The organism is Nodularia harveyana UHCC-0300 (assembly GCF_034931085.1).
Taxonomy (GTDB): domain Bacteria; phylum Cyanobacteriota; class Cyanobacteriia; order Cyanobacteriales; family Nostocaceae; genus Nodularia; species Nodularia harveyana.
This window is the reverse complement of record NZ_JAYGHG010000002.1, coordinates 159,522-217,192: the sequence shown is the minus strand read 5'-3', so window position 1 is coordinate 217,192 and position 57,671 is coordinate 159,522. Positions and strand designations below refer to the sequence as shown.

General features: G+C 41.9%; 61 protein-coding genes, 1 tRNA gene and 1 pseudogene (2 of these 63 cut by a window edge). 33 read left to right on the top strand and 30 right to left on the bottom strand.

Going from position 1 to position 57,671, the window contains the following annotated elements; translation table 11 throughout:
- Both VB620_RS02650 and cysC read left to right on the top strand, forming a co-directional pair.
- Window positions 1–745, top strand: partial view of a glycosyltransferase family 2 protein gene (locus tag VB620_RS02650; RefSeq protein ID WP_323194610.1) — the 3' portion only. The gene continues 188 nt to the left of window position 1, outside the view; 745 of the gene's 933 nt are visible here — the last part of the coding sequence; the start codon falls outside the window, past its left edge; its stop codon occupies window positions 743–745.
- A gap of 177 nt (window positions 746–922) precedes the next feature.
- Window positions 923–1,459, top strand: coding sequence for an adenylyl-sulfate kinase (gene cysC, locus VB620_RS02645; protein ID WP_323194574.1), 537 nt, complete (start codon window positions 923–925; stop codon window positions 1,457–1,459).
- Between the two features lie 128 nt (window positions 1,460–1,587).
- Here cysC and bioF read toward each other — a convergent pair whose 3' ends face one another.
- From bioF to VB620_RS02625, 4 genes are all read right to left on the bottom strand, one after another.
- Entirely contained in the window at window positions 1,588–2,754 is a 1,167-nt protein-coding gene (bioF, locus tag VB620_RS02640) for an 8-amino-7-oxononanoate synthase (protein WP_323194573.1), read from the bottom strand.
- Between the two features lie 221 nt (window positions 2,755–2,975).
- Window positions 2,976–3,620, bottom strand: coding sequence for a Holliday junction branch migration protein RuvA (gene ruvA / locus VB620_RS02635; RefSeq protein ID WP_323194572.1), 645 nt, complete (start codon window positions 3,618–3,620; stop codon window positions 2,976–2,978).
- On the bottom strand, window positions 3,617–4,366 hold the full coding sequence (locus VB620_RS02630; protein WP_323194571.1) for a sucrose-phosphate phosphatase: 750 nt from the start codon (window positions 4,364–4,366) through the stop codon (window positions 3,617–3,619). Before VB620_RS02630 ends, ruvA begins: the two co-directional genes overlap by 4 nt.
- Before the next feature lie 517 nt (window positions 4,367–4,883).
- Window positions 4,884–5,036 (bottom strand): hypothetical protein, encoded by a 153-nt coding sequence (locus tag VB620_RS02625; protein WP_323194570.1) that lies wholly within the window; start codon window positions 5,034–5,036, stop codon window positions 4,884–4,886.
- A gap of 106 nt (window positions 5,037–5,142) precedes the next feature.
- Between VB620_RS02625 and VB620_RS02620 the strand changes: the two genes are divergently transcribed.
- Together VB620_RS02620 and VB620_RS02615 are read left to right on the top strand one after the other, a co-directional pair.
- Window positions 5,143–5,391, top strand: a complete 249-nt coding sequence (locus VB620_RS02620; RefSeq protein ID WP_323194569.1) for a hypothetical protein — start codon at window positions 5,143–5,145, stop codon at window positions 5,389–5,391.
- Window positions 5,391–5,810, top strand: coding sequence for a type II toxin-antitoxin system VapC family toxin (locus VB620_RS02615; RefSeq protein ID WP_323194568.1), 420 nt, complete (start codon window positions 5,391–5,393; stop codon window positions 5,808–5,810). Before VB620_RS02620 ends, VB620_RS02615 begins: the two co-directional genes overlap by 1 nt.
- Here the strand turns inward: VB620_RS02615 and VB620_RS02610 are convergent.
- Together VB620_RS02610 and VB620_RS02605 are read right to left on the bottom strand one after the other, a co-directional pair.
- Window positions 5,794–5,955 carry a hypothetical protein gene (locus VB620_RS02610; protein WP_323194567.1) on the bottom strand — a complete coding sequence of 54 codons (162 nt, stop codon included), beginning with the start codon at window positions 5,953–5,955 and terminating at the stop codon, window positions 5,794–5,796. The genes VB620_RS02615 and VB620_RS02610 overlap by 17 nt on opposite strands.
- 36 nt (window positions 5,956–5,991) lie before the next feature.
- On the bottom strand, window positions 5,992–6,450 hold the full coding sequence (locus VB620_RS02605; protein WP_323194566.1) for a hypothetical protein: 459 nt from the start codon (window positions 6,448–6,450) through the stop codon (window positions 5,992–5,994).
- A 298-nt stretch (window positions 6,451–6,748) separates the two neighbouring features.
- On the opposite strand from VB620_RS02605, the gene VB620_RS02600 reads away from it, so the two are divergent.
- Entirely contained in the window at window positions 6,749–10,471 is a 3,723-nt protein-coding gene (locus VB620_RS02600; protein ID WP_323194565.1) for a WD40 domain-containing protein, read from the top strand.
- 124 nt (window positions 10,472–10,595) lie between these two features.
- Window positions 10,596–10,829: a hypothetical protein gene (locus VB620_RS02595; protein WP_323194564.1), complete on the top strand. Its 234-nt coding sequence runs from the start codon at window positions 10,596–10,598 to the stop codon at window positions 10,827–10,829.
- 279 nt (window positions 10,830–11,108) lie between these two features.
- Here the strand turns inward: VB620_RS02595 and VB620_RS02590 are convergent, their stop codons facing one another.
- From VB620_RS02590 to VB620_RS02565, 6 genes are all read right to left on the bottom strand, one after another.
- Entirely contained in the window at window positions 11,109–11,972 is an 864-nt protein-coding gene (locus VB620_RS02590) for a mechanosensitive ion channel family protein (RefSeq protein WP_323194563.1), read from the bottom strand.
- Between the two features lie 2 nt (window positions 11,973–11,974).
- On the bottom strand, window positions 11,975–13,159 hold the full coding sequence (locus VB620_RS02585; RefSeq protein ID WP_323194562.1) for a hypothetical protein: 1,185 nt from the start codon (window positions 13,157–13,159) through the stop codon (window positions 11,975–11,977).
- 54 nt (window positions 13,160–13,213) lie between these two features.
- Window positions 13,214–13,450 (bottom strand): exodeoxyribonuclease VII small subunit, encoded by a 237-nt coding sequence (gene xseB / locus VB620_RS02580; RefSeq protein WP_323194561.1) that lies wholly within the window; start codon window positions 13,448–13,450, stop codon window positions 13,214–13,216.
- Window positions 13,451–13,875: 425 nt separating this feature from the next.
- Window positions 13,876–15,111, bottom strand: a complete 1,236-nt coding sequence (gene xseA, locus VB620_RS02575) for an exodeoxyribonuclease VII large subunit (protein ID WP_323194560.1) — start codon at window positions 15,109–15,111, stop codon at window positions 13,876–13,878.
- A 68-nt stretch (window positions 15,112–15,179) separates the two neighbouring features.
- Complete coding sequence (locus tag VB620_RS02570) at window positions 15,180–15,605, bottom strand: HNH endonuclease (RefSeq protein WP_323194559.1); 426 nt, start codon at window positions 15,603–15,605, stop codon at window positions 15,180–15,182.
- A complete protein-coding gene (locus tag VB620_RS02565; protein WP_323194558.1) occupies window positions 15,602–15,991 on the bottom strand; it encodes a hypothetical protein in 390 nt (129 codons plus the stop codon). Before VB620_RS02565 ends, VB620_RS02570 begins: the two co-directional genes overlap by 4 nt.
- A gap of 195 nt (window positions 15,992–16,186) precedes the next feature.
- Between VB620_RS02565 and VB620_RS02560 the strand changes: the two genes are divergently transcribed.
- Together VB620_RS02560 and VB620_RS02555 are read left to right on the top strand one after the other, a co-directional pair.
- Window positions 16,187–16,420, top strand: a complete 234-nt coding sequence (locus VB620_RS02560; RefSeq protein ID WP_323194557.1) for a hypothetical protein — start codon at window positions 16,187–16,189, stop codon at window positions 16,418–16,420.
- Complete coding sequence (locus tag VB620_RS02555; RefSeq protein ID WP_323194556.1) at window positions 16,413–16,841, top strand: type II toxin-antitoxin system VapC family toxin; 429 nt, start codon at window positions 16,413–16,415, stop codon at window positions 16,839–16,841. The genes VB620_RS02560 and VB620_RS02555 overlap by 8 nt, the downstream gene beginning before the upstream one ends.
- 671 nt (window positions 16,842–17,512) lie before the next feature.
- Here VB620_RS02555 and VB620_RS02550 read toward each other — a convergent pair.
- A complete protein-coding gene (locus VB620_RS02550; protein WP_323194555.1) occupies window positions 17,513–17,932 on the bottom strand; it encodes a type II toxin-antitoxin system VapC family toxin in 420 nt (139 codons plus the stop codon).
- Entirely contained in the window at window positions 17,919–18,197 is a 279-nt protein-coding gene (locus VB620_RS02545; protein WP_323194554.1) for a CopG family transcriptional regulator, read from the bottom strand. The genes VB620_RS02550 and VB620_RS02545 overlap by 14 nt, the downstream gene beginning before the upstream one ends.
- A gap of 208 nt (window positions 18,198–18,405) precedes the next feature.
- On the opposite strand from VB620_RS02545, the gene VB620_RS02540 reads away from it, so the two are divergent.
- From VB620_RS02540 to VB620_RS02525, 4 genes are all read left to right on the top strand, one after another.
- Entirely contained in the window at window positions 18,406–19,545 is a 1,140-nt protein-coding gene (locus VB620_RS02540) for a tetraprenyl-beta-curcumene synthase family protein (RefSeq protein ID WP_323194553.1), read from the top strand.
- 92 nt (window positions 19,546–19,637) lie between these two features.
- Window positions 19,638–20,933, top strand: a complete 1,296-nt coding sequence (locus VB620_RS02535) for an APC family permease (RefSeq protein WP_323194552.1) — start codon at window positions 19,638–19,640, stop codon at window positions 20,931–20,933.
- Between the two features lie 105 nt (window positions 20,934–21,038).
- Entirely contained in the window at window positions 21,039–22,154 is a 1,116-nt protein-coding gene (locus VB620_RS02530) for a fatty acid desaturase family protein (protein ID WP_323194551.1), read from the top strand.
- Between the two features lie 105 nt (window positions 22,155–22,259).
- Window positions 22,260–23,177, top strand: coding sequence for a polyphosphate kinase 2 family protein (locus VB620_RS02525; RefSeq protein ID WP_323194550.1), 918 nt, complete (start codon window positions 22,260–22,262; stop codon window positions 23,175–23,177).
- 157 nt (window positions 23,178–23,334) lie between these two features.
- On the opposite strand, the gene VB620_RS02520 is transcribed toward VB620_RS02525, so the two are convergent.
- From VB620_RS02520 to VB620_RS02510, 3 genes are all read right to left on the bottom strand, one after another.
- Window positions 23,335–24,015: a hypothetical protein gene (locus tag VB620_RS02520; protein WP_323194549.1), complete on the bottom strand. Its 681-nt coding sequence runs from the start codon at window positions 24,013–24,015 to the stop codon at window positions 23,335–23,337.
- A 786-nt stretch (window positions 24,016–24,801) separates the two neighbouring features.
- Window positions 24,802–25,602, bottom strand: a complete 801-nt coding sequence (locus VB620_RS02515; RefSeq protein ID WP_323194548.1) for a hypothetical protein — start codon at window positions 25,600–25,602, stop codon at window positions 24,802–24,804.
- Between the two features lie 4 nt (window positions 25,603–25,606).
- A complete protein-coding gene (locus VB620_RS02510) occupies window positions 25,607–26,755 on the bottom strand; it encodes a DNA cytosine methyltransferase (protein ID WP_323194547.1) in 1,149 nt (382 codons plus the stop codon).
- A 287-nt stretch (window positions 26,756–27,042) separates the two neighbouring features.
- Here VB620_RS02510 and VB620_RS02505 point away from each other — a divergent pair, with 287 nt between their 5' ends.
- From VB620_RS02505 to VB620_RS02415, 19 genes are all read left to right on the top strand, one after another.
- Window positions 27,043–27,684: a type I restriction endonuclease subunit R gene (locus VB620_RS02505; RefSeq protein ID WP_323194546.1), complete on the top strand. Its 642-nt coding sequence runs from the start codon at window positions 27,043–27,045 to the stop codon at window positions 27,682–27,684.
- Between the two features lie 155 nt (window positions 27,685–27,839).
- Window positions 27,840–28,052: a phosphoketolase family protein gene (locus VB620_RS02500; protein WP_407674177.1), complete on the top strand. Its 213-nt coding sequence runs from the start codon at window positions 27,840–27,842 to the stop codon at window positions 28,050–28,052.
- 168 nt (window positions 28,053–28,220) lie between these two features.
- Window positions 28,221–28,463, top strand: a complete 243-nt coding sequence (locus VB620_RS02495) for a thioredoxin family protein (protein ID WP_323194545.1) — start codon at window positions 28,221–28,223, stop codon at window positions 28,461–28,463.
- 12 nt (window positions 28,464–28,475) lie between these two features.
- Window positions 28,476–29,474, top strand: coding sequence for a permease (locus tag VB620_RS02490; protein WP_323194544.1), 999 nt, complete (start codon window positions 28,476–28,478; stop codon window positions 29,472–29,474).
- A 253-nt stretch (window positions 29,475–29,727) separates the two neighbouring features.
- A complete protein-coding gene (locus VB620_RS02485; protein ID WP_323194543.1) occupies window positions 29,728–30,738 on the top strand; it encodes an NADP-dependent oxidoreductase in 1,011 nt (336 codons plus the stop codon).
- 196 nt (window positions 30,739–30,934) lie between these two features.
- Window positions 30,935–31,630 carry a type 1 glutamine amidotransferase domain-containing protein gene (locus VB620_RS02480; protein ID WP_323194542.1) on the top strand — a complete coding sequence of 232 codons (696 nt, stop codon included), beginning with the start codon at window positions 30,935–30,937 and terminating at the stop codon, window positions 31,628–31,630.
- A gap of 21 nt (window positions 31,631–31,651) precedes the next feature.
- The gene (locus tag VB620_RS02475) at window positions 31,652–33,358 is read left to right on the top strand and encodes an oleate hydratase (RefSeq protein WP_323194541.1); all 1,707 of its coding nucleotides are present in this window, start codon (window positions 31,652–31,654) and stop codon (window positions 33,356–33,358) included.
- Between the two features lie 48 nt (window positions 33,359–33,406).
- Window positions 33,407–33,766: an HPF/RaiA family ribosome-associated protein gene (locus VB620_RS02470; protein ID WP_323194540.1), complete on the top strand. Its 360-nt coding sequence runs from the start codon at window positions 33,407–33,409 to the stop codon at window positions 33,764–33,766.
- 353 nt (window positions 33,767–34,119) lie between these two features.
- Window positions 34,120–34,500: a rhodanese-like domain-containing protein gene (locus VB620_RS02465; protein WP_323194539.1), complete on the top strand. Its 381-nt coding sequence runs from the start codon at window positions 34,120–34,122 to the stop codon at window positions 34,498–34,500.
- A gap of 59 nt (window positions 34,501–34,559) precedes the next feature.
- Window positions 34,560–35,093: a DUF3122 domain-containing protein gene (locus tag VB620_RS02460; RefSeq protein ID WP_323194538.1), complete on the top strand. Its 534-nt coding sequence runs from the start codon at window positions 34,560–34,562 to the stop codon at window positions 35,091–35,093.
- 46 nt (window positions 35,094–35,139) lie between these two features.
- Window positions 35,140–36,300, top strand: a complete 1,161-nt coding sequence (locus tag VB620_RS02455; RefSeq protein WP_323194537.1) for a baeRF7 domain-containing protein — start codon at window positions 35,140–35,142, stop codon at window positions 36,298–36,300.
- Between the two features lie 190 nt (window positions 36,301–36,490).
- Window positions 36,491–36,805 (top strand): P-II family nitrogen regulator, encoded by a 315-nt coding sequence (locus VB620_RS02450; protein WP_323194536.1) that lies wholly within the window; start codon window positions 36,491–36,493, stop codon window positions 36,803–36,805.
- A gap of 330 nt (window positions 36,806–37,135) precedes the next feature.
- A complete protein-coding gene (locus tag VB620_RS02445; RefSeq protein ID WP_323194535.1) occupies window positions 37,136–37,831 on the top strand; it encodes a VIT1/CCC1 transporter family protein in 696 nt (231 codons plus the stop codon).
- A gap of 506 nt (window positions 37,832–38,337) precedes the next feature.
- Entirely contained in the window at window positions 38,338–40,824 is a 2,487-nt protein-coding gene (locus VB620_RS02440) for a plasma-membrane proton-efflux P-type ATPase (protein ID WP_323194534.1), read from the top strand.
- Window positions 40,825–40,880: 56 nt separating this feature from the next.
- The gene (locus VB620_RS02435; protein ID WP_323194533.1) at window positions 40,881–41,468 is read left to right on the top strand and encodes a PspC domain-containing protein; all 588 of its coding nucleotides are present in this window, start codon (window positions 40,881–40,883) and stop codon (window positions 41,466–41,468) included.
- A gap of 510 nt (window positions 41,469–41,978) precedes the next feature.
- Window positions 41,979–42,635 carry a GIN domain-containing protein gene (locus tag VB620_RS02430; protein ID WP_323194532.1) on the top strand — a complete coding sequence of 219 codons (657 nt, stop codon included), beginning with the start codon at window positions 41,979–41,981 and terminating at the stop codon, window positions 42,633–42,635.
- A gap of 39 nt (window positions 42,636–42,674) precedes the next feature.
- Window positions 42,675–43,484 carry a CPBP family intramembrane glutamic endopeptidase gene (locus tag VB620_RS02425; protein WP_323194531.1) on the top strand — a complete coding sequence of 270 codons (810 nt, stop codon included), beginning with the start codon at window positions 42,675–42,677 and terminating at the stop codon, window positions 43,482–43,484.
- A 61-nt stretch (window positions 43,485–43,545) separates the two neighbouring features.
- Window positions 43,546–44,307 (top strand): DUF6920 family protein, encoded by a 762-nt coding sequence (locus tag VB620_RS02420; RefSeq protein WP_323194530.1) that lies wholly within the window; start codon window positions 43,546–43,548, stop codon window positions 44,305–44,307.
- 169 nt (window positions 44,308–44,476) lie between these two features.
- The gene (locus VB620_RS02415; protein WP_323194529.1) at window positions 44,477–44,998 is read left to right on the top strand and encodes a c-type cytochrome; all 522 of its coding nucleotides are present in this window, start codon (window positions 44,477–44,479) and stop codon (window positions 44,996–44,998) included.
- Window positions 44,999–45,173: 175 nt separating this feature from the next.
- Here VB620_RS02415 and VB620_RS02410 read toward each other — a convergent pair whose 3' ends face one another.
- Both VB620_RS02410 and VB620_RS02405 read right to left on the bottom strand, forming a co-directional pair.
- Window positions 45,174–46,151 (bottom strand): DUF4917 family protein, encoded by a 978-nt coding sequence (locus tag VB620_RS02410; protein ID WP_323194528.1) that lies wholly within the window; start codon window positions 46,149–46,151, stop codon window positions 45,174–45,176.
- A 263-nt stretch (window positions 46,152–46,414) separates the two neighbouring features.
- Window positions 46,415–46,594: a hypothetical protein gene (locus tag VB620_RS02405; RefSeq protein WP_323194527.1), complete on the bottom strand. Its 180-nt coding sequence runs from the start codon at window positions 46,592–46,594 to the stop codon at window positions 46,415–46,417.
- Between the two features lie 592 nt (window positions 46,595–47,186).
- Between VB620_RS02405 and VB620_RS02400 the strand changes: the two genes are divergently transcribed.
- On the top strand, window positions 47,187–47,393 hold the full coding sequence (locus VB620_RS02400) for a hypothetical protein (protein WP_323194526.1): 207 nt from the start codon (window positions 47,187–47,189) through the stop codon (window positions 47,391–47,393).
- 239 nt (window positions 47,394–47,632) lie between these two features.
- Here the strand turns inward: VB620_RS02400 and VB620_RS02395 are convergent.
- The 11 genes and pseudogenes from VB620_RS02395 to VB620_RS02345 all read right to left on the bottom strand — a co-directional run.
- Window positions 47,633–47,722, bottom strand: a pseudogene (locus tag VB620_RS02395) (fasciclin domain-containing protein); the annotation flags it as partial.
- Between the two features lie 46 nt (window positions 47,723–47,768).
- Entirely contained in the window at window positions 47,769–48,431 is a 663-nt protein-coding gene (locus tag VB620_RS02390; protein WP_323194525.1) for a Na(+)/H(+) antiporter subunit B, read from the bottom strand.
- Window positions 48,431–48,982: a DUF4040 domain-containing protein gene (locus tag VB620_RS02385; protein ID WP_323194524.1), complete on the bottom strand. Its 552-nt coding sequence runs from the start codon at window positions 48,980–48,982 to the stop codon at window positions 48,431–48,433. Before VB620_RS02385 ends, VB620_RS02390 begins: the two co-directional genes overlap by 1 nt.
- On the bottom strand, window positions 48,975–49,253 hold the full coding sequence (locus VB620_RS02380) for a monovalent cation/H(+) antiporter subunit G (RefSeq protein ID WP_323194523.1): 279 nt from the start codon (window positions 49,251–49,253) through the stop codon (window positions 48,975–48,977). Before VB620_RS02380 ends, VB620_RS02385 begins: the two co-directional genes overlap by 8 nt.
- Window positions 49,250–49,501, bottom strand: a complete 252-nt coding sequence (locus VB620_RS02375; protein ID WP_323194522.1) for a hypothetical protein — start codon at window positions 49,499–49,501, stop codon at window positions 49,250–49,252. Before VB620_RS02375 ends, VB620_RS02380 begins: the two co-directional genes overlap by 4 nt.
- Window positions 49,498–49,887, bottom strand: coding sequence for a Na+/H+ antiporter subunit E (locus VB620_RS02370; RefSeq protein ID WP_323194521.1), 390 nt, complete (start codon window positions 49,885–49,887; stop codon window positions 49,498–49,500). The genes VB620_RS02375 and VB620_RS02370 overlap by 4 nt, the downstream gene beginning before the upstream one ends.
- Window positions 49,884–51,320: a cation:proton antiporter gene (locus VB620_RS02365; protein ID WP_323194520.1), complete on the bottom strand. Its 1,437-nt coding sequence runs from the start codon at window positions 51,318–51,320 to the stop codon at window positions 49,884–49,886. Before VB620_RS02365 ends, VB620_RS02370 begins: the two co-directional genes overlap by 4 nt.
- Window positions 51,317–51,652 (bottom strand): cation:proton antiporter subunit C, encoded by a 336-nt coding sequence (locus tag VB620_RS02360; protein WP_323194519.1) that lies wholly within the window; start codon window positions 51,650–51,652, stop codon window positions 51,317–51,319. The genes VB620_RS02365 and VB620_RS02360 overlap by 4 nt, the downstream gene beginning before the upstream one ends.
- A 34-nt stretch (window positions 51,653–51,686) precedes the next feature.
- The gene (locus VB620_RS02355) at window positions 51,687–53,075 is read right to left on the bottom strand and encodes a cation:proton antiporter (RefSeq protein WP_323194518.1); all 1,389 of its coding nucleotides are present in this window, start codon (window positions 53,073–53,075) and stop codon (window positions 51,687–51,689) included.
- Window positions 53,076–53,201: 126 nt separating this feature from the next.
- Window positions 53,202–54,908 (bottom strand): bicarbonate transporter BicA, encoded by a 1,707-nt coding sequence (gene bicA, locus VB620_RS02350; protein ID WP_323194517.1) that lies wholly within the window; start codon window positions 54,906–54,908, stop codon window positions 53,202–53,204.
- A 676-nt stretch (window positions 54,909–55,584) separates the two neighbouring features.
- A tRNA-Val gene (locus tag VB620_RS02345) sits at window positions 55,585–55,658 on the bottom strand.
- A gap of 716 nt (window positions 55,659–56,374) precedes the next feature.
- On the opposite strand from VB620_RS02345, the gene VB620_RS02340 reads away from it, so the two are divergent.
- A protein-coding gene (locus tag VB620_RS02340; RefSeq protein ID WP_323194516.1) for a PAS domain-containing sensor histidine kinase crosses the window boundary here: on the top strand, window positions 56,375–57,671 show its 5' portion. Its footprint extends 665 nt past the window's final position; 1,297 of the gene's 1,962 nt are visible here — the first part of the coding sequence; it begins with the start codon at window positions 56,375–56,377; its stop codon lies off the right edge, out of view.

Genomic DNA, 57,671 nt, shown 5'->3' with positions numbered 1-57,671 from the left:
TTCTCGTAATTGGGGAATTGATCACGCTCAAGGTGAGTATATTGCTTTTTTGGATTCTGATGATGTCTGGTTGTCTCATAAATTAGAACGGCAAGTTGCAATTTTAGAATCTGAACCAGAAGCGGCAATGGTTTATGGATGGGTACAAATTTGGTATAGCTGGACAGGTAATCCTGAAGATAGTCAAAGAGATTATTTTATGGAATTAAGAGTACCACCAAATACTCTGATCCAACCTCCAAAATTACTGATTAATATACTAACCGATCGTGATCAACGAGTGGGAGCTAGCAACCTCATGATTCGACAAGAAGTGTTTAAAAAATTTGGTCGCTTTGAAGAAAATTTTCGAGAATGGGGAGAAGATTATATCTTTTTCATCAAGGGGTCTTTAAATGTATCAATATTTGTATCAGGAGAGTGCTGGGTGAAATATAGGAAACATGAAAATTCGACTACTGCTACTCTTGAAAATAGCCAAAAATTTTCTGATTTTAAAGATGTCCTTAACTGGGTAGAAAAATATTTCATGGAACAGGGAATGAAGGATCATGAAGTTTGGAGAACATTTCAAAAATTACGATTTCCCTATCGTTCTCCTGTTTTATACTTTCTATGGCGTGGTTATTTGGAATTAGCTATTTCTATAGGTCGGCAGATATTACCTGTGAGATTTCGCCATTGGTTATGGATAAATATAGTTAGCAAATTATATCAGATAAAAATAGAAAAACCAATTCAGTAAAATGTCAAACTCTAACCCTAAAATTGCTTTTTTTATCCCTTCTCTTGATTGTGGTGGACTTGAAAGGAATGGTCTCAACCTAATCCAACCAAAAAACCTAAAATTATAGTATTGCAAGCATCTTGCTTGCATCCCTTATCCAAATTAAAAGCACAATAGCTTTAACAGGAGATAAACATGAACTATTCAGGATTTACCTTATGGTTTACTGGACTAAGCGGTGCTGGTAAAACCACAATTTCCCAAGGAGTAGCATCCCACTTAAAAACACGAGGTTTTCCCGTAGAGATTTTAGATGGAGACGTAGTGAGAACTCATCTTTCTCAAGGATTAGGATTCAGCAAGGAAGATAGAGATATTAACGTTCGTCGGATTGGATTTGTGGCTAGTTTATTAAGTCGTCATCAAGTAATTGTGATTGTCTCCGCTATTAGTCCCTATCAAAAAACCAGAGAAGAAGTAAGAGAAATGACAAAAAACTTTGTGGAAGTTTATGTAAAGGCATCCTTGGATACTTGCGAAAAAAGAGATGTGAAAGGTTTATATGCAAAAGCTAGAAATGGAGAAATTAAACAATTTACAGGTATTGATGATCCCTATGAAGAACCTGTCAATCCTGAAATTATTTGTAATACTGAAGATGAAACTGTTGACAAAAGTATAACTAAAGTAATGTCTTATCTAAAACAAATGGGATATCTTTCAATTTCATAATAACTCTATTCAACTAATCACACCACCAAACAAAAACATCAAATATTATTTGAAATGACTAACCCAGTGTTTTTCAAAAGTTATCTTTCTATGATTTTAACTATACTCTGTTTGGCTTATAGCTAAATTTATAAAATCTCGCTGAGAACTGATACCAATTTTTCTATATGTGCGCTTTCATGAGTTGCCATGACAGATATCCGTATCCGACTTGTGGGAACTGTGGGGGGACGAATCGCTGGCGCAAAAATTCCTTGACTTCTTAGCTGTTTACCAATTCTGAGTGCTTCTGCTGCACTGGCTAACTGTAAACATAGTATGGGTGATTCTGTAGGTAATAATTTCAGGTGGGGTAATTGTTCTGCAATTAACTTTTTGAAGTAATTCACATTCCGCCACAGTTGTTGTAGGTGTTGCGGTTCTTGTTGTACTATTTTAATTGCGGCTAAGGCGGCGGCGGTGTCTGCGGGTGACAGTGCGGTGGTGTAAATCCAAGTGGGGGCGCGATTACGTAAATAATCAATGAGGGTGGCGCTTCCTGCTACGTAGCCGCCTAAACTACCCAAGGCTTTACTTAATGTCCCAATTTGAATTAAGGTTTTACCTGTGCAGTGAAAATGTTCTACGCATCCTGCTCCGGTTTTTCCTAGTACTGCAGTACTATGAGCTTCATCTATGAGCAGCATACAGCTATACTCATCTGCTATCTCTAATAATGCTGGTAAAGGACATAAATCACCATCCATGCTGAAGACGCTATCTGTAATGATTAAAGAACGTCTGTAGTGTTGGCGTTGCCGACTCAATTGAGTTTTTAATGCTGCTAGATCACAGTGAGGATATTCTAAGAACTCTGCACCACTGAGAACTGCCCCATTTTTCAGACTGGAATGATTATACTGGTCAGATAAGATTAAATCACGCTTACCTACTAATGCAGCGATCGCACCCAAGTTGGCTAAATACCCTGAACTAAATACTACTGCATCCTCTGTTTGTTTCCAAGATGCGATCGCCTGTTCCAATTCCCGATGTAATTCTCTATGTCCACTGATTAACCGAGAACCAGTGCTACCTGTACCAAATTTTTCAGTAGCAGTAATTGCAGCTTGTATCAAGCGTGGATCTCCAGCCAATCCCAAATAATCATTACTGGCAAAATTAATTACCTCTTTCCCAGCCAAAAACACAGTAGCACCGGGGCGACCGTCGATTGTCTGTACAGAGCGATACCAGTTAGCTTTGTGAATAGTTGCTAGAGATGATTCTATCCAACTGTAAGGGTCTTGGGGCATAGAGAACAGGGGAGCAGGGAGCAGGGAGAAAGACAATTTTGCAGTTTTTGCACGGATGCACAGAATGATAACTAATTAGGCGGACATGATATAAGCAGTACCAATAAAATATAGATGCAAGCCTGAAAACCCAGTCTTTCTGAATTACGAATTACGAATTACGAACTACGAATTACGAATTACGAATTACGAACTACGAACTACGAATTACGAATTACGAATTACGAATTAGTAACTGCTTCAGTGCTGCTCAGATATGCGATCGCCTGTTTAATCCAGTCTTCCACATAAGCATCTTTGGGTAGTCCCACATCTTCGCTGACTACGTGTAAAGCGTGACTCACTTCATTGGCGGTATATCCCAGAGCGAAAAGAGTCATTTGCACTTCTTCTAAAATCCCTGGTGCAGGGCCGCCTGTGGCGACGAAGAACCCTGCTGATTTGCGCCACTCGACTAACTTGGTTTTCAGTTCCAAACAGATGCGCTCTGCGGTTTTTTTGCCCACACCAGGGGATTGAATTAATATTTGGGTGTTACCGGCGATAATGGCTTGGACTAAATCTGGTACTTCCAAAGTATCCAAGAGGGCGATCGCTAAAGCCGCCCCAATACCACTCACAGTTAGCAATTGGCGGAACAAATCACGTTCTGCGGGTGAAGCAAAGCCGTAGAGAAACGGCACTTCATCCCGAATTTGCAGATGGGTAAAAATCTGTGTCACTCCGCCCGAATCTGGCAATTGCTGTGCCAGGCGTTGCGGAACTTGCAAATCATAGCCCAAATTATTCACTTCGAGAGTCAACATCACGCGACCCCCGCCAATTGTTTGAATACCAGCGACAATCCCTTTGAGATAGCTAATCATTCTAAGAAACCAAAGTACTTGAGACCTTCGAGAATTCCACCAGCACAAACAGCCTGTGCCAGGTAACGATAGTTAGCGGGATGCTCCTTGTGCCACTTAAGTAACTCTGGACGTGCATTCCCAACTATGATTCCCCGTTCCTCGCCGACAGCGAATAAAGCAATATCATTACCTGAATCGCCACAGACAACTGTTTGTTCTGCTGCAAAGCTCCACTTTCGACGGAGAAACTGCATTGCCTGACCTTTATCGCTGGTAAGTGGCACAATGTCAAGGTCAATACCGCTACTATAGATTAATTTTATATTTAATTTAGATTTGAGTAAATCTGCCTCTAGTTGCGGTAGCACATTTGCTGCTACTTCTTGCTTTAGGAAAAAACTGACTTTAAAAGCACGTTGTTCTGAGTCTGGTTGTAGTTCTAATTCCGGAAAAGACTGGGCGATTTTTAATACCAATTGACTATCCCATCCAGAGGAGAGGATTTGTGACCAACCCGCATCGGGAGTATCTTTACCGTCCAGATAAATTTCCGTACCCACAGAGAGAACTAAAGCATCTGGTTCCATGAGATTTTTTTCTTTTTGGAGTTCGCGGTAGAGAATAGGCGATCGCCCTGTAGCATAAACAATCTTAGACCCGTATTCTTGACGGTGTTGAGTCAGTGATTGTGTCAGTACGGCTAAAGCATCGTCATCACCTACGAAGGTGTTATCTAAGTCAGAGACAAAAAGAAATGGTTTCATGATTTTGATATATTGCCAGTTAGTAGTTGCAAAAAGACCTGAAAATTTTAAACTTGACTGTAACAGATTTTGGCTCTTGTGTATTCCCAAGACTCGTTGCACCCCATTTGTAATAAGGTGTAAGTATCCTGGACATCAGAACCATTACCCAGTAAACTCCGTAGTTCTGTCTTTTCCAACCAGTTGTTTTTGAGCAGAGGAATGGTTTTATTAGATAACAGGCTGACGCGATCGCTATAACTAATTTGTTCCTTGGGAATTGCATCACCCTGAACTAACCAAACTTGACCGTATTTGCCTGGTTGTCCATCTGCACCTTTGCGGCCTCGTTCACCAGTCTGCCCATTTTCACAAGTAAAAGTTTTCTGCTCTGACAGACCAATATATTTCCAACCATAACGGTAATTGGCATCCGGGGGCTGCGGCTTAGGTCGGTTTTCCTTTTCATCGTAGAACGCATCACCAGAACAGCGAAATAATTTCTGTTCTACTTCTGTCCAGGTGGCGTTAGCTACATTCAGCTTCGTCCTGGACGACCATCTACTCCATGTCTACCAGCTTGACCAAAAGTTTGGACTTCGGCAGCAGCGATATTGACAGTTAAACAGTTGAGAATTGTCGTTAGCAGGCACAGCTTTAGGATGTACTGAAGGGGGTGATTAATATTCACAGTAATAAATAAATTTGAGGATGTTGATAAGTGAAATTTTAATTCCTTGATAAGTTTAGTTTTGCTAAACTATGACTAACTTAAGTCTGAAGGGAAAATGATAAAAATGACAACATTAGAAATAGCGATCGCCAAAATCAAGAGATTACCTATTGAGCAGCGAAATGAAGTTATTGAATTTATTGAATTTTTAGAATTCAAACTAGGCAAAATTAGTCATATCCAAGAGCAGATAGAAACCAATGAAAAAGAAGTTTCTTTTACTGAAGCAGCACAAGAATTTATTGGTTGTTTAGAGAGCAATCTGGAAGATTTATCTTATAACCCTAATTACATGGAAGGCTTCGGGAAATAATGCGAAAAGGTATCATTCTCGATACAGGGGTTTTAGTAGCCTTTCTGATGCCTAGTGATAAATTTCATCAATGGGCTGTCTCTTCACTGACAAATATTCAGTATCCTGTCTTGACTTGTGAGGCTGTTATAACTGAAGTTTGCTTCTTGTTACAAAGAGTTCATGGGGGACGTGATAAAGCTCTGCAATTAGTCAAACAGGGATATATTGAAATACCTTTTTGCTTATGTGATGAAATTGAATCTGTTGAAAAGCTAATGCAACGTTATGATTCTGTACCAATATCTTTGGCAGATGCGTGTTTAGTGAGGATGTCCGAAATTTATATAGAGAGTTCAGTGCTTACATTAGATAGTGATTTTAGGATTTATCGTCAACATCGCAATCAAGAAATTTCTGTGATTATGCCTGATATTTGATAGTTTTGGGTAGCTTGTCGGTTAATTTCAGAAATTGAAGAAAGCGATCGCTAATGAGTGATATGAATATGGACAAGCGATCGCCGAAAATTATCGTGTAGTGAAAAGTGCGTAGTTTACCGCCGTAGGCATCGCTTGAAATCATCCTGTAATTGAGAGTGCTTGCTTCACGGTTCAAAGGTCAAGGTTGACAAAACCAGAAACCATTAGGCTCGAATACTCTTCCTCGTAAACGTCCTTCCCAGCAAGTATCCCATTTAGCTCCACCGACAGGTTTAGCTTGACCACCAGCAATCTCCCAGTAATAACCTACGTTGCTCACAACATTTCCAAAGTACCAAGTTCCACGACTAGTCAAGTTAGGATTAGCACAAATCCAAAAGCCATTGGACTGAAAATCGCGTCCCAACAAAGTAGTTCCTTGAGGGCAAGTGTCCCATTTTGCATTTCCTGCCGCGATTTTCGTAGAGTCTCCTGAACCATCAAATCTCCAAAGATAGCCTTTATTAGCGCGTACAGTGCCGACAAATACTAAATTTTCTTTAGAGGATGTTTGAGCCTGATCCATGTGGAATGTAACTCCTAGCCCCAAACTTGTCAGGAGAAGAAGTAATTTTATCGCCGGAAATTTTTTAATCATTTGCTTATTTTTCTATACTGTGAATTACTAAGTTGTTAATTTGAGAAAGCGATCTCGCAAAATGTATTTTATGTTTCACTTTGTACCTCTATAAGTAGCCATGTCTTTGTCCTTATTATTGCTAAGATTTTTGACCGATGTGATCTCTTTTCAAGAGTCTACTGCTTTGTATAAAGTTTGACGGTCGGAAAAGGTCGGAAAAAAGTCGGATCTTTTTGATAAATTTACGTAAACTTTTTTAACAAATAAGACTTATGGTGCGAATATCGTAGTTAATTTAGTATTGCTAAATCGGTAAATGACAGTAGAAGAGGCGATGCCTACGGCTAGTGAAGCGATCGCACTAGTCGAGCGGTTATTAAAACGGGGACACTTAACAAAAGTTCAAAAAATCGTCTTCTGTCAGTCATGGGTAGGACAGACGTACTTCGATATGGCTACAGAGTTCGATTATGATTATGGTCATATTAAAGACGTTGGTTCTGAACTGTGGCGATCGCTCTCCCAAGCTTTAGGTGAAAAAGTTACCAAGAACAATCTGCATCGTGTATTGCAGCGAGCCGCACAACGCAAACATTATCCAAACACCTCATCAACTGGAAATTACCACCCCTCCAACTCCCAAACAGACTGGGGAAACGCGCCTGATGTGTCAGTATTTTTTGGACGCACAGAAGAACTAGAAAAACTAGAAAACTGGATTATCCGCGATCGCACTCGCTGTGTAGCAATTGTGGGAATGCGAGGAATCGGCAAAACCCATCTTTCTATCAAATTAGGACTAGGGGGAATAGGCAAAACCCATCTTTCTATCAAATTAGGACTAGGGGGAATAGGCAAAACAGACCTATCACTTCAATTAGCCAAAGGTATCCAGGAAGAATTTGAGTTTGTCATCTGGCGATCGCTCATCAACGCTCCTCCCCTGTCTGAATTACTTACCAACCTCATTAAAATTGTTTCTAAACAACAGCAAACAACATTACCAGACAAAATTAGCGATCGCATCTCTTTATTACTCCAGTACCTCAAAAGCCATCGCTGTCTCATCATCCTAGATAACGTTGAAACCCTTCTCCAAGAAGCAGATCCCATCGGTCGCTATCGGCCTGACTACGAAGATTATGGACAGTTAATTAAACAAATTGGAGAAGTACCCCATCAAAGTTGCTTACTGCTGACCAGCCGTGAAAAACCCCAAGAAATCATCTTAATGGATGGCCCCACTCGTCCCGTGCGGTCTCTAGTCTTAAGGGGATTAGACATTCAAGCTGGAAAACAAATTCTTCAAGAACTAGGCGATTTTACAGCCAGTGAAGAAGATTGGCTAGAGTTGATTCAGCTTTATGATGGCAACCCTTTAGCACTGCAACTAGCTGGTAAACACATCCTAGAAATATTTTTTGGCAGTGTTACCGACTTTTTAAAAGAAGGTAAGCCAGTCTTTCACGACCTACAAGAACTCCTATCCTGGCACTTCCAACGCCTCCCCAAAGAATGTTGTGAACTGCTGTACTGGTTAGCAATTAATCGAGAACCAGTTACCCTATCCGAATTAAGAGAAGATGTAATCTTATCAACAGCTAAGGCGGCACTACCAGCAACTTTGGGAGTCCTACAACGCAAACTACCCCTAGAGCGCGCAGGAGAACGCTTTACCCTTCAGCCTGTATTAATGGAATATATAACAGATCAATTAGTAACTTTAACCTTTGGGGAAATTCTCAATCAAAAACATGAACTTCTCCGAAATTATGCCTTAATTAAAGCCCAGAGTAAAGACTATATCAGACAGGCACAAATTCGGCTCATTCTCACACCAATTATTGATAGTTTAATATCAGCTTTAGGTAATCCCCAGCAGATTCAGGTTCAGTTACAGAAACTTCTCAAAAAATTAAAACAAGAAGCCTTAACCCATTCTGGATATGCCGCCGGCAACATCCTCAATCTTCTCGTACAAATTCCAGCCAACTTAAGTAAATATGATTTTTCTGGGCTAAGGATTTGCCAAGCATATTTACAAGATGTCAACTTACAAAATGTCAACTTTTCCCACTGTTCTTTTTCTAAATCTATTTTTACTCAATCTTTCAATGGCGTTTTATCAATTGCCTTCAGTCCTGACGGTCAAACCCTAGCCAGTGCTAATGCCAACTGTGAAATTCATGTATGGCAAGTTGCAGATCAACAACGTCTTTTAACTTTGCAAGGACATACCAATTGGGTACGCAGAATTGCCTTTAGCCCCAATGGAGAGTTACTTGCTAGTGCTAGTGAAGATTCAACTGTGAAAGTATGGCAATTACAGTCCGGTAAATGTTTGTTTACCTTATCCGAGCATATAGGCAGTGTGTATTCAGTGGCTTTTAGTCCCAATGGTTCTTTGTTAGCTAGTGCTGGTAATGACCTCACCATTAGGATTTGGCAGGTATCAGCAGGCTGTTGTCTAAAAATTCTCCACGGACATAGTGCTGGCGTGTTGTCCGTTCATTTTAGCCCAGATGGTCAACGACTTGTCAGCAGTGGCTTTGATAATCTGATCAAGATTTGGGACGTGGAAACTGGAGAATGTCTGTATACGATTACGGAACATGAGAACTGGATTAGAACAACTTACTTCAGTCCCAATGGCGCGTTCCTAGTCAGTTGCAGTTGCGATCGCACCGTGAGGATTTGGAATAGTGAAAACTATCAGTGTATAAGAATCCTTCAAGGTCACACCGGATGGGTATGGAAGGTAGTTTGGAGTAAGGATAATCGCTTATTAGCTAGTGCTGGTGCAGACCAGGCTATCCGAATTTGGGATGTGGAGACGGGTACTTGCCTGCATACTCTTAAGGGTCACAACCATCAAATCTGGGGTCTGGCCTTTAGTCCAGATAATCAAACTCTTGCTAGTGGTAGTGAAGACCAAACAATTAGGCTATGGCAAGTTAGTAACGGTAAGTGTATTGCTTGCATTCACGGATATAATAATTGGGCTAAGACTGTAACTTTTAGCCCCAATGCTCAAATACTGGCCAGTGGACACAAAGATAATACTTTGAGAATTTGGGACATCAGTAGTGGGGAATGTCTGCGCGAGTTTAAAGCCTACTCCCAAGGTTTACCAGCCGTGGCTTTTCACCCCAATTTGGAGATAGTTGCCGGGGGTAGCCAAGATGCCACTATCAAACTTTGGGATTTGCAAACTGGTAAATGCAGTCATACTTTCATCGGTCATACAGATGAAGTTTGGTCACTGGCCTTTAGTCCTAATGGCAAGGTGCTGGCTAGTAGCAGTTTCGACCATACTATCAAACTATGGGATCTCAACCTTGGTGAGTGTAGTTTAACTTTACATGGACATACAGATCGAGTAGCGGCGGTAGCCTTTGCACCCCAACAGGATACGAACAACCCTCAAGGACAAATTTTAGCCAGTGGCAGTGACGACTGCACCATCAGGCTTTGGGATTTACAAGCAGGGCGATGTATCAACGTACTAAAGGGACATTCAGGCAGAGTAGGAGCGATCGCCTTTAGTCCAGATGGCAGCTTACTCGCTAGTCCTAGTCTAGATCAAACAGTCAAAATTTGGGATGTGAGTACAGGCGAGTGTTTGCAGACTTTGACAGGACATACAAGCTGGGTAATGGCTGTGAGCTTTAGTCCAGATGGTGAACCAGTTGCGGTGGACGGGTTCCCCGGCATAAGCAAACTGGAGAACCCGAAGGGACAAAAAATTGCCAGTGCCTCCTGCGACCAAACTGTAAAAATCTGGGACGTGAAAGAGGGGCGTTGTTTAAATACTCTCATTGGTCACTCAAATTGGGTATGGTCTGTCGCTTTTTCTAAAGATGGTTCAATTTTGGCTAGTGCTAGTGAAGATGAAACCATTAGACTCTGGGATATGCAATCAGGAACTTGTCTGCGAATACTCAAAGCCAAAAGACCTTATGAAGGCATGAAAATTACAGGTACTAGCGGTTTGACTCAAGCTCAGTTAGCAATGTTAAGAGAACTGGGTGCGGTTTAATCTTTAATTTTGTAACAATTATTTATAAGAGTTTGATAATATTACATAGTTACAGTATTGTACCTCATAACACCGGGAAGTGCTGTAATCCTGGATATCCTGATTCTGACAATTAAAATTATTCGTGTTTTTTTTGTTTTCAATTTATTCAACCTTAACTTTTAAGCTTTACAAAAATGAGTGGAGAACTTTAAAAATAGAAGATTATCAACATTTAATTGAGGGCAAATGTGAAGCAGTTCAAGAATTGTTTAATGACATAGTTTTTCCTGAATTTATCAAGCAGACTTTAGAAGAAGATTTTGAAAAGGTTTTGTCACCCCGCCAGGTAAAAAATATATTTATTGTGCAGTTTTGAGAATTTTTTATCGGGCAAAAGTGGTTTAATTCTTGATCTGTTAAGCTACTGGAGTACGGCATTGATTTTTTATTTTACCCTTTCTCCCAAGATGCCAAATGGGTTCTATAGGACTTACGCAAAAACTTTCTGAAACCCTCTTAACTTCTCTTCTCCTCCGGAGACGCGACGCGGTTGTTGGCGGAGCCTTTCGGAGAGAAGGCTTTACGTGTCCTTTGTGGTTGGTTGTTTCATAATTTTGCGTAAGTCCTGTTTTAGTTGCGGAAGATACGACTGATCCTAATATTGATGATTTTCAGAATTTATTTGAGGATTCCCCTTATTCAAGATTGGATAAAAGATACCATGTTTGGCAAAGGCTTGTTTAGCTCGCCGCATTAAGTCTGTTTGATAAATAAACTCATCTCTAGCATCCATTGGATAAGACCGGAGTTTGAAATGAGTACACCAAGTTAATTCTTCCATCACGACAACAATAGGCAATTTTAACTGGGTGTATCTACTGCTGTAAGCGGCTTGGTATAAAATTCGGATTACTTGGTCACAATCAACGTGATGATTTAAATAGAATTGCGTAACTACTTGTGCTTCCAATTGACCACTATTAGCATTAGAGATAGGCTCTGTCCAAACTTTATTGTGGGGAATGGTAACAGTACTATCATCAGGGGTTTGCAGTCTGACTCCACGTAAGCCGTAACCAATCACCTCGCCATAGTGTTCGCCAATTTGAATGCGATCGCCTACTCGATAGGGAGCCTCAAATAAAGTCACAACCCCAGCAATAATAGAACTTACATAGTCTTTAAATGCAAATCCTAATCCTACAGCAATTGTACCGGTGAGTGCTAAAAGATTGCTTTCCGACAAATTCAAAAATAGGTTGAGCAGGTAAACTACAGTGATGATTAAAATCAGTCCTCGCCAAAAAGGTACTGACTGTTTAATTGTGAGTCGAAATAGACGCGGTACTCGCTCAGATAACCAATTAACGAAAGATTGAATCGAGATAGAAATTGCATAGGCGATAAAAATACTAATCAGAGCTTTGAAAATCTTATTGGCTGTAATCTCAGTAAAAAGTTCTGCTGCTACTCCTTTAGTGTCTAACGATTGAGCAAACAAGCTAGTAGATATAGACATAATTAGTCCTTTCCAATCAAAAAGTTGTTATTAATTAACTCTATTTTGAGGGAAGGATAGTAAGCAGGATAAATATTTAATTGATCACGCTGTTGCACTATCACACCCGCACGCTGAAGCATTTGTACACGCGATCGCACGATTTGTTCATTTTCGCCCAAACTCAGCGCTAAATGACTCCGAGTCATCTCGCCATGTAGCAATAGAGAATGCAAGAGGTAGCGATCTGTAGGAGTTAAATCAGGTAAACTCGGCAAAATCGGCTTCGTTTGTTGGAGGTTAACCGGAATTTCTAGGGTTACACCTTCAGACGTAAGTGTAGACTGGGACTCAGAAACAGCATCAGAGATATCCCCCGTAGGAATCCGTAATCCTTGCAGCCATAATTGAGCAGCCACACTACCCACCCCAGAAGCAAGACTAGCAAGAGATTTCCAGTAATTTTTCTTTGTATCTTCGTCGCTGTCGTCAAGATTTAATTCTTCGGTTACAGGTACTAACCATTTTTGTAGTGCATCACCGTTCAATTTAGGTAGGGGGTGAACTTGTTCTAGGTAAGCACTCACCTGACAAACCTCATCTAGAAATGTCCAAGCCGAATAAGTGCAACCAATCAGCCAAAACCGAGATTTATCCTTGATAACGGTATTTTGCAGAAACTCGATACCTTCCCACCCCTCAATACATCGCAGAAAGCAGTCCGCCAGACTGGGAATCACCACCAAAGTTTGCCTTTGAGTCAGTTCTTGATTAGCATCACTTTCATAATCTGCTGCCTGTGATTCTGGTTCATCACATAAAGCCTGACTAATTGCTTTTTCCAGAGATGAACAATTAGGTGAACGTTGACACTGCGCTAGCGGATAGATAATTTTGCAACCTTTCGAGAACTCATCTGTTAAACTTTCCTGCATAATTTCAGCGATTGGTTCCACCGAACAACCGAGAATCACCAAACTATTGGCAGATGTAACATTTTGCTGCCAATCAGCCAAAGCTGAAGCCAGTGTTTCTTGGATAGCAGTACGATATTCTTGTGGATGGGATAGTTGCCCTAGTTTTTGGGAAAAATGCTGAATAAGATCGTCAGGGGGTTTATTGAGGACATTAGCAGGATTAGTTGTTTTAGCCTGGGAGAGCCAAGACTGAAACCAATGGATAGAAGATCGGAATTTTGCGCCTATCATTATTTAGTGATAATAGTTATTTCCCGTAAAAGATTAATCATAAAAAGGTTCTAACTATGACTCATCAGTCAAAGTTTCAATTAATAGATTGACCTGTTGCTGTCGCTGCTGCAAAAAACTTTCACACTGACCCAAAGACTGAACAGCAGTAGAAAACTGGTCAAACACCTCTTCCAAATCCAACTCACCCGCCTCAATGCGAGCAATAATTTCTTCTATCTCCCGCACCTTCTGCTCATAATTCCCACCCGCCATTAAATCAGAACTTGCAGTACCCTTACGCTTAACCATTCAAACCTCTGTGTCCTCTGCGCCTCTGTGGTTCGTTTTCCATCACCTTTACCAAAAAATGGGGTGTAAAGCCCCGTCTCTTCAGGACGGCTTTCGAGAGCGTGATTTAGGCAAAGAATCTTGATGCATCATAGCCTGTAATCGTTGTAAAATAAATGGCAAGTTCTTCGACATACTTAAGGTATAGGGTTCGACCCAGAAGTTGGGTTGGTAAAATCTTAGACGCACTGTAAGAATGTAGCTGAGTAGTTTAGTTGGGAAGAAACGAGTTGCTAGCGGTAAAATGCACCGACTCAATTAAGTTCTACGAAGCCTAAAGTCAGAAAACCAACTCTGGTAGTTTGGAATAATCCAACTGGTGAGGGCATTTTCCAGTAGGAGAGGAAAAGTTAGACGGGCTTGAGTCCGCATTTTCCGCCAGTATCCTAGAATCCCTGTCCCTTCTGGGGCGGGGAGTATGTCAATTTAACCTCGCCCTGTCCCAACTGAATCAACAAATCTTCACCCACAGCCAACTCAGAAACAGAACGAACTATATCCCCATTTTCCCGCCTAACCACAGCATAACCACGCTTTAACACCGCTTTCGGGTCAAGACTAGCCAACTTTTCTCGCAATAATTCTAAACGCTGCTGGGCTTGGTGCGATCGCCCCATTGTTACCTGTATCAATTGTTGCCTTTTCCAACTTAGCCTTTGCATTTCCTGCTGCACTTGTCTATCTAAGCCCAAACGCCGCAAACCATGACGTAAACTTTGCAACTTATTCTCAGCAGTTTCCGCACATTCCCCTACAGCTTCAGCCAACGCAACTATCCTTTGCCGATGCTGAACATATAAATCTGCAAGAGAAGGGACAACAGTTTCCGCCGCCGCCGTCGGTGTATGTACACAGGCATCAGCAACTAAATCTACCAAAGACTCATCCCGTTCATGACCAATACCAGTAATAACCGGGATAGAACAACTAGCAACCGCCCTCACCACCCGTTCATCATTAAAGCAAGCCAATTCCTCAACCGCACCACCACCCCGTGATAAAATCAGCACCTCAGCCCGACCATCACGATTCACCCGATTAATCGCCTTCACTATCGAATCTGGTGCTTGTTCACCCTGCACCGTCGCGGGAGAAAATAAAACGTGTAAACCGGGATATCTTTGCTTGAGAGTTTTTTGAATATCGCCCCAAGCCGCCGCCGTTGGTGACGTTACCACAGCAATAGTTTGGGGATGCAGAGGTAAAGCACGTTTGCGTTCTGCATCAAATAAACCCTCAGCCAGCAAGCGGCTTTTTAATTGTTGATAGCGTAGCGCCTGTAAACCAGCACCAGCAGGTATAGCTTGCCACACCGATAATTGATACTCTCCCCGTTGCGGGTAAACTCGGATACTACCCAAAATAATTAACTGCTCACCAGCAATTGGCATTTGAGCCAGTTTCGGGATTTGGCTTTTCCACACCACACACTTAATTCCGGCTGTCCCCTCTGGGTCTTGGAGAGTAAAAAATAACCCACTGCGATGGTTGTTAGCACTGGAAACTTCCCCAGTCACCCAAACTTGGCGTAATTGATTATCTTGTTCTAACAGCAAGCGGATATAGTCAGTTAATCCAGCTACTGAAAGCGCTGTATCGGGAATCAGAGAGTTAAAAGTCATTTCAGCGTGGGGGCAAAAGCCTAGTCAAGTTTTAACAAATAAGTTGAGTAGGATTGTAGTAATTTTGCTCACCTTTCAGTTGGTGGATGCCAACCAGCAGAAACCCAAGCTTGCCTGACAGTGACAGCATAGGGGTTATTCAATTGTAAAGCTAAGACAGTTGCACGACCACAGGCGGTTAGACCTGCAATTTGAGTACCATCGTTTATCCAAGTTAGATGACGTGACCATTTTTGTTGACGAGGGTTGAAGAGTTTAACTTTACGGTTTTTCAGTGGATCTTTTGCATGGGTCTGGATGCCTTTATAAGAATTGCATAACCTACAGGCAAGCCACAGATTTTCCTCATCATCAGTACCACCGGCTGCTTTGGGAATAATGTGTTCGATTTCCAGGATTCCTAAAACATACTTTTGAAGACTACGGCAGTAACCGCATTGATTGTTCGCCTGTATCCGTATTCGCGCCCGGACTTCTTCAGAAATTTGGCTCACTGGCTTAAAGGTTCAATCAAGTTACGTCTTACAGCCTCACTCAGTGCAGTTGCTTTCCGCAAAAGTCCTTCCTGATAAACTTGCATCAGGGTTTGTAACTCTAGATGCTCATCTTCGTTAAGAGTACCAGCCTGTTGGCAATCAAGCAGTTCACTTAACCGAGTATCTTGCTCTGGTTCCATTTGCAGTTCGGTCAGTGCCAAGACTTGTTCATCTGTAAGGGTGGAGATAGACTCAAAGCTGTTAACATCTGTACTGACGGGTGGAATCGAGAGTTTAATTGTATCGCTCAGAATGCTGGCAACATCCCGATTTGCTAAATGTGCAAAGCGTTCGGCACGTTGGTAAATCTCATCTGGCAAGGTAATGGTGATTTTGGTACTCATGGCTCTTATAGAGATTCTTCTCTATTATCTCTTGTCTATGTTGCGATCGCTCTAAATCTGCTTAGGAAGCATTCAACAAGTCAGAATCATCACAACAATTTACTTTGATTCTAAGGAAAAAACACTAATAACGCATTCCAGGTTGCGTTACACTATAAACTAATCTATTGATTAATGTAGACGGGTAAAACCATCATGGAAAAAATAGAAGTTGAAGTAGATAGACTTACCTTTGAACGAGCAAAAACTCTGGCGATCGTCAATCAATCAAGTCTATCAGAATTGATTACTAACGTAATTGAACGTTTAGCAGATATTCAGGAGAAAAAAGATCCATTAATGGGATTATATGCTGATGTTCCTGAGATTGTAGATGAAATTGTTGCCGAAGCTATGGAAAAAAGAGGGCATAATTTAGCGGATGAATAACGTGGAAAAGTCCCTACTTGATACGGATATTCTTTCAGAAATTATTAAACGAGCAAATCCTGTTATTATTGCTAAGGCTAATATTTACTTAAATGAATTTGATAAATATACAATTTCTGTAATCACAGTTATGGAAATTGCAGAAGGTTGGCAAAAACGTAAGGAGGAGCAACGTCTTCAGCAGTTCTTAACTATCCTGAATTCACAGGAGATATTATCTTTTGAATTGACAGAAGCTGTATTAGCCGGGAGAATATACGCTGATTTAGAAACAATAGGAAAAAGGATTGGTTATCCTGATTGTATGATTGCTGCTATTGCTATCCATAATAATTTGACTTTAGTTACTGGTAACTTATCTCATTATCAAAGAATTCAAAACTTAGGTTATTCACTCAGACTAGATAATTGGCGTTTATAGTATCGCTCCTGATGCTTTTATCTAGGTTAGATGTACTACTTTGCCCCTACATCTTCTTAGCACTTCGGCAACATTTAGATGCCTTTGCCCTGCGTTGCATAGAGCATCTCAACATGACTAATGATACATTACTTCCATAACATGACTAATACTGTACAGGTAGCGCTGATTAGATTTTATATCAATAACCTCAAACATATCTTCTCCTACTTGTGTAATATTATTGTAACTTAAATTCTTTGCATTTATCCCATGTACTATAATCTTTAATGTCCTATAATTATGTAGTATTGCTAGCCTAAATAGACTGCGATCGCATCTATCTATTTATCCTCCACAAGCGCCACAAAAATATTACCTTGAGATGAGGTAAGTCAGCCGATTGGAGAGCCAGAAATAAGGATGAAAATTGTAGGACTTACGCATAATCTAAGTTTTCTTGGCGTTCTTGGCGGCTTGGCGGTATGCGCTGCGCGCACGCTACGCGAACGATAAATCAAGATTTTTGGTAATTGTTGCGTAAGTCCTGTTTTAGACGGATAGAATATGTAAATCAGCAACAGTAGGATATGTAAGCGTAGCGTAAAGCATAATAATTACTGACAGTTGAGATAGCGAGGCGCGACCTAGTAATCACTATTATTTTGAGTCGTAATTTTTAAGCGATCGCTTCAGTTAATAGACATCAAATTCTCAAAAGGATGACGATTTTTCCAACGGTAAGTATTAAAGTCCCGAAAATCAACAGATAGAATCCGCCCATGCCCCAAATGTTCGGCAAGAATAATCAATGAAGCGTCCGCTAAATCCATTGGCAGAGAACTATATTGATTCATCAATTCACTGATTCTTTTCCCATCTTGAACTTTGAGATCAAAAACCTCAAAAGCACCAATTTCTAAGCTATGAATAAACGTCTGTTGAGCATTTGTGCCTGTACGTTTCAAGAGAATATGACAAGCTTCCGTAATCACACACCATGTTGTAACCAGAGGCTCATCAATCGTCTCTAAAACTTCTTGAGCGAGAATATGATAATCATCACGGCGGTTGATTAATGCTATCCAAAAGCCAGAATCAACGATGACCATATTTTTCGTTAAGACTTTCAGTGAGATATTGCTTGTAATTAACCGACAAATCAGAGTCCCCTTCAGCACAACCAATCAGCCCTGATTCTCTAAGGAGTTGCAAAGGCTTTACAGGGGATTCTTGACGTAATTTTTCATAATAAATATCGATCGCCGCTTTCATAATGTCAGATGCACCTTGATTTGTACGCTGGCGAATGTAATTAAACTTACTAGCGCGATCGCTATCGAGCCTGGCATTAACTCTCATATTTTTGCTTGTCATAACTTTGTATGACAATACTATAGCTCAAAAAATTCAAAGTTGAGTAGCTCTCAAATAGTTTTCTCATAGGGCGATCGTCTTCCAACTGACTTATGTGTGTCTAATTGTAGAGAACGTTATAATCAAACCTGTTTCTAGCTGTAGATGATATTTAAATAGTTTCATTTTAATATTGAGACACAAAAAATAATCAATAAAAATTTTAATAATGCTCCTAAATAAGTTGAATGATACTAATAAAAATATTAGTTATCCTATTCAAAAATCTTCATCAATCCAAGTTCCATCTGGTTCTGGTATGTTGATGCTAAAAATTTATCGTGATGTTCTTCCAAGAGTTCGTAAATATTTAAAATTCCGGAAGAACGAAGCTGAACAAATTCCTAATCATGAATTACGTAAACAAGCATTATTAAGTATAGAAACTAAAGCATTTCACTGTGAAGGTGGTTCCATTTATGGATTACTTGCCAAAGAAGAGATTGAGCAAACAATCCGCTTTATTGTGGCTTATCAAACAATTAGTGATTATTTAGATAACCTATGCGATCGCAGTACTTCACAAGATCCAGAAGATTTCCGTACTCTCCATCAAGCCTGCCTAGATGCTTTGACACCTAACGCTGAATGTATTAATTACTATCAGTTTCGTCAAGAACAAGACGATGGTGGCTATCTTATAAAACTAGTCAAAACTTGTCAGAATGTATTAAAAAGACTGCCATCCTATCAAATAGTTGCTCCCTACTTATATGAATTGGCTGATTATTATTGTAATTTACAAGTTCATAAGCACGTCAAAGTTGAAGAGCGAGTTCCTCGTTTAAAAGCATGGTTTGAAGAACATCGCCACAAAATTCCGCAAATGAAGTGGTATGAATTTTCGGCTTGTACTGGCTCAACGTTAGGAATTTTTTGTCTTATAGCCTATGCCTCAGATCCAAATTGTTCTAAAGAGTTAGCTATAAAGGTTAAAAACAGCTACTTCCCTTGGGTTCAAGGACTTCATATTCTCCTTGACTATTTTATTGATCAAGAAGAAGACAGGATGGGTGGTGATTTAAATTTTTGTACTTATTACAATAGTGAGCAAGAAATAGCTGAACGATTCATTTATTTTCTAAAGGAGGCTGATAAAGCCGTTTCTCAGTTACCGGATAAAAACTTTCATCGAATGATTAATCGAGCTTTACTAGGTGTTTATCTAGCTGATAAAAAAGTGAATGAACAGATAAATGTGAGAAAAACTGCTAGACAAATTCTACGTTCATCTGGTGGATCAGCACTCTTTTTTCTTTGGAATGGTCTAATTATGGCTCGGATTCGATATCAACAAATATTTGTATAATTTTGCACTCTGACTGTCTTATTGTTATATCAATAATGAATCGCGGGGAGAAAGCGCGATCGCCTGTAGAAACTATATGAGACAAGTTAAAAATGGCAAAGCGTAACATGGGATTTTGGTCAGTGGTTGCCGTCGGCATCGGTGGTATGGTGGGTGGTGGCATCTTCGCCGTTTTGGGGTTGTCTGTACAGTTAGCTCAAGGAGGCGCACCATTAGCGTTTGCGATCGCCGGAACAATTGCCTTACTCACGACCTATGCCTACGTCCAACTCTCAATCGCTTTCCCCAGTAAAGGAGGAACCGTCACCTTCTTAAATAAAGCCTTTGGCACAGGCGTTTTGACAGGAGGAATCAACCTGTTACTGTGGCTTAGTTACATCGTCATGCTTTCCCTCTACGCATCTGCATTTGGCAGCTACGGTGCAGTGTTTTTCCCAGAGTCTGCCCAAGTATGGATCAAACATTTGCTAATCACTGGGTCTATCATCGGCATTACTGGGCTTAACCTTCTGAGCGCCGATTTGATTGGTAAAGCCGAAAGCTGGATTGTGGCCTTCAAACTCATCATCCTCGGCGTATTTATTGTCATTGGTGCGCGAGGCGTTGATCTAGCGCAATTGCAGCCCTCCACTTGGGGTTCGCCCCTGTCAATCATTTCAGGAGGAATGATTATTTTCTTAGCCTTTGAAGGTTTTGAGCTAATGGCTAACACCGCCGAAGACGTAAAAAATCCTGAGCGGACATTGCCCCGTGCTTATTATTCATCGGTGATATTTGTGCTGTTGCTCTACATTCTGATTGCTGGCATCACCGTCGGATCTTTACCTACCGACCAAATCATTGCAGCGAAAGAATACGCATTGGCGGCGGCGGCGAAACCATTCATGGGGCAAGCTGGTTTTAGTTTAATTGCGATCGCAGCTTTACTCTCAACGGCTTCAGCACTCAATGCCACACTTTACGGAACCTCACGCCTGAGTTTTATCATTGCTAAATCTGGAGAGTTGCCCTCTGCCTTAGAAAAAAAAATCTGGAATCAGCCAATTGAGGGGTTATTAATTACCAGTGGCTTAACCCTAATTATTGCTAATCTCTTCGATCTCTCTGGCATATCCACAATGGGTAGCTCAGGTTTTTTACTCATTTTTGCTGCCGTTAACTTTGCTAATGTGCGGCTTTATCAACGAACGAATAGCTATAGATGGATTTCATTTTTAGCTACTGTGGCCTGTTTAGCTGCTGTCGTTGTGCTACTGGCTCAAACCACGCAAACAAATCCGCGAAATCTCTGGATCGTCGTTGTCATGGTAGGTCTAGCATTTGCGATCGAGATCGTTTATCGACGACTAACTGATCGTGAAATTCATCTCAACGATCTGCGTGATTGAGATAAATTAATGCTATGTTATTGCGGCGCGTGCGTTTGCATGATTAGCTGCAAGATATCAGCGTATCCGAAGATATTAATATTTGAGAGTTAAATACAGTACAAGATGAAAGTCAATAAATCTCATCAGTTTGTGGTTCTGGAAAAAGAGACAGCAAAAAAATTGAAGTTTGGGAAGAATAGTGGGTTTAAGACGGAACTAAAACGAAGGGTTGACGAACTTTTTCAAAATCCAGATCGTAAAGCTCGTGATTGTCCGCAAATGTATGCGAAAACCATTATCTTGTTGTTTAGCTTTTTCGGATTATATTCTCTATTAGTTTTGGTAGCTCAGACATGGTGGCAGGTAATTCCCTTGTGCATTATGCTCGGTGTCGTTACCGCAGGTATTGGTTTTGGTATTCAACATGACGGCGCACATCACGCATATTCCGATTCGCTATGGATTAATAAGCTCATGGCCATGAGTTTAGATTTGATTGGTGGCAGTTCTTATATTTGGCATTGGAAGCACGATGTTCTCCATCATACCTATACTAATATTGCTGGTTATGACAAGGATTTGGATGTGGGAATTCTTGGGCGACTTTCTCCTTCTCATCCGCCCTTAGCCTTCCATCGTTGGCAACATTATTATTTGTGGTTTTTGTATGGATTTATAGCGATTAAGTGGCATTTTTATGATGATTTTTATTGTCTGATTGTGGGCAAAATTGGCGATCGCCGCTATCCACGTCCTAAGTCCAGTAATCTAGTGATATTTTTTGCTGGCAAACTGGTATTTTTCGCCCTTGCCTTTGTGATTCCGTTACAATTTCATGGGCGATCGCAAGTTTTAGCAAGCTATGTATTAGTAGCCGTAACCTTGGGACTAGTGCTGAGTGTAGTATTTCAACTAGCTCATGTGGTCGAAGAAGCCGATTTTCCATTACCAATTGCCGAGTTGAATCTCATTGAGAAAGATTGGGCGGTGCATCAGATCGAAACAACGATAAACTTCTCTCGGAATAACCATTTGATGACATGGCTTTTGGGTGGATTGAATTTCCAAATCGAGCATCATTTATTTCCCAATATCTGCCATATTAACTATCCTGAAATATCTAAAATCGTCGAGCAGACTTGTCGAGAATATGGAGTCAGATATAACCAACATATTTCTTTTTGGTCAGGATTATCATCCCATTACCGTTGGCTAAGAAAAATGGGAACTACTGTTTAAATTTTTTAAATCTTTTTCAGAGCGATAGATATATGAAATTGGTATAAGGGATTAGCATACTTTTGCAATTTTTTTGTCTTGTACTAAAATTTGAGAGTTAAAAACATGACAGATCATCAATCTGATAATTTATTCCCAATCAAAAAACTTGACGATTTGATTCGTCCTTTTATTGTGCCACCAGAGCAGAAAATTTCCCTTACTAAAGACTATGACCCAGGCTACAAAGCCAATCACCTCAAAAAGTCAAAAGCTAAAGGTCAATTAAAGGAAGGTATTGAGGCTTTAGCTGAATATCAGGATGTTCTCTATGCCCAAAACACCCATGCTGTACTAATCATCTTTCAGGCTATGGATGCGGCTGGTAAAGACAGCACCATTAAACACGTTATGTCTGGGATTAATCCTCAAGGATGTCAAGTGCATAGCTTTAAAGCGCCATCTACAGAAGAGTTAAATCATGACTATTTGTGGCGATGTTCTAAGGCTTTACCCGAAAGAGGAAAAATTGGAATTTTTAATCGTTCTTATTACGAAGAAATTTTAGTAACAAGAGTGCATCCAGAAATCTTAGAGCAGCGACCGCTCACTGTTAGTTTAATTGATAATAATATTTGGAAGCGCCGCTTTGAAGAAATCAACAACTTTGAGAAGCATCTGGTTAATAACGGGACGGTCATCCTTAAGTTCTTCCTCAATGTATCTAAAGAGGAGCAGAAAGAACGTTTTCTAGAAAGGATTAATCGCCCTGAAAAGAATTGGAAATTTTCTGTAAATGATGCGAAAGAGCGCAGATTTTGGGATGACTATATGACTGTTTATGAGGATATGTTCAATCATACGAGTACAAAATATGCTCCTTGGTACATTATCCCCGCCGATCACAAATGGTTTACTCGTCTGGTTGTGGCGGGCATCATTTACACTCAGTTACAGGAACTGAATCTCAAGTATCCTACGGTCAGCAAAGAGCAACATCAAGAGCTTTTGAAGGCGAAGGAAATTCTGGAGAGCCAGAAATAAGGATGAGAATTGGTTGATTTTAGCGATCGCGTTCGCAAAGCGTCCCGGAGGGAACCAGCGCTCCGTAGGAATCGCTATTCCTGTGAGTCGTAATTTTTAGGCGATCGCTTAACGATTATTTGTCTTTGCGGCGAGACTCATCCTGAAAGGAGTTGAGTTATTTTCTCTGGCGCAATGCTTTTTCAAATCGCTCTGCCAAAATAACGGTCATAAACGGCTCGGCAAATCCCCCAAAGAACGGAATTGAGCGTATCATAGCTAATGACACAAGGGTTGGATCAAGTGATTTATTAAGAACTCCTAGAATTGCACTTTCTGCGGCTTTACGAGTATACGAGCGGCTAATTACGTTCGCGTTTTTCATGTATACTTCAATCTGATCAGACAAATTATTGACAGAAATTAACTCAATATAGACTCGATCACTTGGATTCAATAGCTCAATACTCATATCGAGTTCGCCATTCTGACGCTGTAACTCGCTAATTTTACCAAAGCCAACTTCAGGTTCAGTCTTTAGGCTGTAACCAACAATTTTTGCATTGTTGTCCAACCGTATTAAAACTGGTTGATTCCCAATTGCTTGGTTTCCAGAATTGAAAACTTCGAGATTAAATAGAAAAACAGATGTTGCTATATCTCCTGAATATTTAACCTCCAACTCACTGCGAATTGTATCTGAAAATGTCAATAGTGAAGAGGCATCATTTATGACACAATCAACTCGTCTAACTCGACTTGTTTTTTGCCAGATGAATATGGATGCTGCTGCCGTTATAACTGCTCCAACAATCGCACCAATTATTGCAGCAACCGTAGGGTTTTCATACCAATTCATCTATTGATAAACTCCGAATTATACAACCGTGATTGTCCAGCTAACTATGTATTATCTTGCAGATTACAGGATAAATACTTATACAATATAAATATTACAGAACTTTTCAGATAAAGCAACCAATAAGTACAATAACAAGATTTTTGCAGGGTAATATCCCTGAATAGAGTTTCATTTGGCAAAATACAACCTTTTAGAGTGTCCTAGCGGAGAGTAACGCACAAACAATTAGTATTAAATAACGTTTGGGTGCGTTACATTGTATTAACAAATCTTACAAGGTCTGCGATCGCTATTCCTGTGAGTCGTAATTTTTAGGCGATCGCCTTTAACGATTATTCCTAATACTAAATATCATTTGTCCGCATTTACACTTAATAGCAGAGCATTGAGATCGCCATTTGCCTTATATGTAATGAAGAGACTGAACGCGATTGGAGAAAGGAGAATCTATCGCTTGTCTCGCCGTAGGGATCGCCCCCAACTCAAAACCAAAATACCACAATATTGTCTGCTCCAATACTTTGTTATGGAGCGATCGCCCTGAATAAATTGCTTTAATCCAAACGAAAACAAGGCGCGTTACACTTCATTAACGCACCCTACTGGCGTGGCAAGGCTAAAATGTTGCAATAGGATTTTTGAGAAAATTGATATAAATCAATGCTTTCTGATTTCCCCTAATGCACTAGTTTAAGCTTGCCACGCCACTACAAGATTGGCGATCGCACTGATAACTGTTGCAATTAACCGACAAGACCGAATTGTTCCGGTGCATTGCGCTTGTTAGGCATCTTGAGGAGACAATAATTTGCTAATTATCTCCTTTACCTCAGCTTGTATGGTTTGTGAATTTCTTTGAAAAAAGTTAGCTAGGTCATACCCTATAACTTCCTTAAAAAATGCATAAGTAGATATATTTGGATCTTGACTCATTATTCCTGTTAACACAAGCATTCCATCCTTTCTATAACGCTGCGCTACAGGTTCACTAACTTGAGAAGATAAGATTGCTAACGCTGGCAATAAGTTCTCTTGATAAGCCCGCATTCCAAATCTTAGATCTGCATTCTGTCTTTTCGAATCAGCACTTTTATAACCTTGCCTAACTTCAAATACTACACCAGTCAAGGGGCTAATCAGCTTGCCATTAGGATCTAGAAACTGACGTGTACCTTCTAGCCATCTATTTAGCTTTCCATAGTCTTCATTTCTAAGATCTAAAGATGATATCCGAGTATCTAAGGTGTGAATACCATTACTATTATCAGGTTTTGCATACTCATATCCCCAACACATTTGCTCTTCACTAAGATTGAAATGAGTGCTGATAATTGTACGAAAGAGTCGCTCGCTTCCAACACCCAACTGTCGATATACTGAAGTAAGACCTCCAGCAGCTTTGTGAGCAGAATAAACCATTGGATCATCTAGTCCTAACCAAGCATAGAACGGATCACTGCCATACAAATTATGAAAGTCTGAAAGGGATAGACCTTCACTTTTTGATTGACCAAATGCAGGCTTATACTTTGAGCATTTCCGTAACGGGATGAGGAATATTTCAATCAAATCATTGTCAAGCATAGTTTCAAAATCCCACTGCTAACTCTAATTGAGTCGGTTGCGATGACAACTTACGAACGTTGCTAGGGATTCGAATATTTTGTTTAGTTAAATTATTAAGGTAATTATTTACAGAGGTCGCAACCTTATGTGCAAGCATTGGGGGGACTGCATTCCCAATAAGAGTTAAATTTCTTTGCGTCGAATAGGGAAAAATAAATTCATCAGGAAATGACTGTAAGCGCGCACATTCTCTAACTGTTAAACGCCGATTAAGTTTGTAGTGAAACTGTATACGTCCACGGGAATTTGCTCTTATGCAGTAAGCTACTTCGCCAACTTTATTAGTATGGTCACCTTGTCCACCCCCGCTAGTCGCTCTTGTTGCGATAAAATACTGACTTTGATTAGGTATTGATTCATCTTCAATATTCTCAAGGTCAGACAAAGCAGTGTCAATCGGCACGTATTTAACTAAGTGTGTTGGTATTGGTTTAAGTGGATCTCCATCTAAATCGTCTCTAACTCCAACTAGGAAAAGTCTTCTTCGACTTTGCGACAAGCCATAATCTGGTCCATATAAATCCCATACATTAAATCTATAGCCCACACCTTCCAATTCATTCAGTATTTCTTTCAAATACAAACCTCCATTTAATCTACTTAAATGAGGAACATTTTCTCCTATAACAATCGCAGGTTTATGAAAATCCATATAATCCACCATAACCTGATAAAGTCGGCCTCTTTTGCCTTCTAGACCTGATTTTAAGCCTGACGAGGAAAAGTCTTGACACGGAAAACCACCAAGCAATATATCAGATTTAGGCAACTTTTGTAGATTTAGTTTTGTCAAATCGTTCAGGGTAGCATATTCGCCAAGATTCAAATTGTAAGTTTCAACAGCATCTTTGCTATTATCAATTGCTCCAACCATATGGAAGGGTTGTTGTTGGTAATATTTTTTAAGGTAACGAAAACCACCTATAAAACCCAAATCCATTCCACCACATCCACAGAAAAATGACATGAGAGAGTAGCGCCTCCCATCATAACTTTTACCTAGTGAGTTATTAAAAGTTGCTTTATTGTTCGGATGTTCTTTAAAGCCAAATTCAAAAGAAGGAAGATTTCTCCTCGCTTTTAGTTTTGGAGTACCATCTTTCCGTCGCATGTACTTTCCTCAGTATATCTTACTAAAGCACTATTATATTTCCTAAAGACTGAGTTTCAAAAAGAAATGATTACTAACGCCTAACAAGTTATTATACAGAAATTTTTTACATAAGACTTTTGCACACGACCTTATAGTAAGCATTACAGGTGAATCCTGTCAAGCGATCGCATCAATAATCTATACCCTCAAGCCGATCGCTATTTTTCTTATATGTATCGTATTATTAAGTATTAGAAACTAGATCAAATTCCTAAACTTCATGTAATGACTACAAGGATTTAACTGTGATTACAAATGCTAGTAGCCTTACCCTTAGAAACCTCCGTCAAACCTTTGGTTTGAGACTCAATTCTAGCGATCGCTTTTTTGATGAATGGTTAAATAATGCGCCGACTCTAACCGAAGCAGAACTACAAGGACTAGATCGCCTCACTCGCAACTATACCTATCTCAGTCAAGAGGAAGCGCCCCTCGAAGAAATTGTTAAGCTTGTCGTAGTATCGCCATTGCTAGATTTAGCAGGTTTCTATCAGTTTCCTTTTTTGGTAAAAGCAGAAGTAAGTACCAATATTGAAGTTGCAGACGAAGCTAATGCTATTGCAGTTCAAGGCAGAATTGATATTTTGGTAATCCAAGATAGTTTTTGGATTTTGGTAATCGAATCAAAACCTGCAAGGCTAGACGTTACGGCGGGAATTCCCCAAGCACTAACTTATTTGTTGAGCGCTCCCAACTTAGAGTCAAGTTGTTATGGAATGGTTACAAACGGAAGAGAAGTATTGTTTTTGAAATGCGATCGCCACCAAAATGTCCCTCAATATACTAGATCCCATACTTATCGGTTACTTGAAAATACATCAGAACGTATCCAAGTTTTGCAGGGACTTAAACAAATTGGGGCTTATATTGGCGATTTGAGGAGTTAGGCGATCGCCACAATTATATATCTGCTTAAGACTTTGCTGTATGCGATCGCATGACTATCTTTAATTAATACAATTTGACACACCTGCAATACCTTATATCTAGCTACCTAGAATCAAAATATCATCCTTCCGAGAGGTAGCAAGCTGCTAGTTTACTGCGATCATTGGGGTGGAGTGAATTGTGGATACAGTTTGTTTTAACCATTGTTTCTGGACTGATTTTAGGGTTCTTGATCTTTCACCGAATCTCAACCTATCGCCGCGCCAATAGCAATCTCCACGTCCGGGGCTACAAGGAAGAAGGAACGATCACAAACCTTTTTGACATCAGAGTAAAAAATGACCTGTATCGCTTTCATCTAGTGTAAGAAGTGGTAGATCGTCTGCTGGATTTGGGTAGTAAGGGAACAGATATTCAGACAGCGAGGGAATGTAGACCAAATTGATCGATAGCACTCTCGGAAGGATGCGTCACAGTTAATTGAGTATTTTTTTATTTGGAAGTCCCTTAGAGAATATAAAAAAGGAGTTATGTCATGAATGCTATCAAGATTGAAATTTTAGGTACAGGCTGCAAAAAGTGCCAACAACTAGAAACAAATGCGAAAGAAGCTGTAGCGAATCTCAATTTAACTGCTGAAGTTTCACATATTACCGACCCCATCGAAATTGCTAAACGAGGTGTGATGTCTACTCCCGCCATGACAATTAATGGCAAAATTGCCAGCAAAGGTCAAGTCATCAGTGTCGAACAGATTCAGCCTCTATTGCAGCGTTAAAAAGGCAAATTCATGTTCGATCCATTTTATCCATTTGATTGGTTGGCGACTCAAATTGTCACCCAAATTTTGGGATTGCCGATTTCATCGCATTTAGGATCAAGTTTGCACTTCTTTCTTTACGATGTACCAAAAGTATTAACATTACTGATTGTAATTAGCTTTATTGTAGGGACATTTCAAAGCTTTTTAGAACCAGAACGGGTTCGCTCCTTGTTAGAAGGAAAACGCACTTTTGCCGGAAATATTTTAGCAGCAATGGTGGGAATAGTTACACCATTCTGTTCTTGTTCTGCCGTTCCTTTGTTTATCGGCTTTTTGGAAGCAGGTGTACCTTTAGGCGTAACCTTTTCTTATTTGATGGCAGCGCCAATGGTAAATGAGGTTGCTGTTATCCTTTTGTGGGGATTGTTTGGGTTAAAAGTGACACTGATCTACATTGGCTTTGGAGTGGGTTTAGCGATCGCCTCTGGATATATCATCGGACTCCTGAAATTAGAAAAATGGGTAGAACCATTTGTGTGGGAACTGCAAAAATCTCGTCAATCAATACCTCTAGAAGGGGAAGACAACCTAGAAACAGTGGTGTTAAGTTGGAAACAGAGATTTGAGCAAGGAAGATTCCAATCCAGCGAAATTGTGCGATCGGTTTGGCTCTATGTGGTGATCGGAATTGCCATTGGTGCAGGGATTCATGGCTATGTACCGACAGATTTTATCACTCAATATGCAGGTGCTAATAATCCTTTTGCCGTGCCAATCGCCATAATTTTAGGTGTTCCACTCTATGCAAATATTGCCGGTGTCATGCCAATTACTGAAGCTTTAGTAAATAAAGGAATGCCTATGGGTACAGTTTTAGCTTTCACAATGGCAGTAACAGCACTATCTCTTCCCGAAATGGTGATTCTTAAAAAAGTGCTAAAACCACAACTATTAGCCGTATTTATTGGATTAATGACCCTTGGCATTATCACCATCGGCTACATATTTAACGCCGTAATTAATTGACTTATACCAATTTCATGTGAGGCTGCAAATAATCCTGCAATTCCTTGATTAATCCGTCTTTATCTGTGTTCATCTGCGTCCATCTGCGTTCAGTAAATATTGATGTTACTCCCTGAAAATTACGAAATTATATGATATTAAAAAACCAATTCAGACCGCTATTCGATGCCAAAGCAAGCAGTCAATAATCACTATGAAAACGAGCTTTATCAGCCAAGAATTAACCCCAAAGCTAGGATATTAATTATTAAATATGTCTCACACCAGCCGCGAAATTCGACTCATTTCTCACCCCACTGGCATACCAACCCCAGCTAACTTTAGCCTCGCAGAAACCGAACTAAAGCCACTGCAAGATCGACAGGTACTCGTTCGTAACCTCTATATGTCCGTTGATCCATATATGCGCGGTCGCATGAACAAAGGGAAGTCCTATGTGCCACCCTTCGAGTTAGATAAGCCGATGACCGGCGGCGCAGTTGGGGAAGTTGTTGAATCCCGTGCCGATCAATTCAAGGTCGGTGATGCTGTTACTTCTAGCTATGGCTGGCGGGAATATTTCATCGCTAAACCCCAAGAGTTACACCCAGTCAGCCGCGACCTGCAACCGCTTTCAGTCTATCTAGCTGCCCTTGGCATGACAGGTATGACAGCTTGGGCTGGGTTGAATTTGGTAGATGTCAAAGCTGGCGATGTCATTTTTATTTCGGGAGCTGCTGGGGCGGTAGGTAGCGTAGCTGGGCAATTAGCGAAAATGCGGGGATGCAAGGTCATTGGATCAGCCGGTTCGGTAGAGAAAGTCAAGTTTCTGCTGGAGGACTGTGGCTTTGATATGGCCTTCAATTACAAATCCCGCCCGGTCACCCCTGTGATCGAACAACTGAATCTCGCAGCACCGGATGGCATTGATGTCTATTTCGATAATGTCGGTGGTGAAATGCTCGAAGCCTCGCTCTCAGCTTTACGGCTGCATGGTCGGATTATTGCCTGTGGTGGCATCTCTGGGTACAACGCCGAAACACCCCAACCTGGCCCCCCTAATCTTTTCAATATGACGACTAAACGATTGACGATGAAAGGGTTAATCGTTGGCGATTGGCTCAGTCATCAAGGCGAATTTGAGCAGGAAGTGGGCGGCTATTTCCGATCTGGAAAACTGAAAAATAAGGAAACAGTGGTGACAGGCATTGATAAAGCTGTGGGCGCGTTCATCGGTCTATTTGACGGCAAAAATATCGGCAAAATGATCGTGAAATTCGATTAAGTAGTGATCGAACAATTTTAGATTCTAGATTTTGGATTCAAATAAAAATTTGAACTCTAAAATAAAGGGTTTCAAGCCTCTCCATTCATGGATAAAAAAAGAAAAAATTCGTTGTTCAAGCCTCTTTTTTAAAGAAGAGATCAATCTAAAATCTAAAATCGAGTGACCCATTCAAAAGTAATTAAAGGAGTCTGGAATGAAAATATTGATGGTGCTGACATCACACGACAAACTTGGCAATACGGGTAAAAAAACGGGTTTCTGGCTCGAAGAATTCGCCGCCCCTTACTACACTTTCAAAGACGCAGGTGCGACTATCACCCTAGCTTCACCGGATGGTGGACAGCCACCGCTCGATCCCAAAAGTGACACCCCAGATTCTCAGACTAAAGACACGGAACGCTTCAAAACCGATGCTGCTGCACAAGCCGCGATCGCACAGACTATCCAGTTGAGTGAGGTTTCTGCTGGCAATTTCGACGCTGTATTTTACCCCGGTGGTCACGGGCCACTCTGGGACTTAGCTGAAGACGCGGACTCAATCGCCCTGATCGAAGCCATGCTTGCTGCGGGTAAACCAGTCGCCTTAGTTTGCCACGCGCCCGGTGTACTCCGTGATGTCAAGACAGTCAACGGCGATTCTATAGTGCAAGGGAAAGCCGTAACAGGCTTCACCAATACGGAGGAGGAGGCAGCCGGATTAACTAAGGTTGTCCCTTTTCTGGTCGAGGATATGCTCCGAACCAACGGCGGTAATTATTCCAAAGTCGCTGACTGGCAGCCTCATGTTGTTAAAGATGGTCTATTAATTACTGGGCAAAACCCCGCATCTTCTGAGCCAGCGGCCAAGGAGCTACTGGAAAAGCTCAGTTTGCTTACCAATGTTAAATAACCTGAGACTTCCCATCACAAGTTGGGTTGTAGAGGATTTTCTAAACGGAGTTGGCGATCGCTTTTAAAATCACCGAGCTATCACATTCACTTAAAAAAGGCAGCTATGACACAACAATTAACGACTCCTCCATCCGCAAAACCCAGCAGATTCAACGGTTCTGTTCCCAAGGCTTACATGGTTGGAGGGGGTATCGGTTCATTAGCCGCCGCCGCTTTCCTGATTCGTGATGGCAAAATTCCCGGTCGCAATATCACCATCTACGAAGCAATGCCAGTTGTAGGCGGCAGTCTTGACGGTGCTGGCAACCCCAAAAATGGCTACACCATGCGCGGTGGGCGGATGCTGACGACGGATAACTATGAATGTACCTGGGATTTGTTCAAATCAATTCCGTCTCTCGCTTCTCCTAACCAGACTGTATTTGAGGAGACGATCGCCTTCAATCAACTCCACAAGTCCCACTGTCAGGCACGACTCATTGATCGCCATCGCGCCAATCTAGATGTGGAGTCAATGGGATTTTCTATGCAGGATCGAATTGAACTCCTCAAACTCACCGAGACTGACGAAGAAAAATTAGGTACTAGCTGCATTACAGATTGGCTATCGCCGTCCTTTTTCACCACTAATTTTTGGTTCATGTGGTCAACGACCTTTGCGTTTCAACCTTGGCATAGTGCTGTGGAATTTCGACGTTACCTGCATCGGTTCATGATGGAATTTTCCCGAATCGAAACCCTAGCAGGGGTCAAACGCACGGTCTACAACCAATTTGATTCATTGGTGCGACCTCTGGTGAGTTGGCTAAAGACCCAGGGGGTAAATTTCGTTGTTAACTGCACTGTGACCGACTTTGAGCTAAAGGTTGACCAGGGACAGATTGTTGTTACCGGCATTCATCACAAGCGGGACGGTAAGACAGAGATCCTGACTATCGGCGATGACGATTTGGTGTTTTTCCAAAATGGTTCGATGACCGATGCCTCCAGCTTTGGGTCAATGAGGAGTGCGCCCAAACAGCTAACGAAAAACGATAGTGGTGGCTGGTTGCTCTGGGAAAAGCTGGCACACAGCCATCCTGAGTTCGGGAATCCAGCAGCGTTCAATTCGAGTATTCCAGAGTCGTTTTGGGAGTCCTATACGGTGACGGTGATCAAAGACACCACTTTCTTTGACCAGATGGAAGCATTTTCTGGGAATAAGGCTGGGACTGGCGGTTTGGTGACTTTCAAAGATTCCAATTGGATGATGTCAATTGTGTTAGCCCATCAACCCCACTACATTGACCAACCTGCGGATGTGCAGGTGTTTTGGGGCTATGCCCTGCATCCCGATCGCATTGGCGACTTCGTACCAAAATCAATGGCTGATTGTAACGGCAGTGAAATTCTACAAGAGTTGTGCGGCCATCTCAATTTCGATCAGTCAACGATCGCCTCCGCCATCTGTATTCCCTGCCGGATGCCCTACATCACCAGTATGTTTATGCCCCGTGCCTATGGCGATCGCCCGCTACCCGTCCCCAAGAACTCCAAGAATCTCGCCTTTGTTAGTCAGTTTGTCGAAATCCCTAATGATGTGGTTTTTACCGTGGAATATTCCATCCGGGTTGCCCAAATGGCCGTCTACGAACTACTGGGCATCGAGCGAGAGATTCCACCCATCCTGCACCATGACGACTCCATCAAGGTGAAAATTGACGCAGTGGTGAAGGCGTTTAGATAAGGCTGTTAAGACCGATCCAGCCAATCACAATCACAAAAGGAAACTACCATGCAAATTCAAATCCGTACTGGTCATAACATCGAAGGACACGAAGCACTAGCGAGCCATTTTACTGGTGTAGTAGAAGAGAGTTTGAGCCGATTCAGCGATCGCCTCACTAACGTTGATGTTCACCTAAGTGATGAGAACAGTGACAAAAAAGGCGGAAGTGACGATATGCGCTGCATGATCGAAGCCCGTCTCACAGGATACCAACCCCTCGCGGTAACAAATCAGGCAGAGACCTTAGACCAAGCCGTTGACGGGGCTGCGGAAAAATTAACCCACTTGCTTGAACATACCCTGGGGCGACTAGAACATCAAGCGAGTCATCGCACTGACCCACCTTTGTCTAGCTCAGTTCAGTAGGCTACGGTGTACACACATCCTGATTCAAAGAGGGTTTTCAGCCCTAAAAATCGAATTTAATGGTAAATCCAGTTCCCCTCCTCGCTTGCGGGGAGGGGCTAGGGGTGGGGTTTTATCGCAACCAACGAGAATTTCCCGACTTGTGTGTACACCGTAGGTTCAGTAGGAGGGAGGAGGCAGGAGGCAGGGGGATTTTAGTTTTCTTAGGAGTTTAGGAGAAATGTATGAGATTTAAGAAATCAATTCAGATGATATTTCTGGTTTCTGCACTATGTTTTTGCCTATTTCTGAGCATTGGACAAAACCAGATTCTCGCAGCAACTAGACCAATTTTTTCAGAAAGGATGCAAGCAATGTCTGCAAAAACTGTGAATGTGGAATCAACAATTGATAACTTTCTCACATCAATTCCCCCAGGCTATTACACGATCGCTAGTGTGGAAAGGTTAAAAAACCTATTAAAAAACCCTCAAACTGTCTTGGTGGACGTGCGAGAACCTTCTGAATATAAGTCTGGACATATACCTAATGCCATTAATATTCCCCTCCCCACCCTGGCGCACAATCTGGAGGAAATTCCCCATGATCAACCTGTAGTGGTGTACTGTTCCGCCGGGTATCGGGCGGCCATGGGAGTAATGACATTGCACCTATTGGGTTATGAAAATGTCCAGGGATTTCCACCTAGCTTTGCTGCTTGGAAAATTTCAGGAGAAGCGATCGCTTCTAGTTAAAATCCCGAATTTTTATTCTGGAATTGCCAAAGATTTTAACTAACCTTATGAGGATTTTTATGATCAACTCTATCAGCTTTAACAGGTCTAGAATTCGCCTTACGCGCTGGATATTGACTGCTTTAATCTGCGTTTTCCTATTTGTCGGGAGTCCCTTAACGGCTTTTGCTGCTGTGACGCAAATCGAAGAATATCCAGGGCAAATGCTCTACCAATCCCGGCAAACCTTGCAAGATCAGGACGGAAACTCCTGGCAAGCAATAGCTTTCAAACGCATCCATCCCGAAGGTAGTGCCAGCGTCTCCCTGCGATTAATCGGCTTTTATGGTGGGGCGAAATTAGATCGCACTCAACCGCTGATTCTGACAACATCCCTGGGGCAAATTTTAACCGCCAAGGATATTTCTAGCGAAATTTCTCAGGACACAACAACCCCAGCCAATGTTGGAGAATATGACATTCAGCTTGCCCTACCACAGTTAAAAGCGGAGATTCCCCTGCAACTGACATTACCAACTATCAACGGCGAATCTGTCAGCTTATCTGTTCCCTCTATAGCAATTCAGGAATGGCAAACCCTGATTAGCCATTGATTACAACCTGATACAAATAGCAAAGAATTTACTTACAGGTAACATCATGAACTTATTTACTATTGATGAATTAACTACTTTAACCACAGCGTCAAACTCCACCTGTATTTCAATCTATGCGCCAATGGAGCGTTTAGGAATCGAAACCAAGCAAAATCCGATTCGGTTAAAGAATTTGGTTCGAGAAGTTGAGGAAAAATTGCTGGCGCTGGGACTGAGTGAACAGGATGCCAAAGAGTTGTTGCAACCCATTCATGAGCTAGATACCTATGACTTCTGGCAACATCAAAGCAATGGACTGGCAATGTTTCTCTCCCCCAATCAGTTCCGCTACTACTGTTTACCGATCGCATTCCCTGAATTAACGGTAGTTGGCGATAGCGGAGCGCTCCGTAGGAATCGCTTTCACCTCAAACCACTACTGCAACTCATGTCAGGGGATGGAACATTTTCTGTTCTAGCCTTGAGCCAAAACCAAGTCCGGTTATTTCAAGGAACTCGTTATCACTTAGATGAAGTTGCATTAACAGATTTACCAACCAACATTGCAGAGGCTTTGCAATATGATGATTCCGAAAAAAGCCTCCAAGTACATACAGGTTCATCAAAAGGCAATACTGGGGTTTTTCATGGACAAGGAGCCGGCAACGAAGATCACAAAAATGATTTATTGCGTTACTTTCGCCAAGTTAACAACGGTTTAGAGTCTTTCTTGAAAAACCAGCAAGCACCGCTAATTTTGGCAGGAGTTGATTATCTATTGCCGATTTATCACGAAGCAAATACTTATCCCCACTTGCTACCCGATGGTATCACTGGTAATCCAGAAACCTTGGCTTTGGAAGAACTGCATACCCAGGCTTGGCAAATTGCACAACCCTATTTTGATCTCGCCAAAGTATCAACTATCTCCCACTACAAAGAACTACAAGGTAGTGAAAAAACGGCTAATACTATCGAAAAAGTAGTAACTGCCGCTTATTTACAGCGTGTTGAAACCTTGTTTGTGCCTATTGATAAAAACGTTTGGGGAGTATTCAATCCAGTGGGGAATTCCATTCAGATTCATGCTCAACAGGAAACAGGCGACGAAGATTTGCTCGATTTAGCGGCACTACATACGCTCACCAATGGGGGAACAGTTTACACCGTAGAACAGGGAGATGTACCTGAACATAAAGCGATCGCTGCCATCCTGCGCTATTAAAATTAAATTTTTGCGGAATGATCTTATTGTGAAACTTCAGATTGTGTCTCCCAAAGAGTTGAGCAAAATTGAGGGACTACCAAATAAAAACAGGACTTATGCAAAATATCTCTCAAACCCTCTTTCCTTCGTGTCCTTCGTTCCTTCGTGGTTCGATATTCAATTAAATATTTATTCTGGAGAATTGCCCATGTCACCCCCACCCATAGAACCCGCTGTACTGGTTGTCATCATTGGTGAAACCGTCTTGCAAAGTCGCATTATCAATCTGCTGCAACACTTAGGCGTAACTGGTTATACCCTCTCCCAAGCCCAGGGTGCAGGTCGCCACGGCAGCCGCCGGGGAGATATGGTCAGCTATAACACTAATATTGAGATCAAAACCGTTGTCTCCCTAAAAGTATCGGAGGCGATCTTCTCCGGTTTAGTCGAGTATCAATCTAATCATGCCTTAATAGCTTTCCGTCAAAATGTCGAAGCATTGACTGGGTTTGAGGTAGTTTGATTTCAGTTACAAAAAAAGGCAGAAGGCAGAGGGCAGGAGGCGGAAGGAAAGAAGTACTAATAAAAACTTTAGTTGTAGGCCTAAAGCCCACTAGTATAAAAAAAATGTGTAGAGATGCGTAGCACAAGACACAAAGCGTCCTTATTTAAATCCTACGTTTTTAAACGTGGGTTTCTTCTGCCCCCTGCCTCCTGAAGTTTTATCAATTCATTCAAAAATAAGGAGATAACATTGACAATTGAGGGGGCGACAAGAAATTGAGAAAAAGACTATTCAGATAGTTGATGAATGCTCGCCACTTTCAGCATAAGCACAAGAGGTCTTAAGAAAATGCCCAAAAGCCATAGAGAACGACATCGCACGGGACGAATCGGCTGGCTACGTGCAGCAGTATTGGGTGCGAACGACGGCATTGTTTCAACTGCAAGCCTAGTTGTTGGAGTGGCAGCAGCGCAAACGTCTCGAAGCGAAGTATTAGTGGCTGGAGTGGCTGGTTTGGTTGCAGGGGCTATGTCAATGGCTGCTGGTGAGTATGTCTCTGTAAGTTCACAAACTGATACCGAGAAGGCTGACCTATCCCGTGAAAGAAAAGAACTCGATATTGATGAACGATCCGAGCGGAATGAACTGGCTGCAATCTATGTAGATCGTGGTCTTGAACCATTTTTAGCACAAGAAGTTGCCAAGCAGTTGATGAATCATGACGCATTAGGCGCACACGCCCGTGATGAGCTAGGAATCTCTGCGATCCTAACTGCTCGACCAGTTCAAGCTGCATTTGCATCAGCCGGAGCATTTGCTGTTGGTGCAGTTATGCCGCTTTTCACCGTACTTGTAGCTCCAGAATCGAGATTAGTACCCGTTGTGTTTGGAAATTCTCTCATTTTTCTGACTGTCTTGGGTGTACTTGCTGCCCGTGCAGGTGGAGCGCCAGTAATGAAATCGGCTGTTCGGATTGTTTTTTGGGGTGCGATCGCTATGGGGTTGACTGCTGCTGTGGGTGCTTTGTTCGGAACGGTTGCATAAAGGACTGCCAAATAAAAAAACACTCAACCACCTAAGAGGCTGTTTGAAAAGTATTATATGAAACCCATAATCGCCAAAAACCTAACCCCCCTACCCCATTCCCTTGTAGGGAAGGGGGTTTTCAAAGCCTCTCCAGTAATAAAAGTAATTCCTTTCCCCTCTCCTTTTAGGCTACGGTGTACACACAAGTCGGAAAATTCTCGTTTGTGTCATAACACCCCACCCCTAGCCCCTCCCCGCAAGCGAGGAGGGGAACTGGATTTACAGTTAAATTCGGTTTTTAGGGCTGAAAACTCTCTCTGGCTCAGGATGTGTGTACACCGTAGCTCCTTTTAGGAGAGGGTTAGGGAGAGGTAGGGGAGAGGTTTACCAGAGGGGTCAATTTATACATTAAAAACTTTTCAAACATCCTCTAACGCAAAAAATCTCCCAAACCCTTATTCCTCTGTGTCCTCTGCGCCTCTGTGGTTCGTTTATCTTGGATAATTTATTTAAGGCGTGATCTCATGACTGTATCTACCGATCAAGAAAAGCTTTCGCATCTATCCTTAGAAGCACTACAAAAGCAACTGACTACTTCCGATCAGGGATTGAGCAAAAAAGAGGCACTGCAACGACAATCAAAAGGTGGCTATAACGAGTTACCCGAAACAACCGTCAACCCAATCATGCAATTCCTATCGCATTTTTGGGGACCGATCGCTTGGATGATCGAAGCAGCGGTGATTCTTTCGGCAATAGTTGGAGACTGGGTTAATTTTGGCATCATTTTGGTACTCCTAATTGGCAACGGAGTAGTGGGTTTTTGGGAAGAATTTCAAGCCGGTAATGCGATCGCTGCTCTCAAGGCAAAATTAGCACTCCAAGCACGGGTGAAACGAGACAACACCTGGACGCAGATACCCGCCCGTGAAATAGTTCCTGGCGACCTGATCCGGTTGCGTCTAGGCGATATTGTCCCCGCAGATGTCCGGTTTTTGTCAGGCGATCCGGCACAGGTTGACCAATCGGCATTGACAGGGGAATCACTACCCGTAGAATGCAAAGTTGGAAGCGTGCTGTACTCCAGTTCCATCCTCAAGCAAGGAGAATTAGATGGCATTGTCTATGCCACGGGAATTAATACTTACATGGGCAAAACTGCCCACCTGGTAGAGTCTGCGGAGACAGTCAGCCACTTTCAACGAGCAGTATTAAAAATCGGTGATTACTTGATTGTAATTGCCCTGGTGCTGGTGGTCGTAGTGTTGGTGGTAACACTATTTCGGGGCGATCCTTGGCTGACTACCCTGCGGTTTTTACTCGTGCTGACCGTTGCCTCAATTCCCGTGGCGATGCCAACAGTATTGTCAGTGACGATGGCCGTAGGAGCGCAAAAACTAGCGAAAAAGGAAGCGATCGTCAGTCGGTTAGCGGCTATTGAAGAGATGGCTGGCATTGATATTCTTTGTTCCGACAAGACGGGGACTTTAACTCTCAACCAGTTAACTCTGGGAGAGCCTTTTTGTGTGGGCAATACGGCTCCAAAATCGCTGATCCTCAACGCTGCCCTGGCTTCCCGTGATGAAGACAAAGATCCCATTGATTTGGCAATTCTCGCTGGTTTGAAGCCAAATCAACCTCTAGATGCTTACGAAATTGTCCACTTCCAACCCTTTGATCCTGTGGGCAAACGTACCGAAGCCACCGTTGAAAATGGTGATGATAATTTTAAGGTGACAAAAGGTGCGCCCCAAGTGATTCTGGCGCTCTCAAAAAATGTCGCTCAGGTACAGCCGCAAGTGGATCAAGCGATCGCAGGTTTTGCCAAACGCGGATTTAGATCCCTGGGGGTTGCCCGGACTGACGATGGTGAGAACTGGCAATTTTTGGGCGTACTACCGCTATTCGATCCACCCCGCAGCGACTCCCAACTAATGATTCAGGCAGTGAAAAAGCTAGGAATTGACTTGAAAATGTTGACGGGAGATCAACAGGCGATCGCTCGTGAAACGGCTCATCAACTAGGGCTAAAGGGAGATATCCTCGATGCCAGTTTGCTAGAAGCAGCCTCCCCTCACGAAACTGGACAACTTGGGGATGCGATCGAAGCCGCCGCCGGATTTGCTCAAGTCTTCCCGGAACACAAATACCACATTGTTGATGTTTTGCAGCAACGGGGGCATCTCGTGGGTATGGCTGGGGATGGCGTTAATGATGCCCCTGCCCTCAAAAAAGCTGATGCCGGAATTGCGGTTTCTGGAGCCACCGATGCCGCCCGCGCCGCCGCCGATATTGTTTTGCTCACCCCTGGACTTTCTGTAATCGTAGAGGCGATTCAAGAAAGCCGCCGCATCTTTCAGAGGATGAACAATTACGCTATTTACCGGATTACCGAAACCATCCGGGTTTTGTTGTTCATGACCCTTTCCATTGTGGTCTACAACTTCTATCCCGTCACTGCCATCATGATTGTGCTGCTGGCATTATTAAATGATGGTGCAATCATCTCCATTGCCTACGATAACACCCGTCCCGCCAATCGCCCCGAAACCTGGAATATGCCCATCGTCTTGGGACTGGCAACTGTTTTGGGTGTAACTGGATTAGCCAGTTCCTTTGGGATGTTGTATTTGGGAGAACGGTATTTTCACCTCGATCGCAGCATTCTGCAAACGCTGATTTACCTAAAGCTTTCCATTGCTGGACATCTCACCATCTTTGTAACCCGCACCAAGGGTCCCTTTTGGTCAATTAAACCAGCCAAAATTTTACTAACAGCCGTCCTGGGAACTCAAATACTGGCAACCCTGATTGCAGTGTATGGCATTTTTATGACCCCTCTCGGATGGGGTTTGGCTGGCTTTGTTTGGATTTATGCGTTGATCTGGTTTTTGATTGCAGACTGGGTAAAACAACGTGCATATGGCGTGTTTAATCATGGGAAGCCAGTCTATGTAACACGGGGTTTAAGACGGTTGAATCAATGGGTTTTTCATAAGCCTGTTAACTAAGATGATCTGAGAAATTAGTTGATTTCAAAACCTTATTTAAATCTTTTAAAAAGCCCATGATTTACTCATCTTTGATTTTGACACTGTTATTTATTGGGCCAGCACTTGCTGCGATCGCACATCGGCGGTCACTTTCAATAGGTGGACACCTGCTTTTATTTGGTATTTGCATTTTCTACGGAGTTTTCCCACTTTTAGTAGCTTGGGGAGGACTACATTTAACAGAACGCTTTGGTTGTGAGGCAGAAGCGATCATTTTTAATTGTCCTGCCCCATCCTGGCACGGAGACCTTGTTACAGGGATGGTATTTGCTCACTGGATTGCGATCGCAACTATCCCATCAGCCATTTTTGGTTCTATAGGACTGGTTAGTTCTTTAATTCTCAAATTCAATTCATCATCAAAAAAAGTAACTATTTCCAAAAATCCAACTGCTGCTTTTTACCGCAGTCGCCGCCACAAAGTAATTGCGGGTGTGTGTTCAGCGATCGCACGACAACGGAAACTACCAATTCAAGGAGTTAGAATTGTCACTGTTATTTTAGCAATTATCCTACCTGGACTGATTTTATTGCTGTACCTTTTCTTGTGGTTAGCTTTCCCACTGGATATGCCGATCAAATCTCATTTAGTAGCTGATTGAAATCGAAATTCTGATTACCAACCCATAGGAGAACCTTGATGAGTGTAATAAATGACCATAAAATTGCTCACAGCAAAACCTCCACCTTTAAAGGGCAATTAGGATGTCCCCATTGCCAATATTCGTTTCCCTTGACTTGGCGACAATACTGGGCAACACCGTGGGGAAATTACCGATGCCCTCAATGCCACAAAAAATCCCACATCCAAGCTAATTCTTTTTGGGTATGGCCAATACTAATGACAGGAATAATGGTAGGTGGAATAACATCATTTGCTCTGGCGGCATACATTTTTAAGCATTTCTTAATAGGAACACTTTTCTTTATAGGACTTACGCATAATCTACGTTTTCTTGGCGTTCTTGGCGGCTTGGCGGTTCGATAAATCAAGACTTTTGGTAATTGTTGCGTAAGTCCTGCTTTATTGTTGGCAGTTTGGGGATGGGATTCCTAACTGATAAATGGCTAGACGGACATTTAAGAATACTTAAACCAAGCAAGGCAAAACAATGAAAAAACTATCCAGTTTGGTTGCGTGCTTGGCCGCTTTGAGCCTTTCCGGGGGCTGCTATTTCAATAATGGGCTGAGAGGGTCTGGAATCGTCAAAACCGAACACCGAGAAGCAGATAGTTTCTCATCTATTTCTAGTGAATCCGTAGGTAGGATGACGATTCAACAAACGGGAAAAGAATCCCTGAAGATCACCGCCGAGGACAATATTCTGCCCCTTTTAGAAAGTCGTGTGGCTGACAAAGTTCTGTATCTCACCATCAAAAAAGATGCCAGCATCAACGCCACTAAACCCATTGACTTTGTTGTAGAGGTCAAGAGCTTGGAGAGTTTGAATATCAAGGGTGTCGGCACTATTGAGGTAAAAGATATCCAAGGTAAACGGTTGTCTATTTCCCTGGATGGGGTGGGTAGCATGGCGATCGCTGGAAGTGTCGATGTCCTAGAACTTACTCTTGAGGGGGTCGGAAGTTTTCATGGTGAGGAGTTGAAAACTAAGCAAGCTACAGTTCGCAACAGTGGCGTAGGAAGTGCTGTGGTTAATGTGAGTGAGAACTTAGATGCAACTGTATCCGGCGTGGGTTCAGTGGAGTATATTGGCTCTCCTCAAGTTCGGGAATCTGTGCGGGGTGTAGGGACGGTCAAGAAACGTTAGATACAGCTTGGATTCAGTTGTTAAGATAGCAAATAAGTAATGAGCATCACCCATAAACCTTTCTCGCTGAGAACCTATCTATTGATTGTCGTGGCGGTATCTTGGCCATTTCAAATTGCGTATTTATTGTGGGCAGAAACGCCATTTATGCGCTATGCCTTAAGCTCATTACCAATGATCATGGTAACAGTTGCCACCTATATCGCTGGGCGCTATGTTTTCCGTGATGGTTTCTCAAAAGCTGGCTGGAGTTGGGGTAAATCAAAACAATATTTAGCAGTCTTTTCAATAGCAATTTTTGTATGGGTTGTTCCCACAATCCTCGAATTAGTTTTAGGAATGCGAAGTATTCCTAGAGGAATTGTATTTTCAGATATTCTGGGAAATTTTCTACTTCGGTTTCTCGCCACTTTGATTCCAGCCTTTGGTGAAGAGTTTGGGTGGCGTGGCTATATGCTACCGCACTTAGCGAAACGATACAGCCTCAGAACAGCATTGCTGCTACATTCATTGATTTGGTGGGCATGGCATTTGCCTGTGCTGATGGGAATGGGCATAACTGAAAAACTTACTAATAATGTAGTTACTTCAATAGCTACTATCCTGGCAGTAAGTTTAATTCCGGCGATGATGCACGCGATCGTTTTTGCCTATATTTGGACTGTCACCCAGAGCCTTGCTGTTGTCACTGTTTATCACGCTGCCTTTGATGAAATTCGGGACGCGATCGCATCCTCAATCGGTTATGGTTCCCTAGTTGAAATCTGGCAAATGCTGACATTAACAATATTGGGCGGATTACTCCTGTGGAAGGGTAATTGGCAGCAATTAACCGCGAGAAAAACATAACTAAAATCATCTGCGTTTATCTGCGTCCATCTGCGTTTAATTATTACAGCTTGTACCTCCGATGACCAAACAAATTTCTCTTAATACGCTATGGGATTCATCCACATCTCAGGATCGTGTATTCCATCCAGATGACTTCACTCACCTACCAGAAGCAGCCAGAAGGTATCTTAAAAATGCGATCGCACCTGGAACAAAACTCGCTTCTGCTGTTCGCTTAAAGATGCACGGTGAAATCAAACTAAAGAACTGGATTCCCTTCCAAGCAGAGCAAGTCATTTGCTGGCAACATGGACTGATTTGGAGTGCTACAGCCTGGATGAACGGCTTTTTACCCATTGTCGGCTCAGACCGCATCATAGATGGCATAGGTGCAATGCAGTGGAAACTTCTAGGATTATTCCCTGTAATGACGGCAAGTGGTTCGGATATTACGCGATCGGCTATTGGTCGCCTCCAATCAGAGTCAGTGTGCCTACCGTCTGTGTTCTGCGGTGATAACGTTTCATGGACAAGTACAGATTCATCGGATCTAGACTCTAGTTTACATTCCAGTTTTGTAGTCCAAGGTGAGAGAGCCGAACTAGATTTCACCATTGATAAAACAGGTCGTCTCAAGACCTTCAAGCTACCACGCTGGGGCAATCCAGACGGTGCTGAGTTCCGTTATGTTGACTTCGGTGGAATTTTAGAGGAAGAGGGCAAATTTTGCGGCTATACCATTCCTACCCGTCTACGGATTGGATGGTACTTTGGCACCGAACGGTTTGAGTCGGAGGGCGAATTTTTCCGAGCCACGATTGATGATGCAATTTATCGGTGAAGCTGAACTCTTGCATCGCTAGTTACATTTTATATCGTATTCAATCAATTTAATCAGAAAATCAAGCGATCGCTTGTTCATAGTCATAACAGTTGATAAATCACGATGGTCAAAGATTAGGCATCAAACAGGCAATACCAAGGCGATCGCCCTCAAAGAGAAATAAACCATGAACCGCAAAATCAAAATTATTGCTAATAGCTTGTTAGCCTTTATTGTTGCTCTACTACTCGTGAACTGTACACCGCACCCGCAGTTGATGGTGCTAAATAGAACTAACTCAAACTCACAGACAAGAACCTTTCGCTCCAATGGTGAACGCATATATTTCTCCTCCACAAGCGATCGCAACAAGAACATTACTTATACTGGCGGTCAGTCATCGGGTGGAATGATGGGGAATGGTTCATCCGGTGGAATGATGGGTAATAACAACATGACCTGTGCTTCCTGTCATGGTGCCGATGGTCGTGGTGGTGTACAGACAATGATGGGAATGCAGACAATCAAAGTGCCTGACATTCGCTGGTCAGCCCTAAAGGATGAATTCGACACCGAAAAATTTCGCTTGGCGATTACGAAAGGTCAAGACCCCGACGGTAAGAAGCAGTTGAATAATTATATGCCGCGCTGGAACATCGGGAATGAAGATATAGCTGATTTGATTGGTTTTCTCAAAACATTACCTTGAGATAGGGTGAATCAGCCGATTGGAGAGCCAGAAATAAGAATAAAAATTGGTTGATTTTAGCGATCGCAAAGCGCTCCGCAGGAATCGCTATTAGGATAACGTTTTAATTGAGGGACAAGCGATCACTACTAGATCAGTCTAAAAATATCACAATTTTATCCGCTCCAATGATTTATTATGACCAGATTGGAGCAGACTGAGCATCAAAAAACTCAACATTTGAACTGGACGATTCGAGATATGCACGAGCATTTGCCTTAACCTTCCTATTATCTTCGCTGTCTTCGTCACCAAAAATGCTTACAAAAAAATTCTGGACATTGCTCCGCCTCAATTGGTCAAAAATATGTTTATCATTCTCATCCATCGAATGTCCCTGAATGAAGAAAGTTCCAGTAACTGTTTCAAGTGCGCGAAAGCAGTAATTTAAGTACGGATTGTGTTCTATTTTCTGCTTTTTCTTAATCGAAGTCGGCTCAGAAACGAAGAGGGGAAATTTGCCTTTTTCCAAATTGGCTTTCACTAAGTCGATGATGCCAGTGCCTCTTTGAGTATAAGTATGTTTTTCGATTGCTGTTCCACTATCGAAGATGTGCAAGCCTCCGTGCAAAAAGTGAGCTTTTTGATTTGTCCCGTGTCCTTGCCATTTACAGCCCGTGCGAAATCCATCGTCTGTCGAATAATTTTCGGGCGGCAAATCATTCATATTTCTCGCCCAGTAGAACAATAGATCGTAGTTCACCGTAAAAATTTGATCGTAGCGAGAAAGGAAGCGACGAACAGATGTGAACTGATCATTGGTAACATCTGTCGGTCGAGATGGGTGCGTGGTCGAAATCGCAGTAATGAGAGCATCTTTCAGGAGTTGCTGGTCTTTTTCGATTATTTCGACCAAAGCTTCGTTACCACCATAGGCTTGAAGGACTGTTTTTGCTGCTACAAGTGATCTCATCACTGCTTCAAAGTCATACGTTTCACTAAGCTGAAAAAGCGCCTTTATTTCGTCGTTACGATCAGTAAAATCGGCAACCTCAAGCAGGTTTGCGTAGTTGAATAAGTCGTTCCGCCAAGCGAGAGAAAAGCCGTTGCCCAACAAGATTGAAGGCTTATCACCATCTTCAACCGTTGCCATTGCCTCGTCGAAAGAGATCATTCGCTAATCCTCATTGGTAAGTAGGTATAACTATATATTATCTTCCGGATTACAGGATAAACACTTATACAAGATGTATATTACATAAATTGTCAGATAAAGCAACCAATAAGTGTAATAACAAGATTTATGCGGGGTAATATACCTCAATACTAGGGGAGTAATGTATTGCGATTGCTATTTCTGTGAGTCGTAATTTTTAGGCGATCACATCTATCTATTTATCCTCCACAAGCGATCGCTATTCCTGTGAGTTGTGATTTTTAGGCGATCGCCATTGTTGTGAGTTGTGATTTTTGGGCGATAGCGAAGCGCGACCTGGGAATCGCATTAACGATTTTTCTCCTCAAGGCGATCGCATTAACAATCTTTCTCCTCAAGGGGATCGCTGTTCCTGTGAGTTGTGATTTTTGGGCGATCGCATCTATCTGTTTTTCCTCCACAAGCGATCGCTATTACTGTGAATCGTGATTTTTAGGCGATAGCGAAGCGCTCCGTGGGAATCGCATCTGTCTATTTATCCTCCACAAGCGATCGCTGTTCCTGTGAGTCGTGATTTTTAGGCGATCGTTTTTGGTGAGGTGAAGCTGAACTCTTGCATCGTCTAATTCAATCAATTTAATCAGAAAATCAAGCGATCGCTCCTTTCTGGTTTTTGATTATAGATTGGGTAAAACAACGTGCTTACAGCGTGTTTAATCATGGGAAACCAGTCTATGTAATACGGGGTTTAAAAAAGTTGAATCAATTGACAAAACAAAAACACGGAGTAGCCATATATACCCTTTTGATGCGCTGTGTTGACACTCCTCTCGCTTCATAAATAGCATTGTATTGAGTTGTTTTCCCTTTGGCTTTGAACTCTGAGATCATCATTTTATACGGAAAATTTTTAGGTAAAAACTATATCATAAAAAAGTCGCTGTTCTACGGGGAGCTTTTAGCCCCAGTTTTTTGGTAGAATCAACCACAATTATAAACACAGTGTTCCTCTGGTTTTATTGATTTTGCGATTTTAGTTACGAGAATAGTAAAATGCACCTGTCTTTTTTGATTCCCCTTTGTACTGGTTTAGCTATCGGCTATGTATCTAAAAAATGTCATGGCGAAATATCTTATCTGATTAGTTTATTTACAGTTATCAGTTTTATTTTGAGCTTAGTGCTAGCGCCTTGGGAATTTCAGCTACTGCTGTTAATTTTGGTTTTAGTCGGCACTGAGAGATTATTACGTAAATTTTAAGTATAAATTTTGCTAAAGATAAGCTAAGGCGATCGCTCAACAGGGAGCTATAGCAGGGAGCAGGGGGAAGCCTTGAAACTCTTTAATTACAATGGTTTTATGATCCGTTTGTGTCCTAACCACCTTGGCGGTTGCTATAATTTATCCCAGATTTATATAAAATATACCCAAACAATTGCAGGACAGTAACTCAAGCTAATCGCTATCCTGCAACTATCAGTTAGATATTCAGCTTATGCTTATGCAGGCATCAATACTGTATCAATGACGTGAATAATACCGTTATCAGCAGCAACATCTGGTGTCGCAACATTGGCATTATTTTTCTTCGTTTCCTTGCGCCTCTGCGCCTCTGCGCCTCTGCGTGACACCAATTCATAACAAACCCCGATAATGAATAAACAGCAAAATTACCGCCCAGGAACCCAAAGAGACTTTAATTGCTACTAAGATATTCAGTACAGGTATAATTCCACCACTAAGCAGCGTACCTAATTCGCCGTGGGGTAATTCCAATCCGGTCATAGTCATCACTGCCAGTATAATAAATAGCAAAACCGAAACTTTTTCCCATCTGGCGGCGTTCCAGCGCTTGTAAATAGCTTGCATCCATTCTGGGGATGAGGTAATCGCTACTAAGCCAATGGCTGTTCCTCCAGCGACCCCAGCCGCAAAACCACCACCAGGGCTGAGATGTCCCCGAATGGCTAGTTCGATTCCTACTAAGGAACAAATCGTTGCGCCCAGACGGGCTAGGACAATGGATGGTTGATCTGTGAACTGATAAATGTGGGATAGTGGTTTTTCATCGGCTAGGAGGAAACGCGCACCCATGACGGCGATGGTAAATACTACGACTTCAAAGATGGTGTCATAGAGGCGATTTCTGAGGATGATACCTGTAACTGCATTGGGAACACCGCTATCTTCGACGATGGATTGGACGATCGCAATATCTAAATTATCTGATACCCTATTGGGAATAACTAGAAATATGCAGTATAAAGCTATGCCGGCGGCTATATAGACCCATTTCATCAATGTTTGTCCTCTGATTCTGGTGTATTTACGTAGGTCAACATTGTCAGTGGTGATGAAAGTTCGGTTTGGATAATTTCATAAATGCGGCGGACTCGGATAACGGTGTGATAGGGTTGCGGATCTGCTGTTGGCGATCGCCTGATACAAGTGGCATGAATTTCTTTATCCATCAAACCTTGCTGCAAGTCCTGTATATTAGGATACGGCAGTAATTCCAACCGCATATAGTGTTTGCTAAAAATTTCGCGTAATTCATCTAACAATTGCCCAAAATCCTCTGGGTTTTCCTGATCTGTGGAGAGTACCCCCAAACGCATCACTAAGGATGAACGGACGGCGATCGCATAGAGAGTCACCCCCAGCAAAGTCCCCATTAAAGCTTGGGTTAAAGCCACATCTGCCGCCCCGAAAACGGCAAACACCAAAGCCGCCACAGATCCTAATATTCCCTGAATAACTAGGGCGTTGTATGGGTTTACTTGAACTACGAGCATTAATGCCGAGAGGGGCAGCAAGGCGGTAATAATATAAACATAGCTATCATTCATGGTCAGTCTCGCTACTAGAACAGTAGGCTAACACGTAGCCCAATACTGTATTCCAGATTGCCAAGGAGATGATGCCCAGAACCAGTAGAGGCCATTCACTGGGGATCTTCAGCAATAGCCCCAAAACTATCAGCATGGAGCCAAGGGTATCTGCAACAGAAAGACTATGTAACTTAAATAATACCGAGCGATCGCCAATTAACGGCCAAGTTCCCCAGAACCAAAAAGCGATACCTAAACCTAAGCAAATATAACTCAATATATTAATCATAAAATACTCATCCGTTTTAAGAGATGTGCTAATAACATTAATCCCGCATTACCCACACTCAAAATAATAATTCCCACAACACCAATCATCCAATCATCCCGTAACACCGACACAATCAGAATCATCATAGAAGTCTTAGTGGCAATACTCCCAAAAGCCAACATCTTTTGCCAAATATCATCATCATGCCAAGCCTCATACATCGGTATCAGGAGAGCAATAATCATGGCTATTAATACCAGAGTCATGACTTTTTCCTCCGTGTAATCCGGTGGACTGCATAAGAGCCATCTTTCTGATATTTTAAAACAATGGTCTTAGGTGTAAAAGTAATCAAGAATATGTCTAAGAATACAAGTCCCGGTGTCCGTTGGGGTTTGACCCGTTCCATGATCATATCTTCGTGGAGATGGGGACGGAAGATGATTTCAATCGCTTCAATATATGCTTGGGGTATAGCCACAATTACCTCACCCAGCACACGCAGCCAATCCTTTAAGGATTCGGGGACTTTTTGACGACCCGGTAATAATAGGGCAACGCTAACACCAATAATTATATTAGCCAGACTAAAATCAGAGGTCAGCAAAAACCAGATAGTTAATCGCAATATCAGATTTAAATGCCCAATCATGCCAGTATCATCCCCAAAAGCAGCAACAACACCAAACTCATGACCCCAATTAAATGCTCAAGTTGCTCCATAACACGGGGTAACTTGATCGCAGAGTGTCGAAAAATCAAAAAATATGCTAACCAGCCCATGCCGATAGTTGCCAGAGCTTTGATAATGTTTTCGACAGTATAAGCCTCAAAATATACAACATTAACTACAAACAGCCCACCGATTAATAAAGTCACGGCTGCCCAGAAACCAGATTTTAGCTTTCCTTGTTCCTCTTGTGCTTTATGGGGCAGAAATATAAATTTCGCAAATACTATTGTTGTTCCCACAGCTGCAAAATTCATCACAATGGCTTGCCAAGGGAGTACATTCTTGAGGGTCAACATTTTCGCCCCAAACCCAATCAGCAAGGGAAAGCCCGATATCGAGAGGCTGGCTATGACCAAGGCTATCCAGATCGGGGTATTCGTCGGCTGATCTTGTAGTTCCTGAAATTTGCGGCTGGGTAAGTTACCTGCTATCAGGAACAAAGCCGACTTTGCCAGTCCGTGTGCCAGGGCATAAAAGCCGGCAACGCCTGGTGCTACAAGAATCCATCCTAACTGCGAAATAGTACTTAAGGCCAGCATCCGCTTGGTATCCTTTTCAAAGATCCCATAGACTACGCCCAAAAACATTGTTCCCAGTCCAAAAATTCTGACGATGGGATCAATTTCCTCTACAATCAAAGCACAGCGCACCAGTGGAAAAACGCCAGTTTTCACCACAACTCCCGACAGCATCGCCGAGACTGGGGTTTCAGATTCCGAGTGAGTCAAGGGTAACCACAATCCGGATACAAATATTCCCCCTTTTGTCAATAGTCCCACAAAAATCAGGGCGATCGCCTCAGTTGGTGCGTTACGTAATCCCGCAAAAGCAAAGGAATGATTTGCCTGATAAACTAACACCACCCCCACCAGATAAAACAGCATCGCCGTGTTACTGACAAACATATAGCGCAAAGCCACCCAAATCGAGCGATTGCTGCGCGTATAGGCAATCAACAGAAATGCGGCAATCCCAATCACCTCTAAAGCTACGTATAAACTGATAAAATCCTCACAGATAAACGCCGAATTGACGCTGCCATGTAAGATGATCATCTGTATATAAAAAAAAGCCTTCTTATCCGTCGGCCAACAGTAGAGGATCACCGCCGTCATCACCAGAGCATTGGTCAATATAAAGTAGCCACTCAATTGATCAACTACTAATGTCACACCGAAATTATCCAGTAATTGCAGTGTCAACGGCGACTCATTGAAAAATATCTGCAACCCATATCCCAAGGAAACTAGAGCGACCCCCAGGGACAGATAGCGGTCAAGTTGGGGAAGCAGATAAATTAAAAATCCCAAAAAAAACGGTAGCGCAATCCAGGCGATGGTGATGTTAGTCATGGCGTGTTATTTTTCTCAATCTCGTTGCTTTCTAAGGTGGGATTATCCTTTGCTAGCTTCATCACACCCACTAGCATTACAGACTGAATTGAAAAGCCGATGACAATAGCCGTCAAGATCACCGCCTGGGGAACCGGATCTGCATAAGCTCGATCTCCCGCATTCCCAACAATAGGTGTGAAATAGCCCTCTCGTGAGGAGATCAGCACATAATAGGCGATCACCCCTGTACTCATCACATCCATAGAGATGATCTTCATCACCAAATTTTGTTTGAAGATGATACCAAAGAAACCACACAAAATTGTTGCGAATATACACGCTTCTAACACGTAAATTGCCTATGGGGTAGTGGGGTAAAATTAGTTAGCTGATGGAATTGGCCTTCTCCAAAGATTCTTTATCTTCTGGTGATTGTTTAAATGCAAACCGTAATAAAGGCGGTGCTAAAAAGGTAGTGAGAATCACCATAATAATGATCGCCGCTTGTAAAGGTTTATCAAGGGTTCCACTAGCTGCACCAATTCCTGCAAATACTAGCCCAACTTCACCACGGGGAATCATTCCTGCACCCACGGCTAACCGATTAACTCCAACTTGCCCAAAAACTGCCCAACCTGTGACAATTTTACCGATAATCGCCACCACAATTAAGAAGGTAGCAATAATTAATCCTTCGATATTTTCAGGAATGAAAGGATTCAGAACCCCTAAATCAACTTTCGCGCCCACTGTCACAAAGAAAACTGGGACTAAAATATCAGCTATGGGTTTAACCTGTTCATCTAACTCTTTGCGTTTATCCGTTTCATCCAAAACCAAGCCGGCAGCAAATGCGCCTAAAATAGCTTCTAAATGAATGGCATTACCTAAGAAAGCCATGAAAAATGCAAATATTAAAGCTGGGATGATTAAGTTACCTCGTGTTTGCAATTTATTAGCGATCGCCACAAAAGTCTGATTGAAATATTTGCCTAATAAAATTGCCCCAATTAGAAAGACTGTCGCGCTGACAATTAGATAAATGACGTTGAGAATATCAATTTCCCCAGTCTTAGCCAAACTTGCAACTACAGCTAAAACAATGATCCCTAAAATATCATCAATGACTGCTGCACCGACAATAATTTGGCCTTCACGAGATTTTAATTGCCCAATTTCTGACAACACTTTAGAAGTAATACCAATACTAGTAGCTGTTAGTGCTGCACCAGCGAAAATAGCGGGAATTACTGGGACATTAAAGAGTAACATCAATCCCGCAGTACCCGCCGCAAAAGGAACAGCCACCCCTACGCAAGCCACAACTACTGCTTGAGAACCGACTTTTTGTAATTCTTTTAAGTCTGATTCTAGACCAATTTCAAATAACAGAATAATCACGCCTAGTTCAGCGAGAACAGAAACGATTTCACTCTGGCTTTCAAAAATTGATGTTACTGCTTCGGGGCTGATATCGTTAATGAATTGCAGGATGGTGATAATTATGGAATCAGAAGCAGCTGCACCACTTTCAGAAAACACAACCAAGTTTAGTGCCGAAGCACCTACTAATACGCCGCCGAGTAACTCACCTAAAACAGGAGGTAAGTCGATCATTTTAGACAATTCACCGCCAATTTTACTGGCAAGATAAATGACTATTAAACTGAGTAATACACCAGCTAAGACAATGGGGGCATTTTCAGCTTCGTTTGTCGTTCCGAGTAGAGGATTCTGCCACATAAAGTTAACTATTAATGCTGATAAACTCATATTTTCTTTCTGTTGTAATTCAGTTTTGGAAGAAATACAAAAGTCATAGTGAAATGCTGGAAACTATCCACCATGCTTAATTAGATAGTGCTGAAAGCCGGGCTAATTTACTAAGTCCGATGCTTTTCATTTGCTGAGGAACGATTCGCCCGTAGTAGCAAAATTGTCACTGAGGACAGCAGGATCAATTAAAGTTAAAGCTTGCTTCAGTGCTTCTGTACGACTCATGAAGAAATGATGTGGAGGTACGAATCTCTCAATACCAAATTTTTCTAAGCGGCGTTTAACTTTTCCACCTGCACCAACAACCAATATGTGACGACCTTGCTCATGAGCATCTTGGATCGCATTTTCAATGGCTAAAGAAGCGGTCACACCTAACATGGGGACATCACTGATATCTAAAATCAGCACATCAGAATCTGCCATTGCTAAGTGTTCACGGGCGATCGCTTTGGAAACTCCAAAAATCATCGGCCCACTCAGGTAAAATAACAGCACCCGTCCATTAGCTAGATCAATTAATTGCTTCTCGTCATCATTCAAAACAATCGCATCATCAGCATCCGTAATTGTCTTCACGTCCTGGGACTGTAACTGCGACAGACGTTCAATCGTTAAGATATTAGCAATGAAAACTCCCACACCCACAGCAACAATCAAATCAACAAATACGGTTAAGAACATCACACCGTACATAATCAGCGCACCCTTCAGAGATACCTGATGAGCGCGTTTCAAAAAGCTCCAGTCCAGAATATCAATCCCCACCTTGAGAGCAATACCAGCCAATACTGCCATCGGGATAGGTTGAGTTAAAAAAGCTGCCCACAAAACCACAACCAGTAAAATTAACGCGCGAGTCAAACCAGATACAGCTGTTCTCGCACCAGTCTGGATGTTAACTACCGTTCCCATAGTTGCACCAGCACCAGGGAGTCCACCACATACACCAGATATGAGGTTACCAATACCTTGACCAATTAATTCTTTATCAGACTTGTGTTCAGTCCGAGTCAAACTATCCGCAATTACTGCCGTTAACAAGGTATCAATACAGCCCAACATCCCCAACATTGCCCCATCAACCAACATCCCAATGATTTGAGATGTATTAAATGTAGGCATTTGCAATTTTGGCAGTCCCATCGGGATTTCGCCGATTCGTCGGATTTCAACATCCTGGAAAAAGACCAGGGAAACTATTGTTACTACAATTAATGCGACTAATTGTGGTGGTACAACACGCTTGACTTTGGATGGCATTAAGAAAATAATCGCCAAAGTCATCCCTCCCAAGGCTGTTTCCACCCAATTGATATTGGTAAACAGCTCAGGTAAATTTTGCACCAATCCTAATACACCACCTTTGGGGCTGGATTGACCCAAAAAAGGAGCAAGTTGCAGCAACACCAGGATGACTCCAATCCCAGACATGAAACCGGAAATTACGCTGTAGGGCATCAGGGTAATATATTTACCCAGCTTGAATACCCCCAACAAAATTTGAAATACCCCCGCCAGCATCACCACTGTAAATGCCATGGCCAAGCCGGTTTGTATGTCGCCGTCGGCCGCCGCAATCTTGGAACTGATTACAGCAGTCATGATTACGGTCATCGGCCCGGTAGGTTCAGAAATTAGCGTTGGTGTCCCTCCAAATAAGGCGGCGAAGAAACCGACACAAACAGCACCATAAAGACCAGAAGCCGGACCAGCACCAGAGGCGGCTCCGAAGGCTAACGCTAATGGTAAAGAAACGATCGCGGCAGTTAAACCACCGAATAAATCGCCTCGTAAGTTTTTAAAATGGATCGTATTCGTTAATTGCATTTTGAGGTTGTGGTTAGGCAAGCAGTCACGTTTTGATTTGCTACTTTCAGCAAGTGTCCTGTTTTCTGCATAATAAAAATTAGGCAAAGAAAACGTTAATTCCTTGCAACTAGCAGAATCTACTGTATTTCTAGATGACGAGTCGTTGAATACGAATCCCCAATAGAGAAGGGTTAGATCACAAAAATCTAAAAATTTTGTCTAAAAAACTGAGATCAATCGTAAATTTTATTTTTCGTCAACTTAAATGGGATTAAAAATAGCTTACAGCTTGATCGGCCAATATTGTCCATTCACAATCATAAATATGAAATAAATATTAAATTGCTTCTATAGATAAAAGGTTATACCTATTATGTAAAATTTATTATAAGTACTATTGTCATAGGCAAAACTTATAGAAAATCATCTCTTGCACCTGCAATAAGGGAAGCATAAACAACCAAATCACAAGACTCTGAGCTTTAGCAGTCTTGCTTGGAAAGGATAACGCTGATCAAAAACTATCTGGCTAACCGGATGGAAATGTGCGGCTAGCCAAAGGAATCGATGGATGACTGCTATGTCAAGCCAGTTTTTGATCTCAAACCATCAATAACCTTGGTAACGAGATTTATAGACAGACCTCTGATGGGATTATACAGGCTAACCTGTGATATTTGATTTGTTCTTTGAATGGACGTAACTGGATTCGAACCAGTGACCTCTACGATGTCAACGTAGCGCTCTAACCAACTGAGCTATACGTCCTTAACCACACGGATACTTAACATAACATATATTTCACAGGAAAGCAAATATTATTTTTGGCGTTCTCAGTTAGAGTATATATACTTAAGGTCGCTGCACTCTGTGCAATGTTGGTAACATTAGTTTTTTTACCTCTGCTTCCCATAAAAATACAGTGGATATTTACATACCTCCTCGTCCTAAAGAAGCGAGGATTCCTTGACACTTCGCTGGAACACGCCACAAGTGGTCTTATCGTCCCTCCATGTCCGTTTAAAGTCTCCCAATGCCCTATGGCGACTATGCCCAAATTTTAACATAAAGCCGTCCTAGAACGCGATGCACTGAGCAGTTCGACCCTTCGACAGGCTCAGGGCATCGCAGGCTCACTGTATCACCTGTCGAAGTGACGGGGCTTGTATCCTATTATTTTCGGTCAGTAACTAAATCCATACATAATCCTTTTTATCCTAGATTGTAAGTAACTGTGAATAGTGAAAAATTGTACAAACCATCCTTAAGAATTGTAGTATCTAGCACTAAGTAGGTAAGCTTATTTTTCAGAGTAAATGAACATTTACAACTTGAAATGAAAGTTAAAAAAAAACTAAAAATTACCAGCAATGGCTTGGCTTACGTTGAAATACGAGGCTATATTAATTTAATAGCAATAAATATTACAGAATAAATTGCACCCTAAATAATCGCCCTGATTCAGGAAGAGAGGCATCCGAATAATGGAATTTTTAGATATTTTTTTTTCCAGGGAATTTATTCCTCATGGACACTGCTATCTGTGGAAACCAGGATTAGTATGGTTACACGTTATTTCTGATTCGTTAATTGCCATTGCTTATTATTCTATTCCCATGATGCTGGTTTATTTTGTCCGTAAACGACAAGATGTGCCTTTTGTGGGAATACTATTAATGTTTAGTACATTTATTATTGCTTGCGGTACTACTCATTTAATGAATGTGTGGACACTTTGGTTTCCTACTTATTGGTTATCAGGATTAATTAAAGCTATCACCGCCTTTGTGTCTGTTTTGACAGCTATAGAACTATTACCATTGATACCTAAAGCCTTGGCGCTACCAAGTCCGGCTCAACTGGAAGCCGCAAACTGTCAACTAGCAAAGGAAATTGCAGAACGCAAACGCACAGAAGAAATATTAAGAGAAAGTGAGCAACGTTGGGAGTTAGCTTTACGCGGTAATAATGATGGTATTTGGGACTGGAATGTGAAAACGAATGAGGTTTTCTTCTCCACTCGCTGGAAAGAAATGCTTGGTTATCAGGAAAATGACGTTTCTCACTATTTAGATGAAACTATGATGCGGGTACATCCCGATGACCGCAATGGGGTGATGAAAGCAGTTGAAAATCACTTTGCTAAGATTACACCATTTTATACTCATGAACATCGGCTTTTATGTAAAGATGGTAATTACAAATGGATTTTAGATCGGGGTCAAGCCTTGTGGGATGAAAATAGTAATGTAGTCCGGATGGTGGGTTCATATACTGATATTACTGAACGGAAGGAAGCGGAAAAGGCTTTAAGTAATCTACTCAAGGAACTAGAAACTAGAGTTGAAGAACGGACAGTAGAGTTAACACAAATCAATAATTCACTAGCAGCAGAAATTACTGAGCGACAGCGAATAGAGCAAGCATTAAGAGAAAGTGAAGAGCGATTCCGGGCTGCATTTACCCAAGCGGCTGTTGGTATTGCTCATGTCGGTATAAATGGACAGTGGCTATTAGTTAATCAAAAGCTTTGTGATATTTTCGGCTATACATCTGAAGAACTATATGGGCGCACTTTTCAAGATATTAGCTATGCGGATGATCTGGCAGATGATCTGAATTATATTAAGCAGATATTATCAGGGGAAATTACCAATTATTCTCTGGAAAAACGCTATTTTCGGAAAAATGGTTCCCTGGTTTGGGCTAATATCACAGTATCTTTAATTAGGGAATCTACTGGTGAACCAAAATATTTTATTTCTGTAGTTGAAGATATTA

Excerpts from the sequence above, each read along its gene's own strand:
- VB620_RS02485 (WP_323194543.1), top strand. The coding sequence starts at position 29,728 with ATGTCTCACACCAGCCGCGAAATTCGACTCATTTCTCACCCCACTGGC.
- VB620_RS02590 (WP_323194563.1), bottom strand. The coding sequence starts at position 11,972 with ATGTCTATATCTACTAGCTTGTTTGCTCAATCGTTAGACACTAAAGGA.
- VB620_RS02390 (WP_323194525.1), bottom strand. The coding sequence starts at position 48,431 with ATGAAATGGGTCTATATAGCCGCCGGCATAGCTTTATACTGCATATTT.
- VB620_RS02535 (WP_323194552.1), top strand. The coding sequence starts at position 19,638 with ATGGCAAAGCGTAACATGGGATTTTGGTCAGTGGTTGCCGTCGGCATC.
- VB620_RS02440 (WP_323194534.1), top strand. The coding sequence starts at position 38,338 with ATGACTGTATCTACCGATCAAGAAAAGCTTTCGCATCTATCCTTAGAA.
- VB620_RS02490 (WP_323194544.1), top strand. The coding sequence starts at position 28,476 with ATGTTCGATCCATTTTATCCATTTGATTGGTTGGCGACTCAAATTGTC.
- VB620_RS02610 (WP_323194567.1), bottom strand. The coding sequence starts at position 5,955 with ATGATTTCAAGCGATGCCTACGGCGGTAAACTACGCACTTTTCACTAC.
- VB620_RS02495 (WP_323194545.1), top strand. The coding sequence starts at position 28,221 with ATGAATGCTATCAAGATTGAAATTTTAGGTACAGGCTGCAAAAAGTGC.
- VB620_RS02400 (WP_323194526.1), top strand. The coding sequence starts at position 47,187 with ATGCACCTGTCTTTTTTGATTCCCCTTTGTACTGGTTTAGCTATCGGC.
- VB620_RS02525 (WP_323194550.1), top strand. The coding sequence starts at position 22,260 with ATGACAGATCATCAATCTGATAATTTATTCCCAATCAAAAAACTTGAC.
- VB620_RS02585 (WP_323194562.1), bottom strand. The coding sequence starts at position 13,159 with ATGATAGGCGCAAAATTCCGATCTTCTATCCATTGGTTTCAGTCTTGG.
- VB620_RS02425 (WP_323194531.1), top strand. The coding sequence starts at position 42,675 with ATGAGCATCACCCATAAACCTTTCTCGCTGAGAACCTATCTATTGATT.
- VB620_RS02410 (WP_323194528.1), bottom strand. The coding sequence starts at position 46,151 with ATGATCTCTTTCGACGAGGCAATGGCAACGGTTGAAGATGGTGATAAG.
- VB620_RS02530 (WP_323194551.1), top strand. The coding sequence starts at position 21,039 with ATGAAAGTCAATAAATCTCATCAGTTTGTGGTTCTGGAAAAAGAGACA.
- VB620_RS02415 (WP_323194529.1), top strand. The coding sequence starts at position 44,477 with ATGAACCGCAAAATCAAAATTATTGCTAATAGCTTGTTAGCCTTTATT.
- VB620_RS02370 (WP_323194521.1), bottom strand. The coding sequence starts at position 49,887 with ATGATTGGGCATTTAAATCTGATATTGCGATTAACTATCTGGTTTTTG.
- VB620_RS02560 (WP_323194557.1), top strand. The coding sequence starts at position 16,187 with ATGGAAAAAATAGAAGTTGAAGTAGATAGACTTACCTTTGAACGAGCA.
- VB620_RS02550 (WP_323194555.1), bottom strand. The coding sequence starts at position 17,932 with ATGGTCATCGTTGATTCTGGCTTTTGGATAGCATTAATCAACCGCCGT.
- VB620_RS02365 (WP_323194520.1), bottom strand. The coding sequence starts at position 51,320 with ATGACTAACATCACCATCGCCTGGATTGCGCTACCGTTTTTTTTGGGA.
- VB620_RS02565 (WP_323194558.1), bottom strand. The coding sequence starts at position 15,991 with ATGAGTACCAAAATCACCATTACCTTGCCAGATGAGATTTACCAACGT.
- VB620_RS02480 (WP_323194542.1), top strand. The coding sequence starts at position 30,935 with ATGAAAATATTGATGGTGCTGACATCACACGACAAACTTGGCAATACG.
- VB620_RS02460 (WP_323194538.1), top strand. The coding sequence starts at position 34,560 with ATGATCAACTCTATCAGCTTTAACAGGTCTAGAATTCGCCTTACGCGC.
- xseA (WP_323194560.1), bottom strand. The coding sequence starts at position 15,111 with ATGACTTTTAACTCTCTGATTCCCGATACAGCGCTTTCAGTAGCTGGA.
- VB620_RS02545 (WP_323194554.1), bottom strand. The coding sequence starts at position 18,197 with ATGACAAGCAAAAATATGAGAGTTAATGCCAGGCTCGATAGCGATCGC.
- VB620_RS02445 (WP_323194535.1), top strand. The coding sequence starts at position 37,136 with ATGCCCAAAAGCCATAGAGAACGACATCGCACGGGACGAATCGGCTGG.
- VB620_RS02375 (WP_323194522.1), bottom strand. The coding sequence starts at position 49,501 with ATGACTCTGGTATTAATAGCCATGATTATTGCTCTCCTGATACCGATG.
- VB620_RS02435 (WP_323194533.1), top strand. The coding sequence starts at position 40,881 with ATGATTTACTCATCTTTGATTTTGACACTGTTATTTATTGGGCCAGCA.
- VB620_RS02605 (WP_323194566.1), bottom strand. The coding sequence starts at position 6,450 with ATGATTAAAAAATTTCCGGCGATAAAATTACTTCTTCTCCTGACAAGT.
- VB620_RS02470 (WP_323194540.1), top strand. The coding sequence starts at position 33,407 with ATGCAAATTCAAATCCGTACTGGTCATAACATCGAAGGACACGAAGCA.
- bicA (WP_323194517.1), bottom strand. The coding sequence starts at position 54,908 with ATGCAATTAACGAATACGATCCATTTTAAAAACTTACGAGGCGATTTA.
- VB620_RS02355 (WP_323194518.1), bottom strand. The coding sequence starts at position 53,075 with ATGAGTTTATCAGCATTAATAGTTAACTTTATGTGGCAGAATCCTCTA.
- VB620_RS02515 (WP_323194548.1), bottom strand. The coding sequence starts at position 25,602 with ATGCTTGACAATGATTTGATTGAAATATTCCTCATCCCGTTACGGAAA.
- VB620_RS02600 (WP_323194565.1), top strand. The coding sequence starts at position 6,749 with ATGACAGTAGAAGAGGCGATGCCTACGGCTAGTGAAGCGATCGCACTA.
- cysC (WP_323194574.1), top strand. The coding sequence starts at position 923 with ATGAACTATTCAGGATTTACCTTATGGTTTACTGGACTAAGCGGTGCT.
- VB620_RS02380 (WP_323194523.1), bottom strand. The coding sequence starts at position 49,253 with ATGATTAATATATTGAGTTATATTTGCTTAGGTTTAGGTATCGCTTTT.
- xseB (WP_323194561.1), bottom strand. The coding sequence starts at position 13,450 with ATGGTTAAGCGTAAGGGTACTGCAAGTTCTGATTTAATGGCGGGTGGG.
- VB620_RS02455 (WP_323194537.1), top strand. The coding sequence starts at position 35,140 with ATGAACTTATTTACTATTGATGAATTAACTACTTTAACCACAGCGTCA.
- VB620_RS02510 (WP_323194547.1), bottom strand. The coding sequence starts at position 26,755 with ATGCGACGGAAAGATGGTACTCCAAAACTAAAAGCGAGGAGAAATCTT.
- ruvA (WP_323194572.1), bottom strand. The coding sequence starts at position 3,620 with ATGATTAGCTATCTCAAAGGGATTGTCGCTGGTATTCAAACAATTGGC.
- VB620_RS02450 (WP_323194536.1), top strand. The coding sequence starts at position 36,491 with ATGTCACCCCCACCCATAGAACCCGCTGTACTGGTTGTCATCATTGGT.
- VB620_RS02420 (WP_323194530.1), top strand. The coding sequence starts at position 43,546 with ATGACCAAACAAATTTCTCTTAATACGCTATGGGATTCATCCACATCT.
- VB620_RS02520 (WP_323194549.1), bottom strand. The coding sequence starts at position 24,015 with ATGAATTGGTATGAAAACCCTACGGTTGCTGCAATAATTGGTGCGATT.
- VB620_RS02540 (WP_323194553.1), top strand. The coding sequence starts at position 18,406 with ATGCTCCTAAATAAGTTGAATGATACTAATAAAAATATTAGTTATCCT.
- VB620_RS02615 (WP_323194568.1), top strand. The coding sequence starts at position 5,391 with ATGCGAAAAGGTATCATTCTCGATACAGGGGTTTTAGTAGCCTTTCTG.
- VB620_RS02620 (WP_323194569.1), top strand. The coding sequence starts at position 5,143 with ATGACAACATTAGAAATAGCGATCGCCAAAATCAAGAGATTACCTATT.
- VB620_RS02385 (WP_323194524.1), bottom strand. The coding sequence starts at position 48,982 with ATGAATGATAGCTATGTTTATATTATTACCGCCTTGCTGCCCCTCTCG.
- VB620_RS02430 (WP_323194532.1), top strand. The coding sequence starts at position 41,979 with ATGAAAAAACTATCCAGTTTGGTTGCGTGCTTGGCCGCTTTGAGCCTT.
- VB620_RS02465 (WP_323194539.1), top strand. The coding sequence starts at position 34,120 with ATGTCTGCAAAAACTGTGAATGTGGAATCAACAATTGATAACTTTCTC.
- VB620_RS02555 (WP_323194556.1), top strand. The coding sequence starts at position 16,413 with ATGAATAACGTGGAAAAGTCCCTACTTGATACGGATATTCTTTCAGAA.
- bioF (WP_323194573.1), bottom strand. The coding sequence starts at position 2,754 with ATGCCCCAAGACCCTTACAGTTGGATAGAATCATCTCTAGCAACTATT.
- VB620_RS02630 (WP_323194571.1), bottom strand. The coding sequence starts at position 4,366 with ATGAAACCATTTCTTTTTGTCTCTGACTTAGATAACACCTTCGTAGGT.